Source organism: Trinickia sp. Y13, assembly GCF_029522115.1.
Classification (GTDB): Bacteria; Pseudomonadota; Gammaproteobacteria; order Burkholderiales; family Burkholderiaceae; genus Trinickia.
The window spans coordinates 1-57,671 of the sequence record NZ_JAKWFK010000012.1; the positions used below are offsets into that span (position 1 = coordinate 1).

Genomic DNA, 57,671 nt, shown 5'->3' on the forward strand with positions numbered 1-57,671 from the left:
CGTTGCGCGCCCCCTGACCACTTCCGGTGCCGGTGCGGCCCGCAACGCCGTGCTACGCGCGACGTCGCGGCCCGCACCGGACATTTCTACTTTGCGCGCCACCGGACATTTCTATTTTGGGTTGACATCTCGGCGCAAATAAGATTTCAGCGTCGCCCGGTTCACGCGGCTAACATTCGCCCTATGGCATATCGCAGTTTTTGCATCCGATGACCGATGGCGCGCTCGCGCGCCCCAAACGATAGGAGGCAACGACATGGATTTGATCCTTTGGCGCCACGCGGAAGCGGAAGACACCGCGCCCAGCGACGCCGCCCGCCAACTCACCCCGCGCGGGCGCAAGCAAGCGCAAACGGTGGCCAAATGGCTCAGGCAACGGCTCAGCGCCGACGCCGTGATCCTGGCGAGCCCCACCGCACGGACCGTCCAAACCGTCGAAGCGTTGACCGACCAATACCGCAGCGTGGATCGCATCGCCCCCGGCGCCGGGCCGGAGGCGGTGCTGGAAGCAGCCGGCTGGCCGGACGGCATAGCCTCGATGGTCGTCATCGTCGGGCATCAACCCACCCTGGGCCTCGTCGCCTCTCATCTCGTAGCGGCGCAAAGCGCCGAATGGACGATCAAGAAAGGCGGGCTGTGGTGGATCGCGAGCCGCGAGCGCAATGGCTCCGGACAGGTCGTGGTGCGCGCTGTCATTTCTCCCGATCTGGTTTAAACCCGATGAAACGCGCGTGTCGGCCGCGCGACATGTCATCGCAGCGACACGCGTTTGCCATGCAAACGTCATCGCCCGTTACTACATTGGCGGAGACCCAGCATTCCTTTCATAGCCATTAGGAACCAGGAACCCCTATGCGAGATCTGCCGACGCCGACTCTGCCCTTCGCTTCGATCCCGCTCGATTCGCGCCGCCGTCTGCCGCGCGAGAAAGAAACCGTCACGCAGGAACACCGTCTGCAAGTGGCCTGGGCGCGCACCGACGAAGAACTACGCGAGGCGCAGCGCCTGCGCTACCGCGTGTTCGCCGAAGAAATGGGCGCGAGCGTCTCGGGCCCGGCCGGGCTCGACGTCGATGCGTTCGACGCCTATTGCGATCATTTGCTCGTGCGCGACCTCGATACCCTGAAGGTGGTCGGCACTTACCGCGTCCTGCCCCCGCATCAAGCCGCCCGCGTCGGCCGCTTGTACGCCGAGGGCGAATTCGATCTCTCGCGCCTCGCGCACTTGCGCGCAAAGATGGTCGAAGTAGGCCGTTCCTGCGTGCACGCCGACTATCGCAGCGGTTCGGTCATCATGTCGCTGTGGGGCGGACTCGGCACCTACATGATGCAAAACGGCTACGAGACGATGCTCGGTTGCGCGAGCGTGCCGATGGCCGACGGCGGCCATTTCGCAGCGAACCTGTATGAGTCGTTGCGCGAGCAAGCGCTGACGAGCCCCGAATACCGCGTGTTCGCGCATACGCCGCTGCCCGTCGAGGAACTGCGCACCGGCGTGCGCGTCGCGCCGCCGCCGCTCGTCAAAGGGTATCTGCGCCTGGGCGCGAAGATCTGCGGCGCACCGGCTTGGGACCCCGACTTCAACTGCGCCGATTTCCTCACGTTATTCCGTCTAGCCGATATCAACGCCCGCTACGCGCGCCACTTCCTCGCCTGAAGCAGCGCATCGACGCCCCGCGGCGCGCGTCACCGTCCACAGAGAAGAAGCGGCCCGCGCTCGGCATGGAGCGTGGGCCGCTTCGCTCATCCGACTATCGGCCATCGCGCATTCTTGCGAATTCAATCGCTCATTCGTCCGTGTACACGACGCGATAGCGAATCCCGACCTTCTCCCATTCGGCCGCTTCTTGGGTCAAGCTGTAATCGGTCAACGGATTGCCCGCGACCCATTCGTTCGGCAAGCGCACTTCGTAGCCGCCGTGGGACCTGGCCACGCGAATGCCGGGCAGGCCCACATCGGCGCGCCGGCGGCAAAGCAGCGCCGCGAGCCGCAAGCAAAACAGCAAAGGCCACTCGACCTCGCGCGCTTGCGACAATTTGCCGAGCTTGCCCGCATGCCCGAGCACGAGCGCAGCGAGCCGCGCTTGATCGGTGCGCGAGAAGCCGGGCATATCGGCATTGCTCGCGATATAGGCGGAATGTTTGTGATACGAGCTATGCGAAATCGACAAGCCGATCTCGTGCAATGCGGCCGCCCAACCGAGAAAGACACGCCCTTCTTCCAACTCTTCCCCATTCGCTGCGTCGAGTTGATCGTAGAAGCCGACCGCCAGCTCGCCGATGCGTTCGGCCTGCGCGCGATCCACGCCGTAACGGCGCATGAACCCCTCGACCGTGACCGCCCGCATGTCCTCGTGCTGCGTGCGTCCCAGCAAGTCGTATAGAACGCCGAGCCGCAATGCGCCGTCGGTCGTATCGACGTATTCGATACCGAGTTCCTCGAACACGGCCAGCATGATCGACAAGCCTCCCGCGAGCACCGGCACGCGATCGGGCTTGAGCGCAACGAGCTTGAGCCGATTGACGTTTTCGGCTTTGATGAGCGCGCGCTTGAGCCGCTCGAGGCCGCCGCGCGAGATGCCGTGCGTCACGCCGGGATCGTTGAAGCCGTTGGCTTCGACGAGTTCGGCCAGCGCCCGGGCCGTGCCCGAGGAGCCGATTGCCTGATCCCATCCGGCCTGCTTGTACTCGCGCGAGATGATCTGAATTTCGCGCTTGGCTGCGAGTTCGGCCTGACGCATCGTGTAATCGTCGACGTTGCCCGCGGGAAAGAACGCGCGGCTGTGGCTGACGCAGCCGATATAAAGGCTTTCCATGACAAGCGGCGTGTAATGCTGGCCGATGATGAACTCGGTCGAGCCGCCGCCGATATCGACGACGAGCCGCTTGCCCGAAATCGCGGGCACCGAGTGCGCGGCGCCGGCATAGATCAGCCGCGCCTCTTCGCGCCCCGCGATGACTTCGATCGGAAAACCCAGCGCGTTTTGCGCTTCGACGAGAAACTCGCTTGCATTCTTGGCGACGCGCAACGTATTGGTCGCCACGGCGCGCACGTGGTCGGGATGAAAATCGCGCAGCCGTTCGCCGAAGCGCTTGAGCGCGTCCCGCGCGCGCACTTGCGAAGCGCGATCGAGCATTTTGTCGGTCGAGAGCCCCGCGGCAAGCCGCACGGCCTCGCGCAGCGCATCGACTTGATAGATCTGCGCGCCGGCAGTCGTTTCCTCGACGCGGCCGACGATGAGCCGGAAACTGTTCGAGCCGAGGTCCACGGACGCAAGAAGGTGCGGGGTATTGGGCATTAGGAAAACGAGCTCCCGTGCGCGCGCACGACCGGCCGGGACCCATCGCCCGGGCGAGCGCCGCGCTGTTCAAAAACGTCATTGTAAGCACATAGTATTTCGCCACGGTGCATTGCATCAACGTGGCATCGCGTATGCGGCATGTCGGTCGTGTTCGCTTTGGCCGACCGGGGCACCCTATACCATCCAACTACGCATCAACCCCGCGCAATCGCCAAATTCGCACCGAATCTCCGTAGAATGGCTAAAAAGTGACAGTATGACTTTTCATCGCAATGACACCGAACTATGAGAATGTCCGAGCGCCCGTTCATTTCTTCATCCGACCCTTCTCATTTGCTGCCGATGTCGCTGCGTTACCCCCTGCTGAACCGTGAGCTTGGCATTCTCGGCTTCAACGAGCGCGTTCTCGCGCAAGCCACCGACCCGTCCGTACCGCTTCTCGAGCGCTTGCGCTTCATCTGCATCACGAGCAGCAACCTCGACGAATTCTTCGAAGTGCGCATGGCGGGACTGCAGGAGCAAATGCGCGACAACCCGGGCTCGCTCGCCCCGGACGGCATGTCGCTGCAGCATGTCTACGATCTGGTCGTCGAACGCGCCCACAAACTCGTGCATCGGCAGTACGCGATGCTGCACGAGACCGTGCTCCCCGCGCTCGAGCAAGAAGGCATCTTCTTTCACGGCGCCGAGACGTGGACCGAAGTGCAGACCGAATGGGCGCGTCGCTACTTCGTCGACGAATTGCTGCCGGTGCTCACCCCGATCGGCCTCGATCCCGCGCATCCGTTCCCGCGCGTGCTCAACAAGAGCTTGAACTTCGTGGTCGAGCTCGAAGGCAAGGACGCATTCGGCCGCCAGGCGGTGATGGGGATCGTGCAAGCGCCGCGGGCGCTGCCAAGGCTCGTGCATATGCCGCAGGAGCTGTCGGGCTTCGCCTATGGCTTCGTGCTGCTCAGCTCGTTCATGCAACGTTTCGTTCACGAGCTGTTTCCCAATCTCACGATCCGAAGCTGCAATCAATTCCGCATCACGCGCAACAGCGAGTTATTCGTCGATGAAGACGAAATCACGAACTTGCGTGTCGCGCTCCAAGGCGAGTTGCCCGCGCGCCACCTGGGCAACGCGGTGCGCCTCGAAGTATCGGCCGATACGCCGCCCCATCTCCTGCGCCGGCTGCTCGACGAAAGCGGCTTGAGCGAGAAAGACTGCTACCGCGTGGATGGGTCGGTCAATCTCGTGCGCCTCATGCAGTTGCCCGAACTCGTCGATCGGCCCGACCTGAAGTTCGTGCCGCACGTGCCCGCCACGCCGCCCGCATTGGCCAATGCCGCCAGCCTGTTCGACACGCTCGATCAGGGGGACGTGTTGCTGCATCATCCGTACGAAAGCTTTCAGCCCGTGTTGGAATTGCTACTGCAAGCGGCGCAAGACCCGAACGTCGTGGCGATCAAGCAGACGATCTACCGCACCGGCACCGATTCGCCGCTGATGGACGCGCTCATGCAAGCGGCGCGCAACGGCAAGGAAGTCACGGTGGTCGTCGAGTTGCTGGCGCGCTTCGACGAAGAAACCAACATCAATTGGGCCTCGCAGCTCGAAGCCGTCGGCGCGCACGTCGTCTACGGCGTCGTGGGCCACAAGTGCCACGCCAAGATGATGCTGATCGTGCGACGCACGACGAACAACGGCAAGTCGACGCTCAAGCGCTACGCACACTTGGGCACCGGCAACTATCATCCGCGCACGGCGCGCCTGTACACCGATTTCGGCTTGATGACGGCCGATCAGCGCATCTGCGAAGACGTTCACCACGTGTTCCAGCAGTTGACGGGCATCGGCGGCGAATTGAGGCTGCACGAGCTTTGGCAATCGCCGTTCACGCTGCATCCCAAGCTGGTCGAAGCGATCCGGGCGGAAGCCGACAACGCGCGCGCCGGCAAGAAAGCGCGCATCGTCGCGAAGATGAACGCCCTGCTCGAGCCGACGGTCATCGCCGAGTTGTACGAAGCGTCGCAAGCGGGCGTGAAGATCGATCTGATCGTGCGCGGCGTCTGCTCGCTGCAGCCGGGGGTCGAAGGGCTATCGGAGAACATCACCGTGCGCTCGATCGTGGGGCGCTTCCTCGAGCACCACCGCATTTTCTATTTCTTCGCCGATGGGCAGGAACGCGTCTACCTGTCGAGCGCGGACTGGATGGATCGCAACTTCTTCCGCCGCGTCGAAGTCGCGTTCCCGGTCAACGATCGGCGCTTGAAACGGCGCGTCATCGCCGAGGGGCTGTCGGCGCTGCTCGGCGACAATCAATCGGCTTGGGTGATGCAAAGCGATGGGCACTACCGGCGCAGCCGCCCCGGCAAAACATCGCGCAACGCCCAAGCGGGCTTGCTCGCGAAATTCGGCTGTTAAAAGGAAAACAGCGCGGACCGCTCTAGGCGCCTGCGGGCGCGGGTTGCCGGCGCAACGAGCGCTGCGCCGGGAAACGCACGCTGAACGTGCTGCCCTTGCCCTCTTCGCTTTTGACTTCGAGCGTCGCATCGTGCCGCTGCAGCACGTGCTTGACGATGGCAAGGCCCAACCCCGTGCCGCCCGTATCGCGCGAGCGGCTGCGATCGACGCGGTAAAAGCGCTCGGTCAACCGCGGGATGTCGGCCGACGGAATTCCGAACCCCGTATCGGTCACCGAAAACGACGCTTCGCTGCCCACCCACTCCCAGGCGACATCGATCGAGCCGCCATCGGGCGTATAGCGAATGGCATTCGTCACGAGATTGCCGAGCGCGCTCAAGATCTCCGTTTCGACGCCTGTCACGGTCAACGTGTCATCGGCCGAGAACGAGATGCGATGGCGCCCGCCCGACAGCGTCGCGGCATCCTCGCGCACGTGTGAAATCACGGCTCGCATATCGATGGGGCGATCGCTCGGCGGCTTGGCATCGCCTTCGAGCTTGGCCAGCACGAGTAAGTCGTCGACGATATTGCGCATGCGCGAGGCCTGCTGCTCCATCAGTTCCAAGTAGCGTTCGCGATCGGCTGCTTCGAGCGGGATCTCGCGCAGCGTTTCGAGAAAACCCGACAGCACCGTGAGCGGCGTCTTCAGTTCGTGCGAAACATTCGCGACGAAGTCGCGCCGCATGGCATCGGTGCGCTCGAGTTCGGTGATGTCGGCCGACAGCACGAGCTTGCGATTTTCCCCATAGGGGAACGCTTGCACGGAAAGCACGTTCTGCCGCTTCTCGCCCATGCCGCGCATGATGAGCATCTCGTCGTACTGATGCGAGTTCAGATAGCGCACGAAATCGGGATGCCGCACGAGATGCGTGATGTGCTGGCGCAGGTCGCGCTTCGCGTCCAAGCCGAAATGCTGCTCGGCGATCGCGTTGCACCACTCGATCTGGTCGTGATCGTCGAGCATGGCCACGCCGTTCGGCGACGCTTGGATCGCCTGGATAAAGCGCGAATGCTGCTGCTCGACTTGACGCACCTGAGCATGCCAGCGCTTGGCGAGCTTATGCAGCCGGTAGTATATCTCGCCCCACACACCGGGTGCGCTCGGCACTTCGCCGTAGACCGGAGCATCGAGCAAGCGCCACAAACGCTCGGTGTGATAGGAGGAAAAAAGAATTTGCGCGACGAGCGCGACGACGGCGAAGATCAACGCCGCACGCACGCTTGCGACGGTCGCGATTGCCGCACAGACGAGCGCGAGCAACAGCAGCGATACGATCGAGCGCGCCCAAATAATATTCATGAGGTCATGGGTGAATCGAATCAAAAGCGCACCGCGGTTTCCCCGCGCGGCGCGCCCGGCGCTCCGGCGCTACGCGCTCTTGGCGAGACGATAACCGCTGCCGCGCACCGTTTCGATCATAGCATCGCAACCGGCCGGCTTTAGCGCGGCGCGAAGCCGCTTGATGTGGACATCGACTGTCCGCTCCTCCACGAACACGTGGTCGCCCCACACTTGATCGAGAAGTTGCGTGCGGCTATGCACGCGCTCGGGATGCGTCATGAAGAAGTGCAGCAGACGGAACTCCGTGGGGCCCAGATCCAGCTTGATTTCGCTTCCGGATCCATGCGCCGCGACCCGATGCGTGGCCGGATCGAGCTTGAGCCCATTGATGGCGACCACGTCCTCGGTCAACTGCGGCGCGCGACGGCGCAGCACGGCCTTGATGCGGGCCATCAACTCCTTCGGCGAAAACGGCTTCGTGACGTAATCGTCGGCGCCGATCTCGAGGCCAAGCACCTTGTCTTGCTCATCGCCGCGCGCCGTCAGCATGATGATCGGGATGTGCTTCGTGCGCTCGTTGTTGCGCAGATCGCGCGCGAACGCGATGCCCGACTTGCCGGGCAACATCCAGTCCAGCAAGACGAGATCGGGCAGCACGTCGCTGATCAGCGCCTGGGCCTGCTCCGCGTTATAAGCACGGATCGGGCAATGGCCCGCGTGCTGCAGATTAACCGAAATCAGTTCGGAAATAGCGGGCTCATCTTCGATGATGAGAATGCTGCTCGGCATCGTCACCTCTTCAACTCAGTGCTTCGCGTTCGAGGGCGTCGCGCGATTTATGCCGTACGTCCGTCCCCTTCACGATATAGATGATGAACTCGGCGATGTTCTTCGCATGATCGCCGATACGCTCGATCGCCTTCGCGATGGTCAAGTATTCGAGCCCCGCCGAAATCGTGCGCGGGTCTTCCATCATGTAGGTGACGAGCTTGCGCACGAACGCGCGGAATTCCTCGTCGATGGCCTTGTCGTCGCGGACGATCTGCGCGGCTGCCACCGTGTCCAGCCGCGCAAACGCATCGAGCGCGCGACGCAGGATCGACACGGCCATCTCGCCCGACACTTTGATCTCGGCGATGTTCACCGTGCGCGCGGCGCCGTCTTCCGTCAAACGTTTGACGCGCTTGGCGATTTTCTCCGCCTCGTCGCCCGCGCGCTCGAGGTTGGTGATCGTCTTCGAGATCGCGAGCAACAAGCGCAGATCGCGTGCGGCCGGTTGGCGCCGCGCGATGACATTGCTGCACTCTTCGTCGATCACGACTTCCATCGTGTTGACCGTTTCTTCGGCCGCGATCACCTGATCGGCAATGCCCTCGTCGAACTCGTTGAGCGCCTGCATCGCGCGCGTGATCTGCGCTTCGACGAGCCCGCCCATCTCGAGCACCTTCGACGAGACGAGGTTCAGGTCCGCATCGAACTGGCTCGACAAATGTTTATCCGTCATGGTTGTCTCCTTAGCCGAAGCGGCCGGTGATGTAGTCCTCGGTTTCCTTGCGGACCGGCTTGATGAAGATCTTTTCGGTATCGCCGAACTCGATCAATTCACCAAGATACATGTATCCCGTGTAGTCGGAGCAACGCGCCGCTTGCTGCATATTGTGCGTGACGATGACGACCGTGTAGTCGCTCTTGAGCTCGGCAATGAGCTCCTCGACGCGCCCCGTGGAAATCGGATCGAGCGCCGAGCACGGTTCATCGAGCAATAGCACTTCCGGGCGGATCGCGATGCCGCGCGCAATGCACAGGCGCTGCTGCTGGCCGCCCGACAAACCGTAGCCGCTCTGGCCGAGCTTATCCTTGACCTCGCTCCAGAGCGCCGCCTTCGTCAAGGCCCACTCGACGCGGTCGTCCATCTCCGAACGCGAAAGCGATTCGAACATCTTCACGCCGAACGCGATGTTGTCGTAGATCGACATCGGGAACGGCGTCGGCTTTTGGAACACCATGCCGACGCGAGCGCGCAGCAACGAGATGTCGCGATGGGTCGCGAGCAGGTTTTCGCCGTCCATCATGATCGCGCCTTCGGCCCGCTGCTCGGGATACAGCGCGAACATCTTGTTGAATGTGCGCAAGAGCGTGGACTTGCCGCAACCGGACGGACCGATGAACGCGGTCACCTTGCCTTCGGGAATGGAAAGGTTGATGTTCTTCAGCGCATGGTATTTGCCGTAGAAGAAGTTCAAATTCTTCACTTCGATCTTCGGCGCGGCGGGCGCGAGCGACGGCTCGCCGGTGGCGGGCTCGTGGCCGGCGGGCGACGCGGGACGCTCGATTTGGGACAGGTGACTCTCAGCCATGTTCATAAGGCGCTCCGTCGCTTTATTTCTTGCCGAACATCGTACGCGCAAGGATATTCAGTCCAAGCACGCCGAGCGTAATCAGGAATACACCGGCCCACGCGAGCGATTGCCACTGCGGGAACGGGCTCATTGCAAATTTGTAGATCGTCACCGGCAGATTCGCGAGCGGCTGATTCATGTCGACCGAGAAGAACTGATTCGACAACGCCGTGAACAGCAGCGGCGCGGTTTCTCCCGCGATGCGCGCCACGCCGAGCAGCACGCCTGTCATGACACCTGCCATCGACGCCTTCAGCGTGATCGACAGCACCATTTTCCACTTCGGCACGCCGAGCGCAAACGCCGCCTCGCGCAGCGCGTTGGGCACGAGGTTCAACATGTTCTCGGTGGTGCGGATCACGATCGGAATCTGCAGCAGGGCAAGCGAAACCACGCCGGCCCAGCCAGAGAAGTGCCCCATCTTCGCCACCACGATCGCATAGACGAACAAGCCGACGACGATCGAGGGCGCCGACAACAGAATGTCGTTGATGAAGCGCGTCGTGGCGGCAAGCCAGCCCTTGCGGCCGTACTCGGCCAAATAGACGCCGGCGAGCACGCCGATCGGCGTGCCGGCCACCGTTGCCGCGCCCACGAGCATCAGCGTACCCACGATCGCATTGGCGAGGCCGCCGCCGTCCGTGTTCGGCGGCGGCGTCGATTGCGTGAACAACGCAACCGACAATCCGCCGACGCCGAGGCTCAGCGTCGTATAAAGAATCCAAACGAGCCAGAGGAGCCCAAACGCCATGGCGGCCATCGACATCGCCAGTGCGATGGCGTTGACCATGCGGCGGCGGCGCTGCAAGCGCTCGCGCGTGGCGGCGAATACTTCGGGGTTCGCCGCACCCGGAATTTGCATCGACGGTCCGTTCATTTCGTGCCCTCGGCTTTCTGCAGGCGCAGCAGCATCAGCTTGGAAATCGCAAGCACGATGAACGTGATGACGAACAGGATCAAGCCAAGCTCCATCAACGCGGACGTATGCAAGCCCGGGCCCGCCTCGGCGAATTCGTTCGCGAGCGCCGAGGTGATGCTGTTGCCTGGCGAGAACAGCGAGACGTTATCGAGCAGATTCGTATTACCGATCACGAACGTGACCGCCATCGTTTCGCCAAGCGCACGGCCAAGGCCCAGCATAACGCCGCCGATCACACCGCTCTTGGTGAACGGCAGGACGATCTTCCACATCACTTCCCAGGTCGTGCAGCCGATTCCGTAGGCCGATTCTTTCAGCAAGACGGGCGTGACCTCGAAGACGTCGCGCATCACCGAGGCAATGTACGGGATGATCATGATCGCGAGAATAACGCCCGCGCACAGGATGCCGATACCGATCGGCGGCCCCTTGAACAGCGCGCCGATGATCGGCAAGGGCCCGAGGGCCGCACCGAGCGGCGCCTCGAAGTAGGTGGCGAAGATCGGCGAAAATACGAGCAAGCCCCACATGCCGTAGACGATCGACGGAATCGCGGCGAGCAATTCGATGGCGATCCCGAGCGGGCGGCGCAGCCACACCGGGGACAGCTCCGTGAGAAAGAGCGCGATGCCGAAGCTGACGGGCACCGCGATGATGAGCGCGATGATGGAAGTGGCGATCGTGCCGTAGATGGGCACGAGGGCGCCGTAGACGTCGCTGGGCGGATCCCAATCCGACGTCCAAAGAAAGCGCATGCCGAACTTTTGGATCGTCGGCAACGATTCGACGATCAGCGAAACGATGATGCCGCCCAGCAGCACCAGCGTGACGATCGCGGCCAAGCGCGCGAGATTGCCGAAAATGAAGTCGCCGAGCTGGCTCGGCGCGCGCTGAGCGTGCTCGGCTGGCGCGGTCGACATGAAGCGAGTATCGGACATGTGAACCCGTGTGCTGATGCCGCAACCCCGATGGCGCGGCCTGTAGCCGTGCCCGGCAAAGCGCCTTCGCCTTGCCGGGCCTTCCCTGCGTACTGCTTGCTGCTTGCTGCTTGATACGTGCTACATACTGCCTCTAGTGACTGCTCGCCCGCTTACTCGGCGACTGCCTTGCCCGAGGCGTCCTTCACGTTGGCCTTCCATTGCTTCTCGATTTCAGCCGTCACCGACTGCGGCAGCGGGATGTAGTCGAGCGACGTCACGGCATCGGCGCCCTTCTTGAAACCCCAGCTGAAGAACTTGAGCGCTTCCGCGCCTTGCGTGGGCTTGTCTTGCGTCTTGTGCAACAGCACGAACGTCGCGCCGACGATCGGCCAGGCTTGCGCGCCCGGCTCATTCGTCAGGATCTGATAGAACGACTTGTTCCATTCAGCCCCCTTCGCGGCGGCAGCAAACGTGGCCGTATCCGGCGTCACGACCTTGCCGTCGTGGTTCTGCATCTTCGTGTAGACCATGTGATTTTGCTTCACGTAGGCCCACTCGACATAGCCGATCGCGCCAGGCAGACGTTGAATGAACGCGGCGACGCCGTCGTTACCCTTGCCGCCCGTGCCCGTCGGCCAGTTGACCGTCGTGCCTTCGCCGATCTTCGACTTCCATTCCGGGCTCACCTTCGAGAGGTAGTCGGTCCAGATGAAGGTCGTGCCCGAGCCATCGGCGCGACGCACCACGGCGATCGCCGTGTCCGGCAGCTTGACGCCCGGGTTCAGCTTGGCGATGGCCGGATCGTTCCACTTCGTGATCTTGTTCAAGTAGATGTCGGCAAGCACCGCGCCCGACAGCGTCAGCTCGCCCGCCTTGATACCCGGCAGGTTGACCGCCGGTACGACGCCCCCAACCACCGTCGGGAATTGGAACAGGCCCTGCTTTTCGAGCTCATCATCCTTGAGCGGCATGTCGGAACCGGCGAAATCGACGGTCTTCGCCTCGATCTGCTTGATACCGCCCGACGAACCGATGCCTTGATAGTTCACCTTGCCGCCGCCGCTCTTCATATAGGAATCGGCCCACTTCGTGTACAGCGGTGCGGCAAACGTGCTGCCCGCGCCGGTAATGTCGGCGGCTTGCGCGGAAACGGCGAAAAGCACGCCGGCGAGGCCAGCGAACGCGGTCTGCATCAATTTCATGGAATTAACCCCCAGTGGTGTGGTCGTGGAATCGACACCGCGAAGATTAGGGCGAAACTGTGACAGTACTGTGACGATCGATGAACGTCACATGACAATAACCTTTCTGCGCGAAAGGAAAACCATGCAATTAGCGACAAATAAAAGAAGTTAGCATGATATGTAGACAATGCACACTGCGCGCCCGTCAAAGCATAGGAGAAAAATGCCGCTCGCGGCGAGCCGAGCGGCAATTATTTCGATGTGGCTACGCGGTGGCCTGTTCGACGGCGCGAGCGATGTCTTGAGCATGACGAACGGCCGCTTCGCGCTGACTCGCCTCGACCATGACGCGAAGCACGGGCTCGGTGCCGGAGGCGCGGATCAACACGCGGCCGCTGCCGTCGAGCGCGCGCTCGGCGCTCGCCACGGCCTGCTGGATCGCCTCGCTGTGCTTCCAATCGGCGCCTGGCCGCATCCTCACATTGATCAGCTGCTGCGGGAACAGCGTGACGCCTTCGAGCAGCTCGCTGAGCGTGCGCCCGCTGCGCTTGATCGCGGCCAGCACGAGGAGTGCCGAGACGATGCCGTCCCCCGTGGAATGGCGATCGAGCGACAAAATGTGCCCCGAGCCCTCGGCGCCGAGCTGCCAGCCGCGTTCGTGCAATTGCTCGAGCACGTAGCGATCGCCGACGGCCGCGCGCACGAAAGGCACCCCTTCGCGCTGCAGCGCGACTTCGATGGCCATATTCGTCATCAGCGTGCCGACCGCGCCGGGCACTCGGCCTGCGGTGGCCATGCGGTCCTTCACGAGCACGTAGAGCAATTCGTCGCCGTTGTAGAGCCGCCCCGCGGCGTCGACGACCTGCAGACGATCGGCGTCGCCGTCCAGCGCAATGCCCAGGTCGGCGCGATTGGCCCGCACCGCTCGAATCAGTGCATCGGGCGCTGTCGCGCCAACGCCATCGTTGATGTTGAAGCCGTTGGGCGCGACGCCGATCGGCACGACATCGGCGCCCAGTTCATGGAACACATGCGGCGCGATGTCGTAGGCCGCTCCGTGCGCACAGTCGACGACGAGCTTGAGCCCGTGCAAATCGAACGCCGCCGGAAACGTACTTTTACAAAACTCGATATAGCGGCCCGCCGCGTCGTCGAGCCGCCGCGCCTTACCGAGCTGTTCCGAGCTTGCGCAGACGAGCGGCTGATCGAGCTGCTCCTCGATGCGCAATTCGACTTCGTCGGGCAGCTTGTTGCCGTCGGCGCTGAAGAACTTGATGCCGTTGTCGTAGTACGGGTTGTGCGACGCGCTGATCACGACGCCCGCGGCAAGCCGCAGCGCCCGCGTGAGATAGGCCACGCCCGGCGTGGGCATCGGGCCCGCCAGCATCACGTCGACGCCCGCCGCCGAAAAGCCCGATTCGAGCGCCGCTTCGAGCATGTAGCCTGAGACACGCGTGTCCTTGCCGATCAGCACCGTCGGCCGCGACGCGGCCTTGGTCCATCGATCCGCTTGCGCAAGCACCTTGCCGGCCGCATAGCCGAGGCGCAACACGAAATCGGGAGTGATCGGCGCCTCGCCCACTTTTCCCCGAACGCCGTCTGTGCCGAAATAACGCCGTGCCATCGTGAAATCCTTTGCTCTCGAATGATTGTTGAATAAATAAATGAATGACCGTCGTCAGCCGTCGACCGTCAGCGAGCAGCGTGCTCCGCTTCGCGAACGGCCGCCCAGACCTTGAGCGCATCGACCGTTTCCGCGACATCGTGCACGCGCACGATGGCCGCGCCGCGCTCCACCGCGCAAACTGCCGCGGCGATACTAGCCGCGACGCGCTCGGCCGGCGTCTTGCGCCCCGTTACCGCGCCCAGCATCGATTTGCGCGACATACCGGCCAGGATCGGGAACGGCGCCGCGCCAACGCCAGGCTCCGGCGCCGTCTCCGGCAGGCGCGCGAGCAACGCGAAATTGTGCTCGCGCGTCGCCTTACCGAAGCCGAAGCCCGGATCGACGCAGATCCGCCCGCGCGCGATGCCGGCCTGCGCCAGCGCCTCGACGCGCGCCGCTAGAAACGCGCGCACCTCGCCGACGACATCCTCATAATCGATCTGCCCGCGCTGCATGGTCTGCGGCTCTCCGAGCATATGCATGACGCACAGCCCGCAGTTCGTGCCGCGCACGGCGTCGAGCGCACCGGGCCGGCGAAAGCCCCAGATGTCGTTGATCAGATCGGCGCCTGCCGCGAGCGCAGCGCGCATCACCTCTGGCTTGTACGTATCGATCGACAAGGGCACGCCCATTCCCACGAGCGCCTCGACGATGGGCACGACGCGCTCGAGTTCTTCCTCGAGCGGCACGGGCGGCGCGCCGGGCCGCGTCGATTCGCCGCCGATATCGATGATGTCGACGCCCTCGGCGATCATCCGCCCGGCTTGGCGCAGGGCTTCGTCACGAACCAGGAACCGCCCGCCATCGGAAAACGAATCGGGCGTGACGTTGAGAATGCCCATGACAAGGGGCCGCTCGAACGTGAGCGTGAAGCGGCCGCATGTGAGCGGCTCAGGCGTTGCGGGAAGGCAATGACGGGAAATCGACACGAGACGGCGAAAGCGAATGAGGAAGAAACGAAGACGATGCCGGGACAGGCGCCTTCGCGTCCCGCCGTCGACGCACGAAGCCAAGTTGCGCATCGATGCGTGCCGGACGCCCGGCCCGCGACATGGAGCGAAACGCCTGTGCCAGTGAGGCAAACATCTGCGCACCAAAAAAACGGGCCGGTGCTGTTCGGCACCGACCCATTGTCTCTACCCGCCTAGCGTCAGGCCGGTGCGGTCGCACTACCCGGCCGCACTTCGGCGCCCGGAGGGGTCCCGCCACCCGACGAGGCGTCGGTGGACGGCACGTTCTTGGGCGAGCGCGGCGGACGGCCGGCCATGATGTCGTTGATCTGGTCGGCGTCGATCGTTTCCCACTCCATCAGGGCCGCCGTCATGGCCTCGACCTTGTCGCGGTTCTCATCGAGCAAGCGACGCGCGAGGTTGTATTGCTCGTCGAGCAAGCGGCGGATCTCAGCATCGACCTTCTGCTGCGTCGCCTCCGAAATCGTGCGCGTGAAGCCGCGTCCGAACGGCGACGCATCGTTCTCGTCGTCGACATACACCATCGGGCCGAGCGCATCGGTCATGCCGAACCGAGCCACCATCGCGCGCGCCGTCTGCGTCGCCTTGTTGAAATCGTCCGAGGCGCCGGTGCTGACGAGGCCCAAGAACAACTCCTCGGCAACGCGACCGCCGAACAAAATGGCGAGCCGATCGAGCAGATAGTCTTTCGAATAAGTCTCGTTGTCGTGCTCGGGCAACTGCCAGGTCACGCCGAGCGCACGACCGCGAGGAATGATCGTGACCTTATGGACGGGATCGGCTTTCGGCAATAGCTTGGCCACCACCGCGTGCCCCGCTTCGTGATAGGCCGTGGCGCGTTTGGCGTCTTCGCGAATAACGGCCGACTTGCGCTCCGGCCCCATGAAAATCTTGTCCTTCGCGTCTTCGAAATCCTGCATTTCGACGATGCGCTTGCCGCGCCGGGCAGCAAACAGCGCCGCTTCATTGACGAGGTTGGCCAGATCCGCGCCCGAAAAGCCCGGCGTGCCACGCGCGATGACCGATGCATCGACATCGTTGGAGATCGGCACCTTGCGCAGATGCACCTTGAGGATTTGCTCGCGGCCGCGAATGTCGGGCAGCCCCACGTAGACTTGGCGGTCGAAGCGGCCCGGACGCAGCAATGCTTTGTCGAGCACGTCGGAGCGGTTCGTCGCCGCGATCACGATGACGCCGGAATTGGCCTCGAACCCGTCCATTTCGACGAGCATCTGATTGAGCGTTTGCTCGCGCTCGTCGTTGCCGCCGCCCATGCCCGCGCCGCGATGACGGCCGACCGCATCGATTTCGTCGATGAACACGATGCAAGGCGCATGTTTTTTCGCTTGTTCGAACATGTCGCGCACGCGCGCCGCGCCCACGCCGACGAACATTTCCACGAAATCGGAACCCGAGATGCTGAAGAACGGCACTTTCGCCTCGCCGGCGATGGCGCGCGCGAGCAGCGTCTTACCGGTGCCGGGCGGCCCGACGAGCAGCACGCCGCGCGGAATCCGGCCGCCGAGCTTTTGGAACTTTTGCGGATCGCGCAGGAAATCGACGAGCTCGGAGACTTCTTCCTTCGCTTCGTCGCAGCCCGCGACGTCGGTGAAATTGATCGCGTTGTTGTTCTCGTCGATGAGCCGCGCGCGCGATTTGCCGAACGAGAAGGCGCCGCCTTTGCCGCCTCCCTGCATCTGCCTCATCATGTAGAACCAGAAGCCGATGATCAGGATCGTCGGCCCCAGATAGTAGAGCGCGGAGACGAGCGCGTTGGGTTCCTCGTCGGCCTTGCCGCTCACTTGAACGCCGTACTTCATCAGATCGCCGACCATCCAAATGTCGCCCGGCGACACGATCTGGTACTTTTGACCGTCTGCGGGAGTGACCGTCAGATTACGTCCCTGGACAATGACGCTCTTGACCTTGCCGGCCTTGGCGTCGTCCATGAACTGCGAGTACGAGACGCCTTCCTGGACGCGGGGCTTGTCGAACTGCTTGAACACCGTAAACAGCACCAGTGCGATGACCAGCCACACTGCTGCCTTCGAAAACATATTGTTGTTCAAAGCCCACTCCTTCCTCATTGACGGGCGCCTACATTTACCTTGCGGCGCCACCAAAGCATTCTAATCCAGTCGGCTAGCCCCTGCCATAACGTTTCGCTACCGCGAAAATAGCGTTTTTCGGCATGCCGACGGGGCTTTCGCCACCCGCGGCGAGGGATCTGCGCCGCGTTCCCGGCGCAATTACCCGGGTCGCTTGAGCATCTTGCCCAAAATGAACGTTTCGGCCGATTTATCGCGCGACGCTTTGGGCTTGCGCGCGGCGACCGTTTTGAACTGGCGCTTGAACTTCTCCACGATCTGGCTGTAGCCGCTGCCGTGAAAGCATTTCACCAGCAACGCGCCCTCCGGCTTCAAATGCGCCTGCGAGAATTCGAGTGCGAGATCGCAAATATGTTCGATGCGCGCAGCGTCGGCGACGGCCACGCCAGACAGATTGGGCGCCATATCGGAAATTACAAGGTCCACCCGGCGCTCGCCCACGACTTCTTCCAACTGCGCCAGCACATTCTCTTCCCGGAAGTCGCCCTGGATGAATTGCACGTCGGCGATGGGTTCCATCGGAAGAATGTCGAGCGCGATGATCGTGCCATCGATGCCGCCGCCCGGCCGCGCGCCCTGCGCGAGCTTGTTACGCGCGTACTGGCTCCAGCTGCCCGGCGCCGAGCCCAGATCGACGATGACCTGCCCCGGACGAATGAGCTTGTCCTGTTCGTCGATTTCCTTGAGCTTGTACGCGGCCCGCGCGCGATACCCCTCGCGCTGCGCGAGCTTTACGTAAGGGTCGTTGATGTGATCGTGCAGCCACGATTGATTGAAGCGGTTTTTTGCCATCGAAAGGTGATCTATTACTGCGTCAAACCGCACTTTTAGCGGATAATACGCGTTTTGCCGGCGCGCCGTCCGGTCCCGCCAGCCCTCGGTTCGGCCAGCCGGATCGTCCACGCACCCTATGCGCGGCCGTCCCTATTTTAGTCGAGTCGTTCATCGCCCTATGCCTGCCCTCAAAGTCTCCCCCGCCCAACGCGCCGATTTGCGCTCCCAAGCTCATGCGCTCAAACCGGTCGTGCTGATCGGAGCCGAAGGGCTGACCCCCGCCGTGCTCGACGAAATCAAAGTTCACCTCACGGCGCACGAGCTCATCAAGATCCGCGTATTCGGCGACGAACGGGACGCGCGTGTCGCCATCTACGATGAAATCTGCGACACACTGAGCGCTGCGCCCATCCAGCATATCGGCAAGCTGCTCGTCGTTTGGAAGCCCGAGCGCACACAGGCGGCCAAAACGGCGCCTCGCGCGGCAACGGGCAGCAAGGGTGCCGTCGCGGGCCGCGCCAACGCCACGACCGAGGGCCGCGCCAGAGGCGGGAGCGCAGGCACGAGCCGAGCCAAAGCCGCCGCCCTGCCTACCGCGCGCGAAGCAGCGGACGGCACACGCAAAAGTGGCGCCGCGCCGCGCATCGTCAAAGTGGTCAAGGTGTCGCAATCGAACACCGTGCGCAAGCCCAAGCCCGAGAAGGTGCTGGTTCGCGGCAACGAACGCGTCACGGCCGGCGGAACCGTCAAGCGCGCGAAAAAGCGCCAACCGAGCGCCAAGCGCCAGCATCAAAGCGTGAAGTGAGCATGAAGTGAGTCGCCCGCCGCGGCGCGGCCCGCGGGCGGCGGCGCCGGTTCATCCCGAATGAGCCGAGAGTCTACCGGGCTGCACGTCGCCTTCGGGCAGCCCCGCCGGCAACATCCACACCAATGCCACGCCGAGCAAGGTCTCGATGAGATAAAACACGCTCGCGATGCCATGCAGAAGCCCGAACCGGGCCGCGTAGCGTGAATGCTCTATGTCGAAGCCCGTTTCGCGCGCCGCTGTACGCAGCGCCTCCATGAACGGCTGCAGGCCGAAATACCCGATCAACACGCACAACAGCATACCGGCCACGAGCCAGCGCACGCGACGATAGCCGAGCGCGCCACGGCGCACCATGACATTGCCCAGCGCCAGCGACAATACGCCGCACGTCACACCGACGAACGCTTCGATCCGAAAGAGCCGCGCGGCGACATCGCCTGCCGTCGCACGTCCAAGCATGGCAAAAAGCGTGGGCGCGACGACGTAGCCGATCGTCAGCGCGCTGCCGACCCAGATCAGGACCAGCAGCCGAAACACGCGATGGGGAGCGGAAGACACGAGAGACCAGCGCCGACGTTCAGACGTAACGAACGGAGATGATTTCGTATTCGCGCACGCCGCTCGGGGCTTGCACTGCAGCCACGTCGCCTTCGAACTTGCCGATGAGGGCGCGTGCGATCGGCGAGCTCACCGAGATGAGACCGTGATCGATATCGGCTTCGTCGTCGCCGACGATTTGATAGGTGACCTTATCGCCCGAATCGAGATCTTCGAGATCTACCGTCGCGGCAAAAACGATGCGGCCTTCCGCATCGAGCGCGGCCGGATCGATCACTTGCGCAGCGGCCAGTTTCGATTCGATTTCGGCGATACGTCCTTCGATGAAGCCCTGTTTTTCCTTCGCGGCGTCATATTCGGCGTTTTCGGACAAATCGCCCTGGGCGCGCGCTTCGGCAATCGAATTGATGACGGATGGCCGCTCGATCGATTTCAAACGCTGCAGCTCGTCTCGAAGTTGATCGGCGCCCCGCCTCGTCAAGGGAATCGTGCTCATAGACAGATCAGTAAACAAAAATACGGCATTCAAAAAAGCACCGCGGTTAAGTGCATCCCACCGGATAGGACAACTTCGGCGGGACGCCGCTTAACCGCGGCATGTGGGGTGTGATGCGACCCCAGCTTCGATAGAGGAATCGAGCAATCGAAGGGCTAGTTTAGGCGAGCATGTAGTCCTTGTAAATCATAGACTTCCAAGTTCTTCAGGTAACGCAGCCCTTCGACCGCGGCGCGCGCGCCCGACATCGTCGTGTAGTAGGTCACTTTGTTCGCCTGTGCGCTCATGCGAATCGAGCGCGAATCGGCGATCGCGGCGCGCGTTTCGTCGACGGTCGTGAAGACGAGCGCGATCTCGCCGTTCTTGATCATGTCGACGATGTGCGGGCGGCCGTCCTTCACTTTATTGACGACCTTGACCGGCACGCCGGCCGCTGCGATCGCCGCCGCCGTGCCCTTGGTCGCGACGAGCGGATAGCCGAGCTCGTGCAACATCGCCGCCACCTCGACCGCCTTGTGCTTGTCGGCGTCCATCACCGTCAGCAGCACCGTGCCCGATTCGGGCAGACGCGAGCCCGCCGCGAGCTGCGACTTGAACAACGCCTCGCCGAAAGTCTGGCCGACGCCCATCACCTCGCCCGTCGAGCGCATCTCGGGCCCGAGCACCGGATCGACCGACGGGAACTTGACGAACGGGAACACGGCTTCCTTCACGCTGAAGTACGGAGGCTCGACTTCCTTCGTCACGTTCTGGCTCGCGAGCGTCTGCCCCACCATCGCGCGCGCGGCGATCTTGGCGAGCGGCAGGCCTGTCGCCTTCGATACGTACGGCACCGTGCGCGATGCGCGCGGGTTCACTTCGAGCACGTAGATGATGTCGTCCATCTTGCCGTTCGCATCGCGCACTTGCTGAATGGCGAACTGCACGTTCATGAGGCCGACGACATTGAGCGCCTTGGCCATCGCCGCGGTCTGGCGCTTCAGTTCCGCCACCGTCGCCTTCGACAGCGAATACGGCGGCAACGAGCAGGCAGAATCGCCCGAATGGACCCCCGCTTGCTCGATGTGTTCCATCACGCCGCCGATGAACACGGCCGAGCCGTCGGAGATGCAATCGACGTCGCATTCGATCGCATCGTTCAGGAAGCGATCGAGCAACACCGGCGAATCGTTCGACACTTTCACGGCCTCGCGCATATAACGCTCGAGATCGCGCGGCTCGTGCACGATTTCCATTGCACGGCCACCCAGAACGTACGAGGGGCGCACCACCAGCGGGTAGCCGATTTCGTCGGCCAGGGCCAGCGCTTCGCTCTCGGCGCGCGCCGTGCGATTCGGCGGCTGACGCAAGCCGAGTTCTTGCAAGAGTTTCTGGAAGCGCTCGCGGTCCTCGGCTGCGTCGATCATGTCGGGCGACGTACCGATGATTGGCACGCCGTTCGCCTCGAGATCGAGCGCAAGCTTCAACGGCGTCTGCCCGCCGTACTGCACGATCACGCCGAGCGGCTTTTCCTTGTCGACGATTTCGAGCACGTCTTCGAGCGTCAGCGGCTCGAAGTAGAGACGGTCGGACGTGTCGTAATCGGTCGACACCGTTTCCGGGTTGCAGTTGACCATGATGGTCTCATAGCCGTCTTCGCGCATGGCGAGCGCCGCATGCACGCAGCAATAGTCGAACTCGATGCCCTGCCCGATCCGGTTCGGACCGCCGCCAAGCACCATGATCTTCTTGTTCGACGTGGGCTGCGCCTCGCACTCTTCCTCGTAGGTCGAATACATGTAAGCCGTCTTCGTCGCGAATTCGGCCGCGCAGGTATCGACACGCTTATAGACCGGACGCACGTTCAACTCGATACGGCGGCGGCGCACATCGGCGGCATTCGCCTTCAACAGCTTGGCCAAGCGCCGATCGGAAAAGCCGCTGCGCTTCAGATACAACAGCTCGTCCTTCGACAGGCTCTCGAGCGTGCGCCCCGCGAGCGCCTTCTCGTTGTTCACGATCTCTTCGATTTGCGCGAGGAACCACGGATCGATCGCCGTTTCCTCGAACACTTCCTGAAGCGTCATGCCCAGACGGAACGCATCGCCGACATACCAGATGCGCTCGGGGCCGGGATCGCCGATCTCGCGCACGACTTCGTCGCGATCGGCCGTCTTTTCGTCGAGACCGTCCACGCCCACTTCGAGGCCGCGCAGCGCCTTTTGAAACGACTCCTGAAACGTGCGGCCGATGGCCATCACTTCGCCCACCGACTTCATCTGCGTCGTCAGGCGCGAATCGGCTTCGCGGAACTTCTCGAATGCGAAGCGCGGGATTTTCGTCACGACGTAATCGATCGTCGGCTCGAACGACGCCGGGGTCTGACCGCCCGTGATCTCGTTCTTGAGCTCGTCCAGCGTATAACCGACGGCGAGCTTGGCCGCGACCTTCGCGATCGGGAAGCCCGTCGCCTTCGACGCGAGCGCCGACGAACGCGATACGCGAGGATTCATCTCGATGACGATGACGCGACCGTCCTTCGGATTGATCGCGAACTGCACGTTCGAGCCGCCCGTATCGACGCCGATCTCGCGCAAGACGGCGAGCGAGGCGTTGCGCAGCAGTTGATATTCCTTGTCGGTCAGCGTTTGCGCCGGGGCAACCGTGATCGAGTCGCCCGTATGGATGCCCATCGGGTCCAAGTTTTCGATCGAGCAGACGATGATGCAGTTGTCGGCGCGATCGCGCACGACCTCCATCTCGTATTCCTTCCAGCCGAGCAGCGATTCTTCGATGAGCAGCTCGCGCGTGGGTGACAGATCGAGCCCGCGGCGGCAGATTTCCTCGAATTCCTGGCGGTTGTAGGCGATGCCGCCGCCCGAGCCGCCGAGCGTGAACGACGGACGGATCACGACGGGGTAGCCCGGGCCGCCCGTGAGCGCCATGATCTCCGTATGAACCTTGAACGCCTCTTCCATCGAATGCGCGGTGCCCGATTTCGCCGAACCGAGGCCGATCTTGGTCATCGCATCCTTGAACTTTTGGCGGTCCTCCGCCTTGTCGATCGCCTCCGGCGAAGCGCCGATCAGTTCGACGCCGTACTTGGTCAGCACCCCGTGATGATGCAGATCGAGCGCGCAGTTCAGCGCCGTTTGCCCACCCATGGTCGGCAAGATGGCGTCGGGGCGCTCTTTCTCGATGATGCGCTCGACGACTTCCCACGTGATCGGCTCGATGTAGGTGACGTCGGCCGTGTTCGGGTCCGTCATGATCGTCGCCGGATTGCTGTTCACGAGGATGACCTTGTAGCCCTCTTCACGCAGCGCCTTGCAAGCCTGCGCGCCCGAGTAGTCGAACTCGCACGCCTGGCCGATGATGATCGGCCCCGCGCCGATGATGAGAATGCTTTTGATGTCTGTCCGCTTGGGCATAACGCTCTCGCTAATGTCTTTCGTCTTTCCGATGTATTCGATGGGCGGCGGCGCGACCGTGCGCGCCGCAACGCGGATTCAAGCGGCGGCGCTGCCGCGCTTGGCGTCCATCAACGCCGTGAAGCGGTCGAACAGGTAGCCGATGTCGTGCGGCCCCGGCGACGCTTCGGGGTGGCCCTGGAAGCAGAAGGCCGGCTTGTCGGTCAGTTCGAACCCTTGCAACGTGCCGTCGAACAGGGAGATGTGCGTGACGCGCGCGTTCGCGGGCAACGTGGCCGCATCGACCGCAAAGCCATGGTTCTGCGAGGTGATGACGACGCGGCCGTCGGCCAGGTCTTTCACCGGATGGTTCGCGCCATGGTGGCCCGTCTTCATCTTGACCGTCTTGCCGCCGACGGCAAGCCCCATGATCTGATGGCCGAGACAGATGCCGAAGGTCGGCACGCCGCGCTCGATGAATTCCTTGGTGGCCGCGATCGCGTAATCGCACGGCTCGGGGTCGCCCGGGCCGTTCGAGAGGAACACGCCATCGGGATTGAGCGCCAGCGCGTCGGCCGCGCTCGCTTGCGCGGGCAGCACCATGACGTGGCAGCCGCGCTCGGCCAGCATGCGCAGAATGTTGTACTTCACGCCGTAATCGAAAGCGACGACGCGATACTTGGGCGCGCGCTGAGAGCCGAAGCCCGAGCCCAGGCGCCACTCCGTCTGCGTCCACTCGTAAGGCTTGGCGGTGCTGACGACTTTCGCGAGATCCATGCCGGCCAAGCCCGGGAACGAACGCGCGAGCTCGACGGCCTTCGCCTCGTCCGTGCTGCCCGCGAGAATGCAGCCGTTTTGCGCGCCCTTATCGCGCAAGATGCGCGTCAAGCGGCGCGTATCGATACCGGCGATCGCCACGACGCCTTCGGCCTGCAGATATTGGCCTAGCGTGCGCTCCATGCGGAAGTTCGAGGCGCGCGCGGGCATGTCGCGCACGATCAAGCCGGCGGCGTGCACCTTCGTCGATTCGACGTCTTCGGCGTTCACGCCGACGTTGCCGATGTGCGGGTAAGTCAGCGTGACGATCTGTCGGGCGTAGCTCGGATCGGTCAGGATCTCTTGGTAACCGGTGATCGCGGTATTGAACACGACTTCGCCGATGGTATGCCCGGCCGCGCCGATGGCATAGCCGCGAAAGATCGTGCCGTCGGCGAGTGCGAGCAGAGCGGGAGGGAAAGACGGCAACACGGGAAGCTCCTTCAGGAACACCGCGCGCCGACCTGTTTATCCGGCCATGCGAACTGTCGCGGCGTTCCTCGCACACGCAATCGACGAGCGATTGGCGGCGGCGCGGCGCAAGCTCGCAGCAGCAGCGTCGGACGGTCGGTGCTCGAGGCCAATTCCGCTGTCGGAAAGAAGACTCGGGAGCACGGCTCGCAACGACTGCGCGCGGCGGATGAACGGGATGAGTGAGGTAGGCGCTAGGGTGCGGGTTGGATAGTGCAAACTTTCAAATTATAGCTTGAAATGACCCTTCCCTTCAATCAGAAGTGATCCAGCCCCGCGCGGGCATCTGCGGCGGCCTGCATGCCTAGTCGGCAGCTACGATGCTACACCCGCCGGTAAGCGCCGCAAATTCGTGGCGCAGCAAGCCTCGGATGCGCGGGCATGCGCTGCGTCGCGCACCGCAAACAAAAACGCCGTCACTCGGTGACGGCGCTCGGAACGGCGAGAGGTGAGTCGGAGCATCAACCGCGCGCTGCCCCCGCAGCGCACAGCTCACCTCGCGACAAGCCGCTTAGTTCTGCTTGGTGCTGCGCGTCCCGGCCGCGAGCTTTTCGCGGCTAGCCGCGACCTTGGCCGTTTTGGCGGACGGCTTGGACGATCCAGCGCTTGCCTTGGCCGACTTCCCTTCGTGGGCGGCAGCCTTGACCACGGCCGTGCGGCCATGGTGTTTGCCGCGCTTGTCCGAGCGCGACTTGGGCGCGACGTTGGTCCTGCTCGCATCGATCTTTTGTGCGCGAGCGCCTTCCGGAATCTTCGTTGCGATGCGTTGCGGGCCGGGCTCGGCCGGGACGGACCGGCCGACCGGAACGTGAAGGACGATGACCTGCCCCGGCATCGCAATGGTACGGTGCGTCTTGTTCCACGCGTGCAGTTGCCAGATCGAGACGCCGTAGCGCGCGGCGAGCGCCGCCATGGTCTGCTTGCGGCGCACGCGGATCAACATCTTGCGCGTGTCGGGCACATCCGGTTCCATCGCCAATACGGCGCTTTCGGCGACGTCGGCGCTGATGTCCTCGTCGTCATCGTCGCCGCGCGGGACGACCAGCGTCGAACCGGGCTTCAGACGCATCCCCACCGGGATCTTGTTGACGGCCATCAGCGTGTGCGCGTCCACGCCGATTTTCTCGGCGAGCGCCTGCGGCCGCGTGCGTTCCGTCACGGTATAAGTGGTCCACGACGACAATTGGCCGTCGTAGGCTTTCAGGTTGCGCTCGAACGCACTCGCGTTATCGAACGGCAGCAAGATCTGCGGTTGCGTGGCGCCGAGGATCACCGGTTTCTTGAACGACGGGTTGAGCGCGCGGAATTCGTCCGTCGTCATGTTCGCGAGCTTCGCGGCGACGTCGACGTCGATATCGTGCGAGGTCGTCACCGTCACGAAGTACGGATGATTGGGGATCGACGGCAGGGTCAAGCCGAACATTTGCGGGTTTGCGACGATGTTCTTGACGGCCTGCAGCTTCGGCACGTAATTGCGCGTCTCGTTCGGCATGCGCAGGCTTTCGTAATCGGTCGGCAAGCCCGCCGCCTGATTGCGCGCAATGGCGCGCTGCACGTTGCCCTCGCCCCAATTGTAGGCGGCGAGCGCGAGATACCAATCGCCGAACATATCGTGCAAGCGCGATAGATAGTCCAGTGCGGCGCCCGTCGAGGCGAGCACGTCGCGGCGCTCGTCCTGCCACATGTTCTGCTTCAGGTTGTACGTGCGCCCCGTACCGGGCACGAATTGCCACATGCCCGCGGCCTTCGCGACGGAAAGCGCCTGCGGATTGTAGGCCGACTCGATGAACGGCAGCAGCGCGAGCTCGGTCGGCATATGCCGCGCCTCGAGTTCTTCGACGATGTAGTACAGGTACTTCTCCGAGCGCTCGGTCATGCGCTGGACGTAATCGGGGCGCTGCGCATACCAATTGGCTTGCATGCCCACGAGGTCGTTGTTCAGATCGGGAATTTGGAAGCCGCGGCGGATACGGGCCCAAAGATCGGTGTCGGCGCTGGTGAGTTGGTCGACCGAGCTTTTGTCGACGTCGATGGTCTGCTTGGCGGTGGTGATTCGGACGGTATCGTTGACGACGTTCGGCTTGGAAACGTCGGAGGTGGGGGCCATCGTTCCTTGACTTGCACATGCGGCAAGCATGAGAACCAATAGCGCACTGAAGATAAATCGCATGAACGTCTCTGCTTCCAAAGCTGGAAATTGCAGGCGATAGTACGAAAGCGAACGGCCTGCGTCAACTGGAATAACGGGGAAAAAACCTGTCAAATCCAAGACTTGCCGCATTTTCCCCATCTTTCTGGCGAAATTTGCGTCGCATGCAACCCTGGGCGAAGCCCCGCTTTTGACCCGCATCGCCCCACGAAAACACCGGCTTGCCACGTTTTTTTGCTTGAAAGGACGCTGTTTGGCCCATTCTCGAGAGAGATCGCCTCAGCGCCAAACAAGCTTGCGCGCCCTAATCGAATAAAAATCCCCCGACGAAAACAAATGCGCACTGCCGGACCCTCGTGCCGTCTAACGAAAGCGATTCTTCCATTCGCGCATCAGCGTGAAGGCGGTCAAGCGATCGGCCGCCGGTTCATGCAACGCTTCGGCCAGCGCACGTTGCACTGCCGGATCGCCCGTGCGCAGGAACGGATTGACCGCACGTTCGTGAGCGATCGTCGTGGGCAGCGTGGGGACGCTGCGCGCGCGCAGCGCTTGCGCTCGATCGCTCCACGCTCGCAGCCGTTCGTTGCCAGGATCGCAGGCAAGTGCGAAGCGGATGTTGGACAGGGTATATTCGTGGGCGCAGTGCACCTGCGTCTCGCCCGGGAGGGCCGCCAGCGCATCGAGCGAGGCGAGCATCTGCGCGGGCGTGCCTTCGAACAAGCGCCCGCAACCGCATGCGAACAGGGTGTCGCCGCAGAACACGTGCGGCGTTGCGCCGGGCTGCCCCTGCCCCGCTTGAAAATAAGCGATGTGGCCGCGCGTATGACCCGGCACGTCGATCACCTGCAATTCGAGACGCGGCGAGGGCAGAACGACGCGGTCGCCGCCCGACAGAGGGTGGGTGACGACGGCGATCCCTTCGGCGGCGGGGCCGTAGACTGGAATAGGGGTATCGCCTATGAGGTCCGCCACGCCACCGACGTGGTCGGCATGGTGGTGCGTGAGTAAAATAGCGCTCAGCCGCCAGCCTCGCTCGGCGAGCTGCGCCCTAACGGGGGCCGCTTCGCCCGGGTCGACGGCGACCGCATCGCGCCCGTCCGATACGAGCCAGATGTAGTTGTCAGCAAACGCCGGCACCGGCACGTATTCGAGCGTATTCATAGGCGACGCACTCATCACGATGTCTGATCGAACGATTATAGACTGGCCCACTTGGACCGAATCGCCGGCCGGCCGCTACGCGCTGGATTGGGAGCAGGCCCAGCTCGACGGCGTCGTGTCGGACGTATTCGGCTACCACGCGCTGCAATTGGGGCTGCCGCAGCTCGATGCGCTGCGCGAGAACCGCATGCCTTGCCGCGCGCTCGTGCTCGACGCCGCCAGCGGCGCGAGCGCGCCGTATACGTACCCGCCGTCCTCGCGGCAGCCGGTTTCGCCTCCGGCTCTGGCCGGGCTCGGGCCACGGCACACGCCGGCGGGCCGAACCACGCTTTGGTGCGATTTCCTCGACCTGCCGTTCGAAGCCCAGAGTGTCGATCTGCTCGTGATGCCGCACACGCTCGAGTTCACGCGCGACCCTCACCGTCTGTTGCGCGAGGCCGAGCGCGTGCTCGTGCCGGAGGGGCAACTCGTGATCCTCGGGTTCAATTCGCTGAGCTTGTGGGGCGCTCGGCAGGCTTTCGGCAAGATGACGGGGCGTCCGTTCGTGCCCGCGGCGCAGGATCTCATCGCTTTCACGCGAATCAAGGACTGGATCAAGTTGCTCGGGTTCGAGCTTGAACGCGGGCGCTTCGGCTGCTATCGTCCGCCCCTTGCCCGCGAAAACTGGCTCGAGCGCTTCGCTTTCATGGAAGCGGCCGGCGATCGCTGGTGGCCGATCTTCGGCGCGGCTTACATGGTGACGGCGGTCAAGCGCGTGCGCGGCATGCGGCTCGTCGGTCAGATCAAGGCGAAAAAGCCGGTGCTTGCACCGGGGCTTGCGCCGGCCGCGACGCACCAAACCCCTAACCCGAGACTATGACGTGACGCCCGAGTTCATCGAAATCTTTACCGACGGCGCCTGCAAGGGCAATCCCGGCCCCGGCGGATGGGGCGCGCTGCTTCGCTACGGCGCTCAGGAAAAAGAGCTGTTCGGCGGCGAGGCGAATACGACCAACAATCGCATGGAGCTCATGGCGGTCATCGCCGCGCTCGAGGCGCTCAAGCGCCCCTGCACCGCGATCGTCCATACGGACTCGCAGTACGTGCAAAAAGGCATCAGCGAGTGGATCCACGGTTGGAAGAAAAAGAATTGGATGACGGCGGCAAAGACCCCCGTCAAAAACGCCGATTTATGGAAGCGCTTGGACGAACTCGCGGCCTTGCATCAGATCGAATGGCGCTGGGTGAAGGGCCATGCGGGCCACCCCGAGAACGAGCGCGCCGACGCGCTCGCGAACCGCGGCGTCAGCGCGCTGGCCGAAAGCTGAAGATCTTCGCTGCGGTCGCCTTCGGCGCAGCCCGATGGCGGACGCGAGCCGTACCGTTTGCATCGCTTACACACGAGACAGAACTCCATGCGTCAAATCGTTCTCGATACCGAAACCACGGGTCTTAACGCACGAACCGGCGACCGCATCATCGAAATCGGCGGCGTCGAGCTCGTGAACCGGCGGCTCACGGGCAACAACCTGCACTTTTACATCAACCCCGAACGCGATAGCGACCCCGGCGCGCTGGCCGTGCACGGATTGACGACGGAATTCCTGAGCGACAAGCCGAAGTTCGCCGAGATCGTCGATGAGCTGCGCGACTTCATGCGCGGCGCCGAGTTGATCATTCACAACGCGCCGTTCGATCTGGGTTTCTTGGAAGCCGAATTTGCGCTGCTGGGCTTGCCCCCGTTCAACGAGCACTACGAGAGCGTGATCGACACGCTGGTGCAGGCAAAGGCCATGTTCCCCGGCAAGCGCAATTCGCTCGACGCGCTGTGCGACCGCTTCGGCATCAGCAATGCGCATCGAACGCTGCACGGCGCGCTGCTCGACTCCGAATTGCTGGCCGAGGTGTATCTGGCGATGACCCGTGGGCAAGAAAGCCTCGTCATCGACATGCTGGGCGACGCGCCCGCGCAAAACGCGCAGGCATCCACGCGCAAGACAGTCTCCTTCGAAGGGCTGGCGCTGCCCGTGCTCGCTGCCGACGAAAGCGAGCTACAGGCGCATGAAGCCTTGCTGAACGACCTCGACAAAGCTATCAAAGGCACGAGCGTGTGGCGACGCGAGCCGACGCCGGAGACAACGGCCGACGCCGCCACCGCACGAGCCGCATAAAAATTGCTTTACGAACCGCTGAGCGTCTGACATAATTCGAGGCTCTTCGGGTGGTTAGCTCAGCGGTAGAGCACTGCCTTCACACGGCAGGGGTCACTGGTTCGATCCCAGTACTACCCACCAGATTCATGGGTATGTAGGAAGCCCGAAGAATAAAGGCCCTCTGGCGAAAGCCGAGGGCCTTTTTCATTGATGTACAACGATTTTCCGTGCACCGAGCAGAAATGATGTTTTTCACGGAAAACGTGTGCATGAACCTCAAATCATGCTGCGTCCAGGTAACGCGGGCCCCGCCAGCACATCGACGCTTGCCGAGGCTGATCGTCGGGAGGCCGACATTTGAGTTCGGCATTGACGCATTCAGGGATGGCGAGTGCGTCACAGCAGTTCTTGGTTGCTTCGAGGCTACCCGCCGCGGCGCTGTTCACTCCGTCAACCCGTCCGCACCCGGCTCGATTTGCCCGAGTTCAGCCCCCGTCTCAGGATCGTGCGTACGATCCGACTTGAGCCGCCGCTTCATCTCGTCCAGCGTGGTTCGCTCCTTCTCGGTCAACTGCACCGCCGCGGATCCGTCGCCGCCGTCGACCGGGATCGGTGGATCCTCCACGAGCTTCAAACCGCGCCCTTCGTTCCAAGGCCCCCGTTCCGGCGGCGCCCCATGCGACATCTTGAAATAGGCATCGGCGTATTCGGGCTCCGGCGCGAGCTTGCCGGGCGGGAAGTTCGCAGAGATCGCATATAGCGCCTTCTCGAACGACTTCTGGTGCGACACCTCGCGCGTCATCAAAAAGCCCAAGGCGTCCCGCACGCCGGGATCGTCCGATACGTTGATGAGCCGCTCGTAAATGATCTTCGCCCGCGCCTCGGCGGCAATGTTCGAACGCAAGTCGGCCGTCGGCTCGCCGATCGTGTCGATGTAAGCGGCGCTCCACGGCACCCCGGCCGAGTTCGTCAGCGGCGTGCCCGCGCCATAGAGCACCTGCGTCACGTGGCTGTCGTTGCCCGCGCCGTTCAGCTTGCGATAAAGCTCGGCCTGCGCGTCCACGGCCTCCGCCAATTCACCCTTCGCGCCCCGGTTCAGCATCGCGACGATCGACCCGATGATCTCCAAATGACTGAGTTCCTCGGTGGCGATGTCGAACAGCATGTCCTTGCGCGCCGGATCCTCTTCGGTGATCGCCTGCGTGAAATAACGCATCGCCGCAGCCAACTCGCCTTGCGGCCCGCCGAATTGCTCCAGCAGCAGGTTTGCCAAGCCCGGGTCCGTGCTGCCGACGCGAACCGTGTATTGCAACCGCTTGTTGTGCACAAACATGAGACCCCCTTGTTGGTCGTGATGAACATCGTGCCGTCCGGCCACTTCCGCAACGACCATTCCCGCTCGTTCCCGCACTCCGGCTTCTCTCGCCGAAAAGGATGATCACGGTCGAGCTTGACATCGTATCTTTAGATATATATCTTTAGATACACATTCACTCCCCTCGAGGAGGCAGTCATGCGTCACCGTTTTCACGAATTCCAACGCGATCACGATTTCTCGGAGCTCGACCCGGACCACGGCCACAAGCACGGGCATCGTCAGGCTCACTCGCATTCCCGCGAGGCGGGTCTCGACTATGGGCACTGGTACGGCCCCCATGGCCATCACGGCCACGACGGTCATCACAATCACGACACCGATCGCCACGACTTCATCCACCGTCATGAGCGCCGCCGGCACGGGCGGCATGGCGAAGGGTCATTTCTGCACGAGCTTTGGCATGCCATTGGACGCCATCGGCATCGGCACGGCGGGGGCGGGCCGTTTTGGGGCGGTCGTGGCGATCGCGGCTTCGGCGACGACGACAATTTCACGCGCGGGCGCAAATTCACCGGCGAAGACTTGCAATTGATGTTGCTCGCGCTGATCGACGAAGCGCCGCGCCACGGCTATGAACTCATCAAGGCGCTCGAAACGCGATCCAACGGCTTTTATGCGCCAAGCCCCGGCATGGTCTATCCTGCGCTGACTTACCTCGAAGAACTCGGCTTCGTCACGGTGCAGCAAGAAGGCAACCGCAAACGCTACGAGATTGCGGAAGCAGGCCGGGCGCATCTCGCCGCCAATCGGAACCAAGTCGACATGATGCTCGCCAAGCTCAGCTACGTCGCACATCGGATGGAATCGATGCGGCGCGCCTACGCGGCGCAAGACGATGACGAGGGCGGCGCGTTGGGCGGCGATGCACGCGGCTGGCATCCGAAGCTGCACCAAGCGCGCTATGCGCTCAAGCTCGCGCTGTTACGGCGTATCGATGCGAACGAGGCGGAGCAGCAGCGCATCGCCGAGATTTTGCTGCGCGCGGCCGCCGAGATCGAAAGCAAGCCCGCTGCGGGTGCCGCGCCGCAAACCGAGACCGCGTAAGCGGTTGCGGCATGCACGCGCCGCCGCGCGCACGTTGCACGTCGAATGGTGCATGTTGCTAGCGGGCGGCGTCCGCTTAGGTTGCCGCTCTGCTTGCCGTGCTTGCGCGCCCCGCACGATACGTCTACTGCAATAAGGATTCGAATAACTATGTATGCAATGACCCTTGCGCGCGAGCGACGGCTGATCTGGCTGCTCGCGCTCGTGCAGTTCACGCTCATCATGGATTTCATGGTGATGATGCCGCTCGGCCCGCAGATCATGGGCGCGTTTCAGATCTCGCCATCGAAGTTCGCTGCAGCGGTTTCGGCCTATTCGTGGTGTTCCGGGCTGTCGGCGCTGCTCGCCGCCACCTACATCGACCGGTTCGATCGACGCAAGCTGCTGCTCGCGGCGTATCTGTTGTTCGCGCTGTCCAACGTCCTGTGCGCCTGCGCCACGAGCTATCCGCTGTTGCTCGCAAGCCGCGCGTTCGCCGGCGTCACGGGCGGCGTGCTCGGCGCGAGCGTCATGGCGATCGTCGCGGATGTCGTGCCCGTCGCGCGACGCGGCACCGCTACCGGCATCATCATGACGGGCTTCTCGATGGCAGCCATCGCCGGCGTGCCGGCCGGCGTGCTGCTCGGCGCGTACTTCCATTGGTCCGCGCCGTTTTGGCTGCTCGCGGCCCTCACGGTCACGATTGCGCTCGCCACCTCGCGCATCGTGCCCCCGCTCGCCGAGCACCGGGCCACGCGCGCGCCGTCGCTCGCGCAAACGCTTCCCGCGCTCGTCGATCTCTTGACCTCCGCCCGCCACCTCCGAGCCTTCGCGCTGACGTTCTTGATCATGCTCGCGCATATGCTCGTGATCCCGTTCATCTCGCCGATGCTCGTGGCCAATCACAGCATCCGGCCCGATCAGATTTCATGGCTCTATATGGCAGGCGGGGCGTCGACATTGTTCACGTCGCGCGCGATCGGCCGGCTGGCCGATCGCATCGGGCACCGTCTCGTGTTTCGCCTGTTCGGCGTGCTCGCGCTGGGGCCCGTGCTCGTCGTCACGCACCTGCCTAATGTGCCGTTTTGGATCATGATCCCGGGCTTCGCCGTCTTCATGATCATTTCGTCCGGACGCATCGTGCCCATGCAAGCGATCCTCTCCACCGTTCCGGAGGCTCGGCACCGCGGCTCATTCCTCAGCGCCAACGGCGCGGTGCAGTCGCTGGGGACAGGCTGCGGCGCGTGGCTGGGCGGGCTCATGCTATCGACCGATTCGGCCGGGCATATCGTCGGCTACGGCTTGAACGGATGGGTGTCGGTCGTGCTGGCGTCGCTGGCGTTGGTCTGGGTGGGCAGCGTGCGCAGCGCCGGCGCGCAGGACATGAAAGAGGAAGCGTCGGCATCGCAAGGCGCCGCGCCCGAATTGGCAGGCGAAGCGTAAAAGCGCAATGCGCGAGCCGACGCCTTCCTAAAAGGCATCGGCTCGCGCCCCGTCATCGCTCGCGTCCCATCCGCGTATGAATACGCTGCCGCTCGCTCATGCGCTACGCCGGCCGCCTTCTGCCCTCACCTCGTTCGGCGCTTGCGCGCAACGTGCGAGCACCGGGATCAGTGCTTGGCCCGTATGGCTCTCCGGCACGCGCGCGAGCGTTTCGGGATCGGCCGCCGCGACGATCGCGCCGCCGCCCGCCCCGCCTTCGGGGCCCAGATCGATGATCCAATCGGCTTCGGCAATGACATCGAGATCGTGCTCGATGACGATGACGCTGTGCTCCGCATCCACGAGCCGGTGCAGCACGCGAATCAGCCGCGCGACGTCGGCCATGTGCAAGCCGACCGTCGGTTCGTCGAGCACATACAACGTATGTGGCGCTTTTTGCCCGCGCCGGGTCACGTCGTCACGCACCTTCGCCAATTCCGTCACGAGCTTGATCCGCTGCGCCTCGCCGCCCGAGAGCGTCGGCGAAGGCTGGCCCAGCGTCAGGTAGCCGAGCCCCACGTCCTTCATCAACTGCAGCGGGTGAGCGATGCTCGGCATCGGCGAGAAGAAGTCCACGGCCTCGTCGATTTCCATCGTCAGCACATCGCCGATGTTCTTGCCGCGCCAAGTCACGGCCAGCGTCTCCGGGTTGAAGCGCTGCCCATGGCAGACATCGCATGGCACTTTCACATCGGGCAAGAAGCTCATCCCGATCGTGCGCACCCCCTGCCCTTCGCACGCCGGGCAACGGCCTTCGCCCGTATTGAACGAGAAGCGCGACGCGGCGTAGCCGCGCGCCCGTGCTTCGAGCGTTTCGGCGAACAGCTTGCGGATCGTGTCCCACACGCCGATATACGTAGCGGGGCACGAGCGCGGCGTCTTGCCGATCGGCGTCTGATCGACTTCCAGCACTCGGTCGATCGCCTCGAAACCCGTCACCGACGTGCAGCCTTGCCACCGATGCGTGACCTGCAACGGCGCGCGAGTCGCGCTCGTGCTGGACGCCGTGCGGCGGCTCGGCTGGGCGCGCTTCACAGACGAGCCCTGGCTCTCCTGTGAAGCACGGCGCGCGCGCCGAGTAGCAGGCGAGGACAACACCGAACGCCCCACTGCATCGAGCAGGTTCGTCATCAGCACATCGCGGGCGAGCGTCGATTTGCCCGACCCCGACACGCCCGTCACCGCAACGAGGCGCGCGAGCGGAATGCGCGCCGTGACGTTGCGCAAGTTGTGCAGCGAGGCGCCATGCACCGTCAACCATCGCTCGGGCACCGCAGCCTTCGCGTCGGCCCCCACTGCTCTGCGCGGCTGCAGCGGGTGAACGATCGGGCGCGCAAGGAATTGCCCGGTCAGCGAATCGGCATGCGCCGCGAGATCCTGTACGCCGCCCTCGGCAACGAGCCGGCCGCCGCGCTTGCCCGCCCCGGGCCCGATGTCGATGATGTGATCGGCCCGCCGGATCGTATCTTCGTCGTGCTCGACGACGACGAGCGTGTTGCCTTTATCGCCCAGCTGATGCAGCGCGTCGAGCAAGATCCGGTTGTCTCGCGGATGCAGGCCGATCGTCGGTTCGTCGAGCACGTAGCACACGCCCTGCAAGTTGCTGCCGAGCTGCGCAGCGAGCCGGATGCGCTGCGCCTCGCCGCCCGATAGGCTCGGCGCGGCGCGGTCCAGACTCAGGTAGCCCAGCCCCACTTCTTCGAGGAACCGCAAGCGGCTCGCGATCTCGCTCACGACGTCGCGCGCGATCTGCGCATCGCGGCCGCCCAGCTCGATCGTCTCGATCCATCGGCGCGTATCCGCCACGGTCCAGCGGCCGATGTCGACGATCGAGCGGCCGTCGAACTGCACAGCGCGCGCCGTTTCGTTCAAGCGCGTGCCGCCGCAGTCGGGGCACGGCGTATCGTCGACGCCCTCGATCTCCTGCTCCTCCGAAGGCAAGGTCTGCTCGCGACCGCGACCGTCGTCGGCGCCGAGCACGGTGTCGTCATAAGCGGCGCGCTGCTCGCGCGTCAACGCGAGCCCCGTGCCGACGCAACTCGGACACCAGCCGTGCTTGCTGTTGTACGAGAACATGCGCGGGTCCAGCTCGGGGTAGCTCGTCGCGCACACGGGGCAGGCCCGCTTGACCGATAGCACCTCGATCTCGCCGATGCCCGCCGCCGAGCGCTTCGCGGCAAGCGCATCGGCCAATCCATCGAGCGGCGCGAGCAGATGCACCACACCTTTGCCGAGTTCGAGCGCCGCATCGAGCGCGCGCCGCAACTCGCCTTCGTTGTCGGCGGACACGACGAGGTCGGCGACGGGCAGCTCGATCGTGTGTTCGCGAAAGCGTTCGAGCTTCGGCCACGGATCGACGCTGAGGAACTCGCCGTCCACACGCAGGTGCGTATGTCCGCGCGCTTTCGCCCACTTGGCCAAATCGGTATAGACACCCTTGCGATTGACGACGAGCGGCGCGAAAAAGCCCACGTGCTCGCCCGCATAGTTGCGCAGCAAGTGCGCGGCGATCGATTCGGCGCTCTGCGGCATCACCGGCGTGCCGTCGTGGATGCAGTGCTGAATGCCGAGCTTGACGTACAGCAACCGCAGGAAATGCCAGACTTCGGAAGTGGTCGCCACCGTGCTCTTGCGTCCCCCGCGCGACAGACGCTGCTCGATCGCGACGGTCGGCGGAATGCCGTAGACCGCATCCACTTCCGGGCGCCCCGCGGGCTGCACGATCGAGCGCGCGTAGGCATTGAGCGATTCGAGGTAGCGGCGCTGCCCTTCATGAAACAGGATGTCGAAGGCAAGCGTGGACTTGCCCGAGCCCGACACGCCCGTGACGACGTTGAATTTGCCGTGAGGAATATCGACGTTCAGGCTCTTCAGGTTGTGCTCGCGCGCGTTGACGATGCGCACGACGTCGTCGCCCTCCACCGCGCGACGCGAACGCGCCGCCGCGAGCGCCGATTGCAGCGGCATCCCGGCAGCGGCGGCATCGGGCCCGCTCGCGCCGAGCGCGTCGTCGTACTGCTGCAAAGCGCGCCCCGTGTGCGAGGCGGCGCAGGCTTTAATGTCATCGGGCGTGCCGGCGGCGAGGACCAAACCGCCTTCGTCGCCGCCCTCGGGACCCAAATCGACGATCCAATCGGCCGCGCGAATGACGTCGAGGTTGTGCTCGATCACGATCAACGAATGACCGCGTGCAAGCAGCTTGCCAAACGCACGCATGAGCTTGGCGATGTCATCGAAATGCAGCCCCGTCGTCGGTTCGTCGAACATGAACAGCCGCCCGCCCGGCGCCGCTTGCGCGCCGGCCTTGCCGCTCGTCTCCGCAAGAAAGCCCGCGAGCTTCAAACGTTGCGCTTCGCCACCCGAGAGCGTGGGCACCGGCTGGCCGAGCTTCACGTATTCGAGACCGACGTCGACGATCGGCTGCAGCACGCGCAGCACATCGGAGTCTTCGGCGAACAAGCTCACCGCTTCGCTGACCGTCAGCTCGAGCACATCGGCAATGGACAACGCCCGCGCCGGCGCGCCTCGTTCGATCGTCACATCGAGCACTTCGGCCCGATAGCGGCGGCCGTCGCAATCGGGGCAGCGCAGATAGACGTCGGACAAAAACTGCATCTCGACGTGTTCGAAGCCGGAGCCGCCGCACGTCGGGCAGCGTCCATCGCCTGAATTGAAGCTGAATGTGCCCGCCGTGTAGCCGCGCTGCAACGCGAGCGGCGCTTTCGCGAACAGCTTGCGGATCTCGTCGAAGGCGCCGACATAGCTAGCTGGATTCGAACGTGCCGTCTTGCCGATCGGCGATTGATCGACGAACACGACGTCGGCGATCCCTTCCGCACCGATCAAGCCTCGATGCGCGCCCGGCGTTTCGGTCGGACGGCCGAGGTAGCGTGCGAGCGCAGGGTGAAGGACGTCTTGAATCAACGTCGACTTGCCCGAACCGGAGACGCCCGTCACGCAGACGAGCCGCCCGAGCGGAATCTCCACCGTCACGTCGCGCAAGTTGTGCTCGCTCGCGCCTTCGAGCACGAGCCGCGGCGTCTGCGCATCGACAGGCCGCCGCGCCCAATGCGTGGCATCGGCGACGCGCAACCGCGCGCCGAGATATTGGCCCGTCAGCGTCTGCGCCAAGCGGATGTCCCCCGGCGTGCCGTCGTAGACGATGGCGCCGCCCCGCTCGCCAGGCCCCGGCCCCATATCGATGAGCCGGTCGGCCGCCAGCATGACCGATGGGTCGTGCTCGACGACGACGAGCGTATTGCCCGCGTCGCGCAATCGCCGCATCGCTTCGACGATGCGGTCCAAATCGCGCGGATGCAGCCCGATGCTGGGCTCGTCGAGCACGAACAGCGTCTTCGTGAGCGAGGTGCCGAGCGCGGTCGTCAAGTTGATCCGCTGCACCTCGCCGCCCGACAGCGTGCGGCTTTGCCGATCGAGCGTCAGATAACCGAGCCCGACATCGCACAGGTAGCGCAGCCGCGTGCGCACTTCGGCGACGAGCAGCTTCAAGGCATCGTCGAGCAGCGCGCTTGGCAGCGTCATTTCATCGAAGAAACGGCGAATCCGTGCGATCGGCAACAACATCAAGTCGTGCACGGTGAGCCCCGGCAATGCTTCGAGCTGAGCGCGCGTCCAACTCACGCCGCGCGGCATGAAGCGCGCATCGGCGGGGAGCACGGCGTCCGCATTCTCCTTGGTGCCGAGACGCCACAAGAGCGATTCGGTTTTGAGCCGCGCGCCGCCGCACGTCTCGCACGGCGTGTAGCTGCGGTATTTCGACAAGAGCACGCGAATGTGCATCTTGTAGGCCTTCGATTCCAGATAGTCGAAGAAGCGCCGCACGCCGTACCACTCGCGCTGCCATTGCCCGTTCCAGTCGGGAGAGCCATCGATCACCCAGGCGCGCTCGGCATCGGTCAGTTCGGCCCATGGCGTCGTCGTGCGAATCCGCGCGCGCGCCGCGTAGCGCATCAGGTCGTCCTGGCACTCCTTCCACGCTGGCGTTTGCATGGGCTTGATCGCCCCGCCCGCGAGCGTCTTGCGCACATCGGGGATGACGAGGCCGAGATCGACACCGATCACGCGCCCGAAACCGCGGCATGCCTCGCAGGCGCCATAAGCCGAATTGAACGAGAACAGTCCCGGCTGCGGATCGGCGTAGCGCAGATCGCTTTCGGGGCAGTGCAAGCCGGTCGAGAAGCGCCAGATGCGCGGCTCCGGCGCGGCCTGTCCATCGACTTCGCCCGCATCGTCGCTGTCGGGCAAGACGTAGATATAAACGCGGCCTGCGCCTCGTTTCAGCGACGCTTCGATCGCTTCGACCGCGCGCGCTTTCTCCACCTTGCTCAAGCGGAAGCGATCGGCGACGACATCGAGCACCTTGCGCGGCCCGGCCGGCGTGGTCACTTCGCGTTCTGCCTGCACGCGCGTGTAGCCGCTCGCCGATAGCCATTGCCCGACTTCGTCTGCGCTCGTCTGTTCGGGCAGCTCGACCGGGAACGTCACCACCAGCCGCTCGTCGCGCTGCGCGGTGCGCTCGAGCAGGGCGGCGTAGATCGTTTCGGGCGTGTCGTGGCGCACCGGCTCCGCCGTCGCCTTATCGAACAGTTGCGCGGCGCGCGCGAAGAGCAGCTTCAGATGATCGTTGAGCTCGGTCATCGTGCCGACCGTCGAGCGGGAGCTGCGCACGGGGTTCGTCTGATCGATCGCGATCGCGGGCGGTACGCCGTCGACGCGGTCGACTTGCGGGCGATCCATGCGATCGAGGAATTGCCGCGCGTAGGCGCTGAACGTTTCGACGTAGCGGCGCTGCCCTTCGGCATAGAGCGTGTCGAATACGAGGCTCGACTTGCCCGACCCCGAGGGACCCGTGACGACCGTCATTTCCCCGGTGCGAAGATCGAGATCGATGTTTTTGAGATTATGCTGACGAGCCCCGCGAATGCGGATGACGCCGGAAGTCATGAGACGTGTCCCTTTTACGCGCTATATCGAACGATGCGCGCCGTCGTTTCGAGATAAGAAGGCGCGCCAGGGGTGCAATGATAGTCCGGCTTTCGAGAGTTAGCCGCGCCCGCGTTCGAGCGATGGCGCTTTGTTGGTCCGGCGCGCTCCGACGAGCGAAATACGTCGCGATTGGCGGCTGCGGCGCATGCAACTTGGTGACAACCACTGACGGAAGACGGCAATCGGATCGCTCGCTTGCATGGGCTAGCGCTCCCGGAGCGTCAAGCGGTTGCCTCGATTGGCACGTCGGCCAACGCGGCGCCCACGCGGGCCCTGAGCACCGGCAACAGCTCGCGCTCGAGCCAAGGATGATGCTTGAACCAGCCTTGGTTGCGCGGCGACGGATGAGGCAACGGCAAGCGCGCCGGACCGAAATCGCGCCAGGCCGCAACGGTGTCGGTCAAGCTGGCCCGCCGCGCGTCGGCCAAAAACCGCCGCTGCGCGTAGGCGCCGACGAGCAGCGTCAACCGGATATGCGGCATCTCGGCCAATACGCGCTCGAGCCAGAGCGCGGCGCATTCGGGCCGCGGCGGCAAATCTCCCGACGGGCCGCGTCCCGGATAGCAATAACCCATCGGCACCAGCGCCACGCGGTTGGGATCGTAGAAAGTCTCGCGATCGATCCCCATCCAATCGCGCAGCCGCTCGCCGCTTTTGTCGTCCCACGGCACCCCCGACGCGTGCACGCGCGCCCCCGGCGCTTGTCCGACCACGAGGACGCGAGCCGAGCGCCCAACTTGCAGCACCGGCCTCGGCCCGTGCGGTAAATGCGACTCGCAGGCTCGGCAGGCGCGGATCTGCGCGAGCAGCGACTGCAAACGGGCGCGCCCGGGAGGTGACGAAGAAGACATCGGCAATGCTGATGAGGTGAAGGGCAAGACGCGTTTCAGTGATGCCGGAGCTGATCCAGAAGGTATTCGCGCAACACCACGGCCTGATTGTGCTCCCGGTCGCGGGCGCCGAACAGCAGCGTCACGGGACCTCGCTTGGCCGCGTCGAGCAATGGCTGCCAAGCTTGAGGGTTCGCATCGAGTTCGGCGCGATAACGCCCCTGAAATTCTTCCCAGCGGGCCGGGTCATGGCCGAACCATCTGCGCAGCTCGGTGCTCGGCGCAGCGTCGCGCACCCAGGCCGCGAGGCGCAGCGTGTCCTTGGTGACGCCGCGCGGCCACATGCGGTCTACCAGAAAACGGGCGCGCCCGTCCTGGTCGAGCGCGTCATACGCCCTGAGGATCTCGATGCGAGCCTGCTTCATGACCGTTGCCTCCTTTCGGCAGGCGAAACGCGCGCTGCGCGCCGTCACGCCCGCCATAGCGACACCGCCTATCGCCCGCGCCACCGCAAACCGGCCGCAGCGGCGCGATGCCCTCACACTTGCCGCAGCGCCGCTTCGAGCGCGCGGGCGGCCGTGCGGTCGCCATCCGTCGCGAGTGTCGCCCGAAACACCGTCTGGCCATTATGGCCGACGGCCGCCGGCGAATCCCACCGCAATTGCACGTGCGAGCGCCTGGCCCAGCCATGCGCACGGACCGCACGCGCGGCGCGCTGCCCGGCCTCGGGCGTCATGCCGTCAGCCGGCGCAGGCACGTGCGCCGACGGCCGCTCCCGCTCGATCGCCTCGGCGGCCGGCCATGTGATCGACAGCTCGCGGGCGTCATATTGACCCAGTTTGCGGCTTTCCACCCAAACGACCACAGTGCGCGTCGGGGCATCCACCGAAATCGCATATCGTCCGATGGCAAAACGCCGCGCGGCCACATTGGTGCGCCAGAGCGCGCGCGGGCGGCAAATCCAGAGAACCGCGCCGTAAAGCGCCGGCGCGGCGACGAACCACCCGTTTGTCCGGGCGATCGCATCGACGGTTGGCCGCAGCCCGTCGGTCAACACATATGCCCCGATCAACCAGACGGCAAACAAGAGACACAGGAAAGCGAACAAGCGCAATGCTTGCCGCAACCATTGCGGCAGCGGGTGAAACGGCCGCTCCGCGCGCGCATGGGCGCCGGGCAATACGATCAGCAAGAACAGAAAGACGCCGTTGATGGAAGCCCAGGGCGACGAGGCCATCGCCGAGAGCGCCTCGGCGTAGCCCATTTGCGCCATCGAGTAGAGCCAGCGCGACAACAAGACGAGACCGATGGCGCGCAGGGTGAACATCGTACCGGCGCCGGGCGCGGGATCGCCGGCCGCCCGGTGGCCGCCCCCGTGATCCGCTCGGTTTCGGTTCGTTCTCGCCAAGTCGCTCTCCTGAAGTCAGTCGTTTTTGCCGCCGATGTGCGGCAGCAGCATTATAGGGATTCGGCCGTGGCCTTTGCGGCCGCTGACGACACGCGGACGAATAAATAGCGTCCTACCCGATATCCGCGGCGCGGCGCACCTTTCGGGCCGCCGGAAACGACGCGCCCCGCGTGCCGTAAGGCAGGCGGGGCGCGAGATCGCGTTTCGCGCGCGCCGCCGAGGCGGGCGCGCGCAGGGGAGCGTTAGCCGGCTGCGACTTCGCGCAGCACGGTGCGGCGCTTTTGATGCAGCAGGTTCTCGTACGATGCGAGATAGTTCTGCGCCATCACTTTCGACGTGAAGCGCGCTTCGAACGCTTTGCGCACCGTTTCGCGCGGCAGCGACGGCAGGCGCTTGAGCGCCGCGACGGCCGATAGCTCGTCTTCGACGACGAAGCCGGACACCCCGTTCTCGATCACTTCAGGCACCGAGCCGCGCTTGAACGCGATCACCGGCGTGCCGCACGCCATCGCCTCGATCATCACGAGGCCGAACGGCTCCGGCCAGTCGATCGGGAACAGCAAGGCATGCGCGCCGCCGAGGAATTCGGCCTTTTCAGCTTCGCCGATTTCGCCGATGTACTCGACGTGCGGCAACGCGAACAGCGGCTTGATCTGCTCTTCGTAATAGGTGCGATCGGCCTTGTCGAGCTTCGCGGCGATCTTGATCTTCATGCCGGCTTTTTCGGCGATGCGAATCGCCGTGTCGACGCGTTTTTCCGGCGAAATACGGCCGAGGAACGCGAGATAGCTCGGCTCGATGTCTTTGCGCGGCGTCAGCAGGTTCTCGGGCAGGCCATGGTAGACCGTCGAGAGCCAGTTCGCCTGCGGCAGCGGCATGCGCTGGTTGTCCGAGATCGAAACGACGGGCACTTCGTTGAACGTGTTGAAAACGGGCTGCAGTTCGGGCAGATCGAGACGGCCATGCAGCGTCGTCAGATGCGGAACCGGCTGGCGCGAGAACAACGAGAACGGGTAGTAATCGATGTGGAAATGCAGCACATCGAATTCATCGGCGCGGCGGCGCACTTCCTCGAGCAGCAGCATGTGCGGAGCCATCGTGTCGCGGATCGACGGATCGAGACGCAACGCCTGCGGCCAGAACGCTTCGAGCTTGGCCGAGGTCTGCGAATCGCCGCTCGCGAACAGCGTCACATCATGGCCGAGATCGACGAGCGCTTCGGTCAAGTACGACACCACGCGCTCCGTCCCACCGTAGAGCTTCGGAGGAACCGCTTCATGCAAAGGCGCGATTTGAGCGATCCGCATAGTGATGAACTCCTAATAAAAATTCAGGCAAAAATGTTGACTGTCGGTCTGGAAGCGAATCGCCCGTTCCGGCGCTAGGCGGTAGCAGGCCCGGCGGATCCTCGAACGGGTGCGATTCGCCCCTCTGGTCGTCGACGATGCCGTTCGAACAGGCTGGGAGCGACACGTCACACGTCGTTAAACGCGCAACTGCTCCAACCGTTGACGTCGGCCATCAATTTTCCTAGGGCAAACCCGGATCGATTATCCGATCGGTTTCATGCTGCGCCGCGGGACATTTCAAACTCTTTACGTTGTTACAAGCCGGAAACATTTCGCGCGCCACGGCGGCGCGGTGCGCGCCTACAGTAGCCCGAAGCGCCGCGTGGATGGCCATGCGGCGAGTCAACGCAGCGGTTGGTCCGACCCCGAATGCCCTTGTCCCCGGAGTATTCGAACGTTAACCGGCGATTGTATCTCAAAATTACGGCTTCCTTCGATCGACCTTACGATCGAACGCGCATCGAACTTGCTGGCAGCCAGCGCGACGATGCACCGCCGCAAGCGGCGTTGCTCATTTCCAACGCTCGTCGCGAAGTCCCGGGGAATTTCCGCGGATGTTTACAATGGCGGCGGGCCGCGTCATCTCGGTATTCGTCGAGTTTGGCTCCCGGTCCGCCACACGCAGACTATGCTTTTCATGACACTCGCTTCGCGTGCCTCGCACGAACCACAATTGGAACATTTGACCGCCGCCGAGCGTAACGCTCGGAACGCCAGGCTCTCCGGCTACGCCGAGCGGCCCCTCGCGTTCCTGCTCAGTTACATCCGGCGCCATCCCCTTTCCCACGCGATCGTATTGGCGAGCGTGTTTGCGGCCGTCATGTGCGCCCTGGCCTCGCAGTACGCCATCAAACATCTGATCGATGTGCTCGGCATGGGCCGGCATCATCCGGGACCGCTGTGGGCGGCTTTCGGAATCCTGGTCGGGCTGATCGCCGCCGATAACTTGCTTTGGCGCATCGGCGGCTGGGTGGCCGCGCACGCGTTCGTCGCCGTCACCGGCGATCTGCGGCGCGACCTGTTTCAGTATTTGACCGGTCACGCGCCCACGTACTTCGCCGAGCGCCAGCCGGGCATGCTCGCGAGCCGCATCACGGCGACCTCGAACGCGGTCTATACGTCCGAAAACACGATGGCGTGGAACGTCCTGCCGCCTTGCATCGCAGTGTTGGGCGCCATCGTGATGATCGTGACCGTGAACCCGGTGATGGCGCTGTGTCTCATGCTCTGCTCCGGCGTTCTGGCCGTCGTGCTGTTCAAGCTCGCGGGGCGCGGCTCGTCGCGGCACCACAAATTCGCGACCAAAGCGGCGGCAGTGGACGGGGAACTCGTCGACGTCATCGGCAACATGGGGCTCGTGCGCGCCTTCGGCATGACGCTGCGGGAGCAGCGCCGCTTCGGCGATACCGTCAAAGCCGAAATGGACGCGCGCCAGCAAAGCTTGTTGTACCTCGAGCGGCTGCGGCTGCTGCACGCCGTCATCACCGCCCTGCTCTCGGCCGGGTTGCTCGGTTGGGCGCTGTGGCTCTGGAATCAAGGACGAGCGACGTCGGGCGATATCGTTCTCGTCAGTTCGCTCGGCTTCACGATCTTGCACGGCACGCGCGACCTCGCCGTGGCCTTGGTGGACGTCACGCAGCACGTTGCACGGCTCGCCGAAGCGGTCAGGACGCTGCTCGAGCCGCACGGCATGCCCGATCACGAAGGCGCCGTCGAGCTGACGACGCGCGGCGGCCGCGTGGACTTCGAGAACGTCACGTTCGCCTACCCGCGCCGGCGCGCGATCTTGGATCATTTCGATCTGCATATCGAAGCCGGGCAGCGGGTGGGGCTCGTCGGCAAATCGGGCGCCGGTAAATCGACGGTGCTCGCGCTACTGCAGCGCTTTTACGAAACGCAAGGCGGCTCGATCAAGATCGACGGCCAAGACATCGCAGCCATCACGCAGGACAGCCTGCGCCACGCGATCGCGCTGGTGCCGCAGGACATCGCGCTGTTTCATCGAACCGTCTACGAGAACATCGCTTATGGCCGGCCCGACGCTAGCCGCGAGGAAGTCTATGCCGCCGCGCGCGAGGCGCGATGCACCGATTTCATCGAAGCGATGCCCGACGGCTTCGACACGATCGTCGGCGATCGCGGCGTCAAGCTCTCGGGCGGTCAGCGGCAGCGGATCGCCATCGCACGCGCAATCCTGAAGAATGCGCCGATCCTGTTGCTCGACGAAGCGACGTCGGCGCTCGACAGCGCATCGGAGGAAGCGATCCAGCACGCGCTCGACCGGCTCATGGTGGGCCGCACGGTGATCGCCATCGCGCACCGCCTGTCGACGTTACAAAACTTCGACCGGATCATCGTCATGAGCGCCGGCAAAGTCATCGACGACGGCACGCCGGAGGCATTGCGCAACCGGGCCGGCATCTATCGCGATCTGCTCAGCAAGCAACATGGCAAAACCATGCACCTGCACCCGGGCGGCCGCAAGATCGACGAACACGTGGCGTAAGAACAAACGGTCAAGCCGCGACGCGCTTGCGCACCGTCTTGCCGCGCGGCGCGGCGCGTGCCACGCGCGCCGGCTTTTCTTCGAGAAGCGGCTCGCCCGCCTGCGCAAGGTCGCGCAAGAACGTATCGCGCCAGACCGAGACATTATTGCTGCGCAGTTGCGCCATCATGTCCCGATAGCGAGCGCGCCGTTCGGCGACGGGCATCGAGAGCGCGTCCGCAAGCGCCTGCGCCATGCCGTCGATATCGACCGGATTGACGATAAGCGCCCCGGTCAACTCGTCGGCCGCGCCCGCGAAGCGCGATAGCACGAGCACCCCGGGATCGTCCGGGTCCTGCGCCGCCACGTACTCCTTGGCGACGAGGTTCATGCCGTCGCGCAGCGGCGTGACATAGCCCACGTGCGATTGCCTGAACAGCGCGGCCAGCACCGAGCGCTCGTATTGCCGATGAATGTAGCGAATCGGCGTCCAGTCGAGTTCGGCGAAGCGCCCGTTGATGCGCCCCAGCTCGCTTTCGAGGCGCAAGCGGATGTCCTGATAGGCATGCATGTCGGCCCGCGTGGGCGGCGCGATCTGCACGAACGAGACGTTGTTGCGAAAAGCCGGCGCCTGATCGAGCAGCCGCTCGAAAGCGCGGAAACGCTCCACCAGCCCCTTCGAATAATCGAGCCGGTCGACGCTCATGATGAGTTTGCGCTCGTGCAGCGTCTGACGCATGGTGCGAACCGATTTACCCCGCGCGCCCGATTTGGCCAGTTGCGCGATTTCATCGGGATAGACGCCGATCGGATAAGCCGCCGCGCGCAGCGAGCGCCCGAAAGCGCGCACGTGCGCGGGCGCACCGGCCACGAACGGCGCGCCGCGCTCGCCGCCGTCGACGTCTCCGGCACCCTCGTGGCGGACGTAGTCGCAGAATGCGCGCACGTCGGCTTGGGTCTGAAAGCCGAGCAGATCGAACGAGCACAGCGCCTCGACCAACGCGCGATGCGGCGGCACGGCCAACAACACCTGAGCGGCCGGAAACGGAATGTGCAAGAAGAATCCGACGCGGTTGCGCACGCCGGCCGCGCGCAGCGCTTGCGCGAAAGGAATCAGGTGGTAATCGTGGACCCAGATCACGTCGTCCGGACGTAGAAGCGGAACGAGCTGCTGCGCGAGCCACGTATTGACGCGCCAATAGCCTTCGAAGTCGTGGCGGTCGTACTGGATCAGATCGGCGCGGTAGTGGAACGCGGGCCACAACGTCGCGTTCGAAAAACCGCGGTAGTACTGGTCGTAATCGCGGCGCGAGAGCCCGATCGTCGCGAAAGTCACGGGGCCTTGCTCGACGAGCTGCAACTGCGGGTGGCCAGACGAGACGACCTCGCCGCTCCAGCCGAACCACATGCCGCCCGTTTCCTTGAGCGCGTCGTAGACGCCGACCGCCAAGCCGCCGGCCGCCGGGCCGCCTTCCGAGATCGGTGCGACTCGGTTCGAAACGATGATCAGGCGGCTCATGAGTTGCGTTGCGCGGCGGCGATGATGTCCCCGAGCCAGCCGACGAACGCGCCGACCGAATCGATCCGGGCGCGCGCGGACGTCTCGCCCGCGCCAACTTTGATCGACAGCCCGCCGCGCTCATTGACGACGGCGAACGCCTTTTCGTCGGTCAGGTCGTCCCCGGCGAACACCGGCGTGCGTCCCGCGAACGGAGGCTCGTCGAGGAAGGCGGCGAGTGCGCGGCCTTTATCGACGTTCTTCGGCTTGATTTCGTACACCATCTTCCCCGGCTGCAACACGTACGCATCGGCATGTTGCGCGACGAGGCGCTCCGTTGCTTCGCGCGCGACGGTCTCGGCCAACGGCGCATTGCGGTAGTGCAACGCGAGCGCGGCGCCCTTGATCTCGAGCAGCGTGCCGGGATGCGCGTTGACCAGATCGGCCAGCACCCGTTCCATACGCAGCAAGCGTTCGTCGTTGAAGCCCAGACGCACCGTATCGCCGCTCGCATCGCGGCGCTCGGCGCCGTGCAAGCCGGCGATGGGCAGATCGGGGAGGCCGAGAAAGCCGTCGATACTGTCGATGCCGCGCCCGGACACGACCGCGACGGCGCCGTGCGTCAAGCGCCGCAATCGTGCGAGCGTATCGACCACGGCGGGCGGCACGAGGATGCCGTCGGGCGTGGGCGCGAGCTCGACGAGCGTACCGTCGAAGTCGAAGAAGAACGCTGTCTCGCTCGGAGGTAGAAAAGACGGTAAGGGTTGCATCAGCTGATTCGCATAGCAGTCCCGATCGGCCTGACGGCCGATCGAAACCGAAAAAGTTTGCGCATGTTACCGCGCCCGCGGCGGCTTTTCGAGTAAGAATGCCTTGAAGCCGCTGGGCCAAGCCCGACGCGTGCCAACGCGGGTCCATGCGCCCCATATCTTGCCCTCTCCCGCGACATATTGCCTCAGCGCCGATGAGACGCGCCCGGCGAAAGGCAACGGTTGGGCAATTGCGCTATAGTCGCAGCCTCGCAGCCGCCTGCTGGGCGCTGCCCACGAAAGGGTGGCGCGACAACGCCGGCGCACTCTCACAGAGTCACAGATGCCGCCATATGTTCCCGGCGTCGGCTCGCCGTCCGGCGAACCGGCCTCGCCTGCTGCCTTCACGTCGTCCGCCTTCGCTTGGCGGGCCCATCCGACGCAAGCCGCTACGTGGCGCGCGCGTGCCTGCCGGACGATGATACTCGCCTGCGCCGCGCTCACTGCCGGTTGTTCCCACGACGACGGTCCGTGGCAGTTGACGGACGTCAGCGGACACCTGCCCGATCTCGCGTTTCAATTGACCGAGGACACAGGGCGAAGCGTGAACGCGGCGGCGTTCGAAGGCCGCACGACGCTTGTCTATTTCGGCTACACCCATTGCCCCGACGTATGCCCCGAAACGATGGCCCGCTTGATGCAGGTGCTGGAGAAATTGCCGGCGGCGGACGCCAAGCAGGTGCGCATCCTGTTCATTTCCGTCGACCCCGTGCGCGACACGCCCCAAGCGCTGCACGCCTACGTCGGCGCATTCGATGCCCAGCACATCCGGGGGCTGACGGGCACGAACGCCCAGGTCGAAGCACTCGCCAAGCGCTACCGCGTCGCGTATCAGATGGAGAAGCGCGACCCGAAGGGCAGCTACGAAGTCACGCACAGTTCGGCCGTGTACATCTTCGATCGGGCGGGGCGCGCGCGACTGCTTGCTACGAGCGGCGATTCTCCGGACGCGATCGCGCACGATTTACGGCGCGTGATAGAAGACGGTAGTTGACGGCGATCGCGCACCAGGAAGCCGCGCGGTGCGCGCCTGCCGAAGGCCGATCGTTCGTCGATCGGCGCTCGGTAGATTTTCGAAAAAACCGGCACGTTGCAAGCGATCGACAACCTGAACCCTTCACTCTTGAACGAACCATGCAGATGACCTCTCGCCCCACCACCCGCGGTCCCGCCGCGCTCGTCGCAGCCCTACTCGCCGCATGCGCCGCAGTGAGCGCACCTGCCCATGCCACAGGCGCACAGGCGATCACCGCATCCCACGCTTGGGTCCGCTGGCTGCCGAACAATCTCCCCTCGGCCGGCTATGTGACGCTCACCAATGCGAGCGACAAGAGCATCGACCTCACCGACGTGACGAGCCCCGATTACGGCAGCGCCATGCTGCACCAAACGGTGTCGAACGGGTCGACCACGAACATGGTGATGGTCGAGAAGGCCACGGTGCCGGCGCACGGCAGCCTGACGATCGCGCCGGTCGGCTATCACATCATGCTCGAAGAGCCGACTCGCAAGATCGCACCGGGGGACACCGTGCATCTGAAGCTGCGGTTCTCGGACGGCGAGACCCTCGACACGCCCTTCGCGGTGAAATCGCCCGCCACTGCAAAGTGAGTCGGACACCGAGATGAACGTGCTTTACTGGCTCGATCCCTGGGAACCGTCGCCGACGGTCGTCGTTGCCGTGCTCGCCGCCGCGGTGCTGTTCGCGCGCGGGGCGCGGCATGCGCGCGTGTCGCCGCTACGACAGGCGTCGTTTTGGTTCGGGCTGGTCGCGCTTTATATCGCGCTGCATACGCGCCTCGACTACTTCTTCGAGCACGAATTCTTCATGCATCGATTGCAGCACCTCGTGCTGCATCATCTCGGGCCCTTCTTCATCGCGTGGGCCTATCCCGGCGCCGCGCTGCGCGCCGGCATTCCTTTTCGCTGGCGCCAGCGCTTCGTCGCGCCGGCGATGAAGACGAAGGCGGTGCGTCTGACGCTCGACGTCGTGTTCAACCCGGTGGTCGCGGTATTGTTGTTCGTCGGGTTGATCTACTTCTGGCTGCTTTCGCCGATTCACTTCAAGGCCATGCTCGACTGGCGGCTCTATCGCATCATGAACTGGAGCATGGTGGTGGACGGCTTGTTGTTCTGGTGGCTCGTGCTCGATCCGCGTCCCGCGCCGCCCGCGCGATTATCGCCGGGGCGGCGCATCATGATGGTGGTTGCTGCGATACCGCCGCAAATCGTGCTGGGGGCGCTGATCTTCTTCACACCGCATGAGCTCTATCCGATCTATTCGATCTGCGGCCGCGCGTTTACGTGGCTCAGCCCGATCCGCGATCAACAGATCGGCGGGCTGCTACTGTGGATTCCGGGATCGATGATGAGCGTGTTCGGCGCACTGATCGCGCTGCGGCATTGGATGCGGCTTTCGACACGCGAACGGTTGCGCGAGGAACGGCGGGAGACGCCGCGACGCGAGGAACCTTCCGCGCCGGCGCGTGCTCACTGAAAGACGCTACTACTGGGCGGCCGCGAGACGGGCCGCCCCATGGCGCGGCCCATCAGATCGAACGCATCCAAATGTGCGGGATGCCGTCCTCGTCATGTATCTCCGAGATCGGCTCGAAGCCGAACGCGCCATAGAACATTTGCAGATGGGCCTGCGCGTGCAGCTTAATCGCCGCCTCAGGCCACTGCGCCACGATATGCCTGAGCGCCTGTTCCAGCATCGCGCTGCCCAACCCGATGCGGCGAAAATCTGAGGTGGTCAGCACCCGTCCGATCCGAACATCGGCATCGGACGGGTCCGGCAGCAACACACGAAGGTAACCGGCCAGGCTCGGACCGGCGACACGTCCTTCATCGGGCCGTGCCTCTGTTGCGGGGGCATAGGCCAGCAAGTGCCATGCATCTTTGTCGAGGCCGTCGATGTCGTGATAGACGCATTGCTGTTCGACGATGAACACGGCATTGCGCGCCGCGAGCACGTCGTACACCTCGGTGGCCGTGAGCCCTGAGAACGGTGTCCAACGCCATTCGAGTAAAGGATGGGGGTCTTGGATCGGAGCGGTCATGGCGAATCCGGGAGTGCAATGACCGACGATTATGCTGCGCGGTCGACGCAAACGCCAGAGCCGAACCATGGGCAATTGCGTCGAGCCTTTGCGTGAAATGATGGGGCTTGCCGCTATTCTTCCCGCTCTTCCAGCCCTATCGTCGCGACAACGTGCCGTGATAACCATTGCGTGAAGCTAGCCGCCACGCGCTCACGCCGATCGTCGTCGTGCAGCATACGGATCACCTGGCCCACCGTGCCCCCTGGCGCCGGGTCGAGGTCGATGCATAGGCCATCGCCCATGCCGTTTCGCGTCAAGGGAATCCATTTGAGGTTGTACCAGTCGTCCTTCACGCCGGCATCGGGATCGGACGTCATGCCGTCGAACTCTCCTTCCACTACGAGTTCGCGCCACGTGGTCCATTCGGAGAGAATGCCTTGGATGTCGAGCAGGCTCTCTCCTTCGAAACACACACCTCCCTGATCGGCTTGCCCGTTGTGCCGCTTCAAGCTTTCGACGAAGTCCTGAGGCAGCTTCACGCCCAACGCGCCCTCGAGGATCTTAATGTCGTCGTCGCTCGCGCCGGCGTTGAACCCGCCGGGGATAGCGCGCGGCTGCGCCTGCAACCACGCTTCGAGATGTGCCCACGATTGGGTGACGTCCAACTGGGGTTGTTCCATTGATTCAGCCTCCATTGAAGATTCGGTTGAGGGATTGGCGCCGGTGACGATTGGGATCGGCTCTGCAAGCGCGCAGTTGGGCTCGGCGGGCTGCCGCATCGGGTCCAAGCGCAAGAAGTGGATGCGGCTTCCGGCCGCGAGACGGCCCGGGCAAGCAGGGATCGCGGCGATGACTTCCGCATCGAGAAAGGCCCCGATGCGATGGGGGGCTTGATCCGGCAGAGGATCGATCAGCGGTTCGCCACGCGGACCCCATACGATCTTTGCCCAGAGCATCAGGTTGATTTCGCTATCGCACTGAACCGCTCGCGCGAGTTCGCCGATTTCCCAATGGGGCCCGGGCATATCGACGAACTCATAAAGGTCGAGCACGCGCCGCACCACGACGTGCATGAGCACGGCGACGGAACTGAGGAAACCGGGGAGGTTGATCAAGGTGGCCTGGTCGCGATGCAGCACACTGCGAGAGCCGCGCGGGATGCCATGAGCGTCGATGAAGTTGAAGACTTCCGTGTAGGGTGGCGAACGATCTTGCCCCACCCCCACGTTAAACCGCTCCCCCGGCGTCTGCCGTATTTCGGTGACGTCGTTGAATGAGGAAGCGCCGAACCAGGAGACGCAATTCAACCCCAAAAGCTGAAACGGCCGGGTCGATAACATGCCGCAGCCGATGATCAGATCGTACTGCTCTTGAAGTTTGATCACTCGCTGTCTGTACGCGCGCTCCGCGTCCCGCTGCGCCTGCGTTGATAGCCCCGCCGTGGGAGGCGGCGACAAGTGCTCGATCCGGACCTCGCCAAAGCCCCATCGTTGCAGCAAGGCGCGAATGTATGGCCCGCAAGTATCGGGCGTTTGCCAGTCTTTCCGCGAGGCTAGCGGGGGACGACGATCGTAACTGGAAACAAGGATGCCAATACGGGGACGCTTGCTCACCTTCAGCTCGCGGACACCCGCTGCAATCAAAACTGCCTGCCGCTCCGGCGTGATGCGTTGCCCGTTCGTAAGCAGCGTGTCCCCAACCGCGTACTGGCTGCCTTTTCCAATGACACAAGCTCCGCGGACGAGCGGGCGTTGTAGCACAATTCGTTCGTTCCAAACTGCATCGTGCGCGAGGGCGGGATCGCTCGCCACGAGCGTATCGGCGCTCACCGGTAGTGGCCCATACGCATGCATTTCAGCGGCTGCACCTGGCTCCAGGACATGAATCCATGGATCTGCGACGCGACGCGACGCGCTCGCCAGGGCCCTATCGACGCGCAGCTTCGATGCGTGAACGGGCTGCGTGAAATTCACATCTGCCGCGCGCAATGCGTATCCGTCGCACGCGGCTACATCGCAAGGCGGGACAGCGCCGCGTGCCACTACTGCTTCGGATGTCACACGCATACATGCATCCTCCACCGAGACCGTTTCCGCTTGCCGCACACGCGCGATTGCTTGCGGACAGCGGCTGTAAGCGGCATTTAACCAGTCTGGAAATGAATGTTGGTCGCGCATCGTCTCCTCGACCTTCCGGCTCTTCTCAGGCATTTGGACCCGCTGCTTCTTGCTCGCAGTCGTCTGGAACGCGCTGCACGTTGTTGCCAGGTTCGACATCGACAAAGAATTCCTCGCCATCGAGAACGCGTTGCCCCGTCAAAAAGCATCCAAGCCGCCCCCCTGACTTCCGGTTATCACCGCGGTCGATCCGTCGCACCGAGAAGCCTTCGCCGAATGTCTTGCCGTCTGCGCCTTCGTTTGAGGCGGCGAACGGATATTCATCACAATCGCAATCGCTGGGTGCATCATCGGGGTCGCCCGTAAACGTGCACTGGCCGGTCACCTTGCCGTATTGCACGACGCATTGGTCTGTGGACGTCTTGCGATTTTTCTTTCGCTGGACCAGGTCGCGCAAGCGCGTGAGAGGCCGCGCCTCACTCCCCTTGAGAATCGTTCCGTCGCCTCTGGCAACGAATTTCCCAGGCATCCCCGCTGCTTGAGCGTCCCTAATATGGGCGGCGGACTCGTCGACATCCGGATCGTTCGTCTTAACCGATCGCATGATGGCTGGCGCGTCGGGGTAAACGCACCCTCGAGTGCCCGACTTCGCAAGCCCGATGTCGCATCGAATTTGCGGCACGTGAACCATGCCGCGAAACGGCACGACACTCCGCCCGTCTTCGAACGAATCACCGCTCTTTGCAACGATGTATTCGACGTAGGGCATGAACGTCCGCTGATTTTCCCCGTTCATGTTCGGCGTTAGCATAACGACTACCTCGTTCGACAACCCACCGATCGCCAAGGGCACTCCGGCGTTGGGGGCAATGGTGCAAGCGTCCCCGCACTCGATGATCGGTTTGATCTGCAAGCCCGCGCCACTCCCCGAGACGAGCCGCGTCCTGAAGCGGAATTTCAACGGCCACTCGAGTCGATTCAATCGATTGTCTGAATATGCATAGGCGTCGATTTCAACGCGGCCAACCTCGGAATTCGTGTCGTCGGTGATCACATACTCCAGAGGCTCGGATCTTTGGCAAAACGCACCACGGCCCAATAATGAGTCGTTGGAGGTCTTTTGCACGACCGTCGTGCATATCGGAGATACATCCGATGCACTATCCGCGCATGCGGTACCGGACGAGCTCAATATCGCCCCGCAAAAAAGCAACCAACGATACAGATCCGATTTCGTCATATTCGCTCCCTTATGACACGCTCCACGACGTGAGGAAGCAACGGTAGATCAAGGAAGGAGGACTTTGAGCGATACGCGATAATTTTCAGACGAAGAGAAGGGAATGCCCAGTGAGAGAAGACAAGCAGGCGGGTGGCGCATGAATGTGCACTAAAGATCATCGCGCCATTCGATTGCTGCAAGACTATGCCATTCGGCCGAATCGCCCCGTGTTGCCCGAGCGCGTAGCATGGCTTTCATTCGTGCATCGCGTCTCGTTTTCGCGCATGCCGCCACGGAGCCACGCACCCATGTCCGAGCCAACACACGCCGCTGAAACCGTCATCTTCGGCGCCTTCGATCGTCACAATTTCGGAGACCTTCTCTTCGCGCACATTGCTGAGCGGATGCTGCCCGAGCGGCGTTTGCGCTTCGCCGGCTTGGCGCAAGTCGATCTAAGCCGATATGGCGGTCACAAAGTCGAAGCGGTGTCGACGCTGGCCCGTTCCTGCGCCGATCGGCCAGTCGACATCGTTCACGCCGGCGGCGAACTGCTCACGTGCAATGCATGGGAAGCCGCCGTCATGCTGGCGTCGGCCGAGCATGCGAAAGCAGTCATCGGTCAACGCGCCGCGTGGCGATCGGCACCGCTCGAATGGGCCGACCATCATCTCGGGATACGCGCATGGGCGCCGTACGTCTTGCCCCGCGAGCGTTTCGCACACGCGCGCGTACTTGCCTTCAACGCAGTGGGCGGCGTCGATTTGAACGAGTGCGAGCCAGGCATGCGTGCGCAAGTCATCGAGACGCTGGCAAGCGCCTCGGACGTCACCGTGCGAGACATCGTCACGCAGCAAGCGCTCGACGCAAGCGGCATCGCCGCACGGCTTCTGCCCGATCCCGCAGTGATGGTCGAAGCGCTCTTCGGCGATGTCGTTCGCACACGCATCGCTTCGGAGCCGGTCGCATCGATCAGGAATGCCTGTCCGAACGGTTATATCGCGGCGCAGTTCAGCGCCGATTTCGGCGACGACCGCTCCCTCGACGAAATCGCCTCGCAACTGGACATGGCGGCCCAATCTCATGGCCTGGGCGTCGCCTTCTTCTGCACCGGCATCGCCCCGTGGCACGACGACCTAGCGGTGTTCGAACGAACCCGGCAACGCATGCGCACTGCCTCGGTGCATATTTTGAGTTCGCCACATCTATGGGACATATGCGCGCTCATCGCGGGCAGCCGCGTTTTTTGCGGAAGCAGTCTGCACGGCAGGATTGTCGCTGCCGCGTTCGCCCTTGCGCGCGTCAATCTCCTGCACCCGGTTCTGACGTCTGCCCAGAGCAAGCAAGCTGCGTTCGCCGCGACTTGGGAAGATGCCGATATGCCGGGCGCAGTCGACATCACCGAAACGGCGCAAGCGGTGAGCGCCGCCCTTGCGATCGAACAGGCTCGGCATGAGCGTATTGCGTACAGGCTCGTGCACACCTATCGGGAAGGGTTCGAGCGCTTATCGGCACTGCTGGCCTAGCGGTCTTCACATTCGCCCATTTCTGGCTTCGGCCCACGCGACAATGCATCGAGGCCCTCAGTCGCGCGATTTTCGACTCTGCGTACGCCGCTTATGTCGAGCCTTTCGCTCGTCGGAGATGACGCCAGCAAGACGTTGCGCGGCGGCCAGCATTTGCGCGCTGTCAAAGCCGCCGAACCCCAAAACCAAACCGGGCCGCTCGCTGCCGGGCGAAAACATCGGCGACACGGCTCGCACCGAAACGCCCGCCTTCGCGGCTCTTTCGACGATCGCGCGGTCGTCGATGCCTGGCGCGAGCCAGAGGACGAGGTGCATGCCTTGGTCGCCGGGCTCCACCCATGCCAAGTCCTTCGGCAGCAACGCGCCGAGCGTCGCGATCAGTTGCGTGCGCTGCTCCGAGTACACATTGCGCACCTTTCGAATATGCCGCTCCAGGTGCCCTTCGGCCATGAAAGCGGCAAGCACATGTTGATCGGCGTTCGGCGGGTGACGATCCATCAGCACACGGGCCCCGCAAAATGCATCGACCAAATCGTCCGGGGCGATCAGATAACCCAAGCGCAACGAAGGAAACAAAATCTTGCTGAACGTGCCGAGATAAATCACCCGATCGGGATCCAATCCCTGAAGCGACGGAAACGGATAGCCCTCGTAGCGCAACTCGCTGTCGTAATCGTCTTCCACCACCCATGCCCGCTGCGCCCGAGCCCACGTCAGCAGCGCGCTACGGCGAGCCATGCTCATCGGCACGCCTAGCGGGTACTGATGCGAAGGCGTGACGAAGGCGGCGCGGGCATGCGGCGCCAGGCGAATTCCCGCTTCCACGTCGATGCCTTCCGCGTCTACCGGCACCCGAACCATCCCATCGCGATGGCCCGTGTGCTCCAGTACCGCCGTGACGCCGCGATAAGCGGGGTTCTCGACCCAAGCCTGATCGCGCAACCCAAGCAATACTTGAGACGCCAGAAACAGCCCCTGCTGCGTCCCGCTGGTCACGATCACCTGCTCCGGTTCGCAACGCACCGAGCGCGATTTACGGACATAGCCGGCGATCGCTTCGCGCAACGACCGAGCGCCTAGCGGGTCGGCATAGCCGGCCGGTGCGCCGGGGCCTTTCGCGCGCAATCGGTTGCCGAGCCGGCGCCAAACGTCCGCGGGCGCGGTCAGCCCGACCGGGACCGAGATCGCGAACGGCACTTGCGCGAGCGGCGTAAATTCCCGAGCGAGCGCCGCGAAAGCCGCCGCATTTTCCGGCAAATCGGCAAGTGCCGAGCGGCGGCGCCTGGCGCGGGTCTCGCTCGGCGCCCGCTCCAAGGCCAACGCTTGGGCGACGCGGGTACCTACGCCCCGCTTCGCTTCCAAAAAGCCCTCGGCGATCAATTGCTCGTAGGCTTCCAGCACTGTCCCGCGCGAAACACGCAGCGACGCTGCCAGCAGGCGCGTCGACGGTAACGCATCACCGGGCCCGATGTCGCCTTTGCGCACGGCGTCCCGTACCGCGTGCGCCACTTGGCGACTGAGGTTGCCGGCCATGCGGTCGATCGC

The 57,671-nt window shown here is 63.8% G+C and carries 44 protein-coding genes and 1 tRNA gene (1 of these 45 running past the window's edge); 15 read left to right on the top strand and 30 right to left on the bottom strand.

Translation table 11 applies throughout. The features are described from left to right. The first annotated feature begins 256 nt into the window (after positions 1-256). Positions 257-715 (top strand): histidine phosphatase family protein, encoded by a 459-nt coding sequence (locus tag MMB74_RS19910; protein WP_277430384.1) that lies wholly within the window; start codon positions 257-259, stop codon positions 713-715. A 137-nt stretch (positions 716-852) separates the two neighbouring features. Then, positions 853-1,656, top strand: coding sequence for a GNAT family N-acyltransferase (locus tag MMB74_RS19915; RefSeq protein WP_277430385.1), 804 nt, complete (start codon positions 853-855; stop codon positions 1,654-1,656). A gap of 130 nt (positions 1,657-1,786) precedes the next feature. Here the strand turns inward: MMB74_RS19915 and ppx are convergent, their stop codons facing one another. Continuing rightward, entirely contained in the window at positions 1,787-3,298 is a 1,512-nt protein-coding gene (gene ppx / locus MMB74_RS19920) for an exopolyphosphatase (RefSeq protein ID WP_277430386.1), read from the bottom strand. Positions 3,299-3,643: 345 nt separating this feature from the next. On the opposite strand from ppx, the gene ppk1 reads away from it, so the two are divergent. Continuing rightward, the gene (gene ppk1, locus MMB74_RS19925) at positions 3,644-5,707 is read left to right on the top strand and encodes a polyphosphate kinase 1 (protein ID WP_277430517.1); all 2,064 of its coding nucleotides are present in this window, start codon (positions 3,644-3,646) and stop codon (positions 5,705-5,707) included. A gap of 22 nt (positions 5,708-5,729) precedes the next feature. Here the strand turns inward: ppk1 and phoR are convergent, their stop codons facing one another. From phoR to MMB74_RS19980, 11 genes are all read right to left on the bottom strand, one after another. Beyond that, complete coding sequence (gene phoR, locus MMB74_RS19930; protein ID WP_277430387.1) at positions 5,730-7,049, bottom strand: phosphate regulon sensor histidine kinase PhoR; 1,320 nt, start codon at positions 7,047-7,049, stop codon at positions 5,730-5,732. A gap of 69 nt (positions 7,050-7,118) precedes the next feature. Continuing rightward, the gene (gene phoB / locus MMB74_RS19935; RefSeq protein ID WP_102646249.1) at positions 7,119-7,820 is read right to left on the bottom strand and encodes a phosphate regulon transcriptional regulator PhoB; all 702 of its coding nucleotides are present in this window, start codon (positions 7,818-7,820) and stop codon (positions 7,119-7,121) included. A gap of 10 nt (positions 7,821-7,830) precedes the next feature. Then, on the bottom strand, positions 7,831-8,535 hold the full coding sequence (phoU, locus tag MMB74_RS19940; RefSeq protein WP_277430388.1) for a phosphate signaling complex protein PhoU: 705 nt from the start codon (positions 8,533-8,535) through the stop codon (positions 7,831-7,833). A gap of 10 nt (positions 8,536-8,545) precedes the next feature. After that, the gene (pstB, locus tag MMB74_RS19945; protein ID WP_277430389.1) at positions 8,546-9,394 is read right to left on the bottom strand and encodes a phosphate ABC transporter ATP-binding protein PstB; all 849 of its coding nucleotides are present in this window, start codon (positions 9,392-9,394) and stop codon (positions 8,546-8,548) included. 16 nt (positions 9,395-9,410) lie between these two features. Next, the gene (gene pstA, locus MMB74_RS19950) at positions 9,411-10,307 is read right to left on the bottom strand and encodes a phosphate ABC transporter permease PstA (protein WP_277430390.1); all 897 of its coding nucleotides are present in this window, start codon (positions 10,305-10,307) and stop codon (positions 9,411-9,413) included. Further along, a complete protein-coding gene (pstC, locus tag MMB74_RS19955) occupies positions 10,304-11,269 on the bottom strand; it encodes a phosphate ABC transporter permease PstC (RefSeq protein WP_346780695.1) in 966 nt (321 codons plus the stop codon). Before pstC ends, pstA begins: the two co-directional genes overlap by 4 nt. A 170-nt stretch (positions 11,270-11,439) precedes the next feature. Then, a complete protein-coding gene (pstS, locus tag MMB74_RS19960; protein ID WP_277430392.1) occupies positions 11,440-12,471 on the bottom strand; it encodes a phosphate ABC transporter substrate-binding protein PstS in 1,032 nt (343 codons plus the stop codon). 247 nt (positions 12,472-12,718) lie between these two features. Beyond that, on the bottom strand, positions 12,719-14,077 hold the full coding sequence (glmM, locus tag MMB74_RS19965) for a phosphoglucosamine mutase (RefSeq protein WP_277430393.1): 1,359 nt from the start codon (positions 14,075-14,077) through the stop codon (positions 12,719-12,721). Positions 14,078-14,145: 68 nt separating this feature from the next. Beyond that, the gene (folP, locus tag MMB74_RS19970; protein ID WP_277430394.1) at positions 14,146-14,961 is read right to left on the bottom strand and encodes a dihydropteroate synthase; all 816 of its coding nucleotides are present in this window, start codon (positions 14,959-14,961) and stop codon (positions 14,146-14,148) included. Between the two features lie 308 nt (positions 14,962-15,269). Beyond that, positions 15,270-17,159 carry an ATP-dependent zinc metalloprotease FtsH gene (gene ftsH, locus MMB74_RS19975; protein WP_277430395.1) on the bottom strand — a complete coding sequence of 630 codons (1,890 nt, stop codon included), beginning with the start codon at positions 17,157-17,159 and terminating at the stop codon, positions 15,270-15,272. Between the two features lie 180 nt (positions 17,160-17,339). Then, on the bottom strand, positions 17,340-17,990 hold the full coding sequence (locus tag MMB74_RS19980; protein WP_277430396.1) for an RlmE family RNA methyltransferase: 651 nt from the start codon (positions 17,988-17,990) through the stop codon (positions 17,340-17,342). A gap of 160 nt (positions 17,991-18,150) precedes the next feature. Here MMB74_RS19980 and MMB74_RS19985 point away from each other — a divergent pair, with 160 nt between their 5' ends. Continuing rightward, entirely contained in the window at positions 18,151-18,777 is a 627-nt protein-coding gene (locus MMB74_RS19985) for a YhbY family RNA-binding protein (protein ID WP_277430397.1), read from the top strand. Between the two features lie 51 nt (positions 18,778-18,828). Here the strand turns inward: MMB74_RS19985 and MMB74_RS19990 are convergent, their stop codons facing one another. From MMB74_RS19990 to gloB, 6 genes are all read right to left on the bottom strand, one after another. Further along, the gene (locus MMB74_RS19990; protein WP_277430398.1) at positions 18,829-19,338 is read right to left on the bottom strand and encodes a DUF4149 domain-containing protein; all 510 of its coding nucleotides are present in this window, start codon (positions 19,336-19,338) and stop codon (positions 18,829-18,831) included. A 19-nt stretch (positions 19,339-19,357) separates the two neighbouring features. Beyond that, a complete protein-coding gene (gene greA / locus MMB74_RS19995) occupies positions 19,358-19,834 on the bottom strand; it encodes a transcription elongation factor GreA (protein ID WP_277430399.1) in 477 nt (158 codons plus the stop codon). 155 nt (positions 19,835-19,989) lie between these two features. Then, positions 19,990-23,244, bottom strand: a complete 3,255-nt coding sequence (carB, locus tag MMB74_RS20000; protein WP_277430400.1) for a carbamoyl-phosphate synthase large subunit — start codon at positions 23,242-23,244, stop codon at positions 19,990-19,992. A 78-nt stretch (positions 23,245-23,322) separates the two neighbouring features. Beyond that, the gene (gene carA / locus MMB74_RS20005; protein WP_277430401.1) at positions 23,323-24,471 is read right to left on the bottom strand and encodes a glutamine-hydrolyzing carbamoyl-phosphate synthase small subunit; all 1,149 of its coding nucleotides are present in this window, start codon (positions 24,469-24,471) and stop codon (positions 23,323-23,325) included. Positions 24,472-25,021: 550 nt separating this feature from the next. Then, on the bottom strand, positions 25,022-26,680 hold the full coding sequence (locus MMB74_RS20010; RefSeq protein WP_277430402.1) for a transglycosylase SLT domain-containing protein: 1,659 nt from the start codon (positions 26,678-26,680) through the stop codon (positions 25,022-25,024). 342 nt (positions 26,681-27,022) lie between these two features. After that, entirely contained in the window at positions 27,023-27,820 is a 798-nt protein-coding gene (gloB, locus tag MMB74_RS20015) for a hydroxyacylglutathione hydrolase (protein ID WP_277430403.1), read from the bottom strand. 19 nt (positions 27,821-27,839) lie between these two features. Between gloB and MMB74_RS20020 the strand changes: the two genes are divergently transcribed. The 4 genes from MMB74_RS20020 (at position 27,840) to MMB74_RS20035 (ending at position 30,093) form a co-directional block, all read left to right on the top strand. Further along, positions 27,840-28,679 (top strand): class I SAM-dependent methyltransferase, encoded by an 840-nt coding sequence (locus MMB74_RS20020; RefSeq protein WP_277430404.1) that lies wholly within the window; start codon positions 27,840-27,842, stop codon positions 28,677-28,679. Between the two features lies 1 nt (position 28,680). Then, positions 28,681-29,127: a ribonuclease HI gene (gene rnhA / locus MMB74_RS20025; protein ID WP_277430405.1), complete on the top strand. Its 447-nt coding sequence runs from the start codon at positions 28,681-28,683 to the stop codon at positions 29,125-29,127. Between the two features lie 87 nt (positions 29,128-29,214). Next, positions 29,215-29,970, top strand: a complete 756-nt coding sequence (gene dnaQ / locus MMB74_RS20030; RefSeq protein ID WP_277430406.1) for a DNA polymerase III subunit epsilon — start codon at positions 29,215-29,217, stop codon at positions 29,968-29,970. A gap of 48 nt (positions 29,971-30,018) precedes the next feature. Next, positions 30,019-30,093: transfer RNA gene (locus MMB74_RS20035), tRNA-Val, on the top strand. Between the two features lie 301 nt (positions 30,094-30,394). On the opposite strand, the gene MMB74_RS20040 is transcribed toward MMB74_RS20035, so the two are convergent. Next, positions 30,395-31,285 carry a manganese catalase family protein gene (locus tag MMB74_RS20040; RefSeq protein WP_277430407.1) on the bottom strand — a complete coding sequence of 297 codons (891 nt, stop codon included), beginning with the start codon at positions 31,283-31,285 and terminating at the stop codon, positions 30,395-30,397. Positions 31,286-31,465: 180 nt separating this feature from the next. Here MMB74_RS20040 and MMB74_RS20045 point away from each other — a divergent pair, with 180 nt between their 5' ends. Together MMB74_RS20045 and MMB74_RS20050 are read left to right on the top strand one after the other, a co-directional pair. After that, the gene (locus MMB74_RS20045; RefSeq protein WP_277430408.1) at positions 31,466-32,374 is read left to right on the top strand and encodes a PadR family transcriptional regulator; all 909 of its coding nucleotides are present in this window, start codon (positions 31,466-31,468) and stop codon (positions 32,372-32,374) included. Between the two features lie 150 nt (positions 32,375-32,524). Further along, entirely contained in the window at positions 32,525-33,796 is a 1,272-nt protein-coding gene (locus tag MMB74_RS20050; RefSeq protein WP_277430409.1) for an MFS transporter, read from the top strand. Between the two features lie 96 nt (positions 33,797-33,892). On the opposite strand, the gene uvrA is transcribed toward MMB74_RS20050, so the two are convergent. The 5 genes from uvrA to MMB74_RS20075 all read right to left on the bottom strand — a co-directional run bounded on the left by uvrA (position 33,893) and on the right by MMB74_RS20075 (position 43,386). Then, complete coding sequence (gene uvrA / locus MMB74_RS20055) at positions 33,893-39,799, bottom strand: excinuclease ABC subunit UvrA (RefSeq protein WP_277430410.1); 5,907 nt, start codon at positions 39,797-39,799, stop codon at positions 33,893-33,895. 263 nt (positions 39,800-40,062) lie between these two features. After that, positions 40,063-40,692, bottom strand: a complete 630-nt coding sequence (locus MMB74_RS20060) for a uracil-DNA glycosylase family protein (RefSeq protein WP_277430411.1) — start codon at positions 40,690-40,692, stop codon at positions 40,063-40,065. A gap of 35 nt (positions 40,693-40,727) precedes the next feature. After that, complete coding sequence (locus MMB74_RS20065; RefSeq protein ID WP_277430412.1) at positions 40,728-41,096, bottom strand: DUF488 family protein; 369 nt, start codon at positions 41,094-41,096, stop codon at positions 40,728-40,730. Positions 41,097-41,209: 113 nt separating this feature from the next. After that, positions 41,210-41,998, bottom strand: coding sequence for a hypothetical protein (locus tag MMB74_RS20070; RefSeq protein WP_277430518.1), 789 nt, complete (start codon positions 41,996-41,998; stop codon positions 41,210-41,212). 323 nt (positions 41,999-42,321) lie between these two features. After that, entirely contained in the window at positions 42,322-43,386 is a 1,065-nt protein-coding gene (locus MMB74_RS20075) for a glycosyltransferase family 4 protein (RefSeq protein WP_277430413.1), read from the bottom strand. Positions 43,387-44,065: 679 nt separating this feature from the next. Here MMB74_RS20075 and MMB74_RS20080 point away from each other — a divergent pair. Next, positions 44,066-45,934: an ABC transporter ATP-binding protein gene (locus tag MMB74_RS20080; protein WP_277430414.1), complete on the top strand. Its 1,869-nt coding sequence runs from the start codon at positions 44,066-44,068 to the stop codon at positions 45,932-45,934. A 10-nt stretch (positions 45,935-45,944) separates the two neighbouring features. Here the strand turns inward: MMB74_RS20080 and otsA are convergent, their stop codons facing one another. Both otsA and otsB read right to left on the bottom strand, forming a co-directional pair. Continuing rightward, entirely contained in the window at positions 45,945-47,432 is a 1,488-nt protein-coding gene (gene otsA, locus MMB74_RS20085) for an alpha,alpha-trehalose-phosphate synthase (UDP-forming) (RefSeq protein ID WP_277430415.1), read from the bottom strand. Continuing rightward, entirely contained in the window at positions 47,429-48,181 is a 753-nt protein-coding gene (otsB, locus tag MMB74_RS20090) for a trehalose-phosphatase (protein WP_277430416.1), read from the bottom strand. Before otsB ends, otsA begins: the two co-directional genes overlap by 4 nt. Before the next feature lie 457 nt (positions 48,182-48,638). On the opposite strand from otsB, the gene MMB74_RS20095 reads away from it, so the two are divergent. The 3 genes from MMB74_RS20095 to MMB74_RS20105 all read left to right on the top strand — a co-directional run bounded on the left by MMB74_RS20095 (position 48,639) and on the right by MMB74_RS20105 (position 50,717). Continuing rightward, entirely contained in the window at positions 48,639-49,214 is a 576-nt protein-coding gene (locus tag MMB74_RS20095; protein WP_277430519.1) for an SCO family protein, read from the top strand. Positions 49,215-49,360: 146 nt separating this feature from the next. After that, complete coding sequence (locus tag MMB74_RS20100) at positions 49,361-49,831, top strand: copper chaperone PCu(A)C (protein WP_277430417.1); 471 nt, start codon at positions 49,361-49,363, stop codon at positions 49,829-49,831. Positions 49,832-49,844: 13 nt separating this feature from the next. Next, on the top strand, positions 49,845-50,717 hold the full coding sequence (locus tag MMB74_RS20105) for a cytochrome c oxidase assembly protein (RefSeq protein ID WP_277430418.1): 873 nt from the start codon (positions 49,845-49,847) through the stop codon (positions 50,715-50,717). 52 nt (positions 50,718-50,769) lie between these two features. Here the strand turns inward: MMB74_RS20105 and MMB74_RS20110 are convergent, their stop codons facing one another. The 3 genes from MMB74_RS20110 to MMB74_RS20120 form a co-directional block, all read right to left on the bottom strand. After that, complete coding sequence (locus tag MMB74_RS20110) at positions 50,770-51,282, bottom strand: GNAT family N-acetyltransferase (protein ID WP_277430419.1); 513 nt, start codon at positions 51,280-51,282, stop codon at positions 50,770-50,772. Between the two features lie 113 nt (positions 51,283-51,395). Next, entirely contained in the window at positions 51,396-53,561 is a 2,166-nt protein-coding gene (locus MMB74_RS20115) for an SMI1/KNR4 family protein (protein ID WP_346780694.1), read from the bottom strand. After that, positions 53,467-54,621: a NucA/NucB deoxyribonuclease domain-containing protein gene (locus MMB74_RS20120; protein ID WP_277430420.1), complete on the bottom strand. Its 1,155-nt coding sequence runs from the start codon at positions 54,619-54,621 to the stop codon at positions 53,467-53,469. The genes MMB74_RS20115 and MMB74_RS20120 overlap by 95 nt, the downstream gene beginning before the upstream one ends. Positions 54,622-54,911: 290 nt before the next feature. Here MMB74_RS20120 and MMB74_RS20125 point away from each other — a divergent pair, with 290 nt between their 5' ends. Next, a complete protein-coding gene (locus MMB74_RS20125) occupies positions 54,912-56,126 on the top strand; it encodes a polysaccharide pyruvyl transferase family protein (RefSeq protein WP_277430421.1) in 1,215 nt (404 codons plus the stop codon). Between the two features lie 57 nt (positions 56,127-56,183). Here the strand turns inward: MMB74_RS20125 and MMB74_RS20130 are convergent, their stop codons facing one another. Next, on the bottom strand, positions 56,184-57,671 hold the 3' portion of the coding sequence (locus tag MMB74_RS20130; RefSeq protein WP_277430422.1) for a PLP-dependent aminotransferase family protein. The gene runs 42 nt beyond the window's last position; only the last 1,488 of its 1,530 coding nucleotides appear in the window; the start codon falls outside the window, past its right edge — the gene reads right to left on this strand; it ends in the stop codon at positions 56,184-56,186.

What these genes read in the sequence shown, in the direction of transcription:
- MMB74_RS19980 (WP_277430396.1), bottom strand. Translation starts at nt 17,990, where the DNA reads ATGGCAAAAAACCGCTTCAATCAATCGTGGCTGCACGATCACATCAAC.
- MMB74_RS20065 (WP_277430412.1), bottom strand. Translation starts at nt 41,096, where the DNA reads ATGAAGCAGGCTCGCATCGAGATCCTCAGGGCGTATGACGCGCTCGAC.
- MMB74_RS19915 (WP_277430385.1), top strand. Translation starts at nt 853, where the DNA reads ATGCGAGATCTGCCGACGCCGACTCTGCCCTTCGCTTCGATCCCGCTC.
- ppx (WP_277430386.1), bottom strand. Translation starts at nt 3,298, where the DNA reads ATGCCCAATACCCCGCACCTTCTTGCGTCCGTGGACCTCGGCTCGAAC.
- MMB74_RS20110 (WP_277430419.1), bottom strand. Translation starts at nt 51,282, where the DNA reads ATGACCGCTCCGATCCAAGACCCCCATCCTTTACTCGAATGGCGTTGG.
- MMB74_RS20125 (WP_277430421.1), top strand. Translation starts at nt 54,912, where the DNA reads ATGTCCGAGCCAACACACGCCGCTGAAACCGTCATCTTCGGCGCCTTC.
- otsA (WP_277430415.1), bottom strand. Translation starts at nt 47,432, where the DNA reads ATGAGCCGCCTGATCATCGTTTCGAACCGAGTCGCACCGATCTCGGAA.
- otsB (WP_277430416.1), bottom strand. Translation starts at nt 48,181, where the DNA reads ATGCAACCCTTACCGTCTTTTCTACCTCCGAGCGAGACAGCGTTCTTC.
- MMB74_RS20010 (WP_277430402.1), bottom strand. Translation starts at nt 26,680, where the DNA reads ATGCGATTTATCTTCAGTGCGCTATTGGTTCTCATGCTTGCCGCATGT.
- MMB74_RS20070 (WP_277430518.1), bottom strand. Translation starts at nt 41,998, where the DNA reads ATGTTCACCCTGCGCGCCATCGGTCTCGTCTTGTTGTCGCGCTGGCTC.
- greA (WP_277430399.1), bottom strand. Translation starts at nt 19,834, where the DNA reads ATGAGCACGATTCCCTTGACGAGGCGGGGCGCCGATCAACTTCGAGAC.
- MMB74_RS20095 (WP_277430519.1), top strand. Translation starts at nt 48,639, where the DNA reads ATGATACTCGCCTGCGCCGCGCTCACTGCCGGTTGTTCCCACGACGAC.
- pstA (WP_277430390.1), bottom strand. Translation starts at nt 10,307, where the DNA reads ATGAACGGACCGTCGATGCAAATTCCGGGTGCGGCGAACCCCGAAGTA.
- phoU (WP_277430388.1), bottom strand. Translation starts at nt 8,535, where the DNA reads ATGACGGATAAACATTTGTCGAGCCAGTTCGATGCGGACCTGAACCTC.
- glmM (WP_277430393.1), bottom strand. Translation starts at nt 14,077, where the DNA reads ATGGCACGGCGTTATTTCGGCACAGACGGCGTTCGGGGAAAAGTGGGC.
- MMB74_RS20100 (WP_277430417.1), top strand. Translation starts at nt 49,361, where the DNA reads ATGACCTCTCGCCCCACCACCCGCGGTCCCGCCGCGCTCGTCGCAGCC.
- MMB74_RS20075 (WP_277430413.1), bottom strand. Translation starts at nt 43,386, where the DNA reads ATGCGGATCGCTCAAATCGCGCCTTTGCATGAAGCGGTTCCTCCGAAG.
- pstC (WP_346780695.1), bottom strand. Translation starts at nt 11,269, where the DNA reads ATGTCGACCGCGCCAGCCGAGCACGCTCAGCGCGCGCCGAGCCAGCTC.
- MMB74_RS20050 (WP_277430409.1), top strand. Translation starts at nt 32,525, where the DNA reads ATGTATGCAATGACCCTTGCGCGCGAGCGACGGCTGATCTGGCTGCTC.
- phoB (WP_102646249.1), bottom strand. Translation starts at nt 7,820, where the DNA reads ATGCCGAGCAGCATTCTCATCATCGAAGATGAGCCCGCTATTTCCGAA.
- gloB (WP_277430403.1), bottom strand. Translation starts at nt 27,820, where the DNA reads ATGAATACGCTCGAATACGTGCCGGTGCCGGCGTTTGCTGACAACTAC.
- MMB74_RS20040 (WP_277430407.1), bottom strand. Translation starts at nt 31,285, where the DNA reads ATGTTTGTGCACAACAAGCGGTTGCAATACACGGTTCGCGTCGGCAGC.
- carB (WP_277430400.1), bottom strand. Translation starts at nt 23,244, where the DNA reads ATGCCCAAGCGGACAGACATCAAAAGCATTCTCATCATCGGCGCGGGG.
- MMB74_RS19910 (WP_277430384.1), top strand. Translation starts at nt 257, where the DNA reads ATGGATTTGATCCTTTGGCGCCACGCGGAAGCGGAAGACACCGCGCCC.
- ppk1 (WP_277430517.1), top strand. Translation starts at nt 3,644, where the DNA reads ATGTCGCTGCGTTACCCCCTGCTGAACCGTGAGCTTGGCATTCTCGGC.
- MMB74_RS20080 (WP_277430414.1), top strand. Translation starts at nt 44,066, where the DNA reads ATGACACTCGCTTCGCGTGCCTCGCACGAACCACAATTGGAACATTTG.
- pstB (WP_277430389.1), bottom strand. Translation starts at nt 9,394, where the DNA reads ATGAACATGGCTGAGAGTCACCTGTCCCAAATCGAGCGTCCCGCGTCG.
- MMB74_RS20115 (WP_346780694.1), bottom strand. Translation starts at nt 53,561, where the DNA reads ATGGCGAGGAATTCTTTGTCGATGTCGAACCTGGCAACAACGTGCAGC.
- uvrA (WP_277430410.1), bottom strand. Translation starts at nt 39,799, where the DNA reads ATGACTTCCGGCGTCATCCGCATTCGCGGGGCTCGTCAGCATAATCTC.
- MMB74_RS20105 (WP_277430418.1), top strand. Translation starts at nt 49,845, where the DNA reads ATGAACGTGCTTTACTGGCTCGATCCCTGGGAACCGTCGCCGACGGTC.
- dnaQ (WP_277430406.1), top strand. Translation starts at nt 29,215, where the DNA reads ATGCGTCAAATCGTTCTCGATACCGAAACCACGGGTCTTAACGCACGA.
- folP (WP_277430394.1), bottom strand. Translation starts at nt 14,961, where the DNA reads ATGGGCATTCTCAACGTCACGCCCGATTCGTTTTCCGATGGCGGGCGG.
- MMB74_RS20120 (WP_277430420.1), bottom strand. Translation starts at nt 54,621, where the DNA reads ATGACGAAATCGGATCTGTATCGTTGGTTGCTTTTTTGCGGGGCGATA.
- MMB74_RS20060 (WP_277430411.1), bottom strand. Translation starts at nt 40,692, where the DNA reads ATGTCTTCTTCGTCACCTCCCGGGCGCGCCCGTTTGCAGTCGCTGCTC.
- pstS (WP_277430392.1), bottom strand. Translation starts at nt 12,471, where the DNA reads ATGAAATTGATGCAGACCGCGTTCGCTGGCCTCGCCGGCGTGCTTTTC.
- MMB74_RS20045 (WP_277430408.1), top strand. Translation starts at nt 31,466, where the DNA reads ATGCGTCACCGTTTTCACGAATTCCAACGCGATCACGATTTCTCGGAG.
- MMB74_RS19985 (WP_277430397.1), top strand. Translation starts at nt 18,151, where the DNA reads ATGCCTGCCCTCAAAGTCTCCCCCGCCCAACGCGCCGATTTGCGCTCC.
- phoR (WP_277430387.1), bottom strand. Translation starts at nt 7,049, where the DNA reads ATGAATATTATTTGGGCGCGCTCGATCGTATCGCTGCTGTTGCTCGCG.
- MMB74_RS20020 (WP_277430404.1), top strand. Translation starts at nt 27,840, where the DNA reads ATGTCTGATCGAACGATTATAGACTGGCCCACTTGGACCGAATCGCCG.